At 54.0% G+C, this 54,916-nt stretch carries 60 protein-coding genes (1 of these 60 cut by a window edge); 26 read left to right on the top strand and 34 right to left on the bottom strand.

Annotated features, from left to right (window positions below):
• The 4 genes from ACRBB0_RS08495 to ACRBB0_RS08510 form a co-directional block, all read right to left on the bottom strand.
• Positions 1-619, bottom strand: a 619-nt coding sequence (locus ACRBB0_RS08495; protein WP_431373994.1) for an ArdC family protein, incomplete at its 3' end; no start/stop codon positions are given.
• A gap of 510 nt (positions 620-1,129) precedes the next feature.
• Positions 1,130-1,396 carry a DUF2798 domain-containing protein gene (locus tag ACRBB0_RS08500; RefSeq protein WP_431373995.1) on the bottom strand — a complete coding sequence of 89 codons (267 nt, stop codon included), beginning with the start codon at positions 1,394-1,396 and terminating at the stop codon, positions 1,130-1,132.
• Positions 1,393-1,938, bottom strand: coding sequence for an NADPH-dependent FMN reductase (locus tag ACRBB0_RS08505; RefSeq protein ID WP_431373996.1), 546 nt, complete (start codon positions 1,936-1,938; stop codon positions 1,393-1,395). The genes ACRBB0_RS08500 and ACRBB0_RS08505 overlap by 4 nt, the downstream gene beginning before the upstream one ends.
• Before the next feature lie 16 nt (positions 1,939-1,954).
• A complete protein-coding gene (locus ACRBB0_RS08510) occupies positions 1,955-2,644 on the bottom strand; it encodes a pirin family protein (RefSeq protein WP_431373997.1) in 690 nt (229 codons plus the stop codon).
• A 108-nt stretch (positions 2,645-2,752) separates the two neighbouring features.
• Here ACRBB0_RS08510 and ACRBB0_RS08515 point away from each other — a divergent pair, with 108 nt between their 5' ends.
• A complete protein-coding gene (locus ACRBB0_RS08515) occupies positions 2,753-3,637 on the top strand; it encodes a LysR family transcriptional regulator (protein ID WP_431373998.1) in 885 nt (294 codons plus the stop codon).
• Here ACRBB0_RS08515 and ACRBB0_RS08520 read toward each other — a convergent pair.
• The 3 genes from ACRBB0_RS08520 to ACRBB0_RS08530 all read right to left on the bottom strand — a co-directional run bounded on the left by ACRBB0_RS08520 (position 3,634) and on the right by ACRBB0_RS08530 (position 5,576).
• Positions 3,634-4,029 (bottom strand): MAPEG family protein, encoded by a 396-nt coding sequence (locus tag ACRBB0_RS08520; RefSeq protein WP_431373999.1) that lies wholly within the window; start codon positions 4,027-4,029, stop codon positions 3,634-3,636. The genes ACRBB0_RS08515 and ACRBB0_RS08520 overlap by 4 nt on opposite strands.
• 203 nt (positions 4,030-4,232) lie before the next feature.
• Positions 4,233-5,213, bottom strand: coding sequence for a haloalkane dehalogenase (locus ACRBB0_RS08525; protein ID WP_431374000.1), 981 nt, complete (start codon positions 5,211-5,213; stop codon positions 4,233-4,235).
• A 66-nt stretch (positions 5,214-5,279) separates the two neighbouring features.
• Positions 5,280-5,576: a DUF1330 domain-containing protein gene (locus tag ACRBB0_RS08530; RefSeq protein ID WP_431374001.1), complete on the bottom strand. Its 297-nt coding sequence runs from the start codon at positions 5,574-5,576 to the stop codon at positions 5,280-5,282.
• 100 nt (positions 5,577-5,676) lie between these two features.
• Here ACRBB0_RS08530 and ACRBB0_RS08535 point away from each other — a divergent pair, with 100 nt between their 5' ends.
• Complete coding sequence (locus ACRBB0_RS08535; protein ID WP_431374002.1) at positions 5,677-6,288, top strand: TetR/AcrR family transcriptional regulator; 612 nt, start codon at positions 5,677-5,679, stop codon at positions 6,286-6,288.
• Positions 6,275-6,940: a DNA-3-methyladenine glycosylase I gene (locus tag ACRBB0_RS08540; protein ID WP_431374003.1), complete on the top strand. Its 666-nt coding sequence runs from the start codon at positions 6,275-6,277 to the stop codon at positions 6,938-6,940. Before ACRBB0_RS08535 ends, ACRBB0_RS08540 begins: the two co-directional genes overlap by 14 nt.
• A gap of 84 nt (positions 6,941-7,024) precedes the next feature.
• Here the strand turns inward: ACRBB0_RS08540 and ACRBB0_RS08545 are convergent, their stop codons facing one another.
• The gene (locus ACRBB0_RS08545; RefSeq protein WP_431374004.1) at positions 7,025-7,999 is read right to left on the bottom strand and encodes a LysR family transcriptional regulator; all 975 of its coding nucleotides are present in this window, start codon (positions 7,997-7,999) and stop codon (positions 7,025-7,027) included.
• 83 nt (positions 8,000-8,082) lie between these two features.
• On the opposite strand from ACRBB0_RS08545, the gene ACRBB0_RS08550 reads away from it, so the two are divergent.
• Genes ACRBB0_RS08550 through ACRBB0_RS08560 form a run of 3 tightly spaced genes read left to right on the top strand, consistent with a single transcriptional unit; the run spans position 8,083 to position 10,488 of the window.
• Complete coding sequence (locus ACRBB0_RS08550) at positions 8,083-8,802, top strand: SDR family oxidoreductase (RefSeq protein ID WP_431374005.1); 720 nt, start codon at positions 8,083-8,085, stop codon at positions 8,800-8,802.
• Positions 8,802-9,467, top strand: a complete 666-nt coding sequence (locus ACRBB0_RS08555) for a glutathione S-transferase family protein (RefSeq protein ID WP_431374006.1) — start codon at positions 8,802-8,804, stop codon at positions 9,465-9,467. The genes ACRBB0_RS08550 and ACRBB0_RS08555 overlap by 1 nt, the downstream gene beginning before the upstream one ends.
• Before the next feature lie 58 nt (positions 9,468-9,525).
• A complete protein-coding gene (locus ACRBB0_RS08560) occupies positions 9,526-10,488 on the top strand; it encodes an aldo/keto reductase (protein WP_431374007.1) in 963 nt (320 codons plus the stop codon).
• Between the two features lie 247 nt (positions 10,489-10,735).
• Here ACRBB0_RS08560 and ACRBB0_RS08565 read toward each other — a convergent pair whose 3' ends face one another.
• Complete coding sequence (locus ACRBB0_RS08565) at positions 10,736-10,969, bottom strand: hypothetical protein (RefSeq protein WP_431374008.1); 234 nt, start codon at positions 10,967-10,969, stop codon at positions 10,736-10,738.
• A gap of 128 nt (positions 10,970-11,097) precedes the next feature.
• Between ACRBB0_RS08565 and ACRBB0_RS08570 the strand changes: the two genes are divergently transcribed.
• The gene (locus tag ACRBB0_RS08570; protein ID WP_431374009.1) at positions 11,098-11,970 is read left to right on the top strand and encodes a LysR family transcriptional regulator; all 873 of its coding nucleotides are present in this window, start codon (positions 11,098-11,100) and stop codon (positions 11,968-11,970) included.
• Between the two features lie 55 nt (positions 11,971-12,025).
• Here the strand turns inward: ACRBB0_RS08570 and ACRBB0_RS08575 are convergent, their stop codons facing one another.
• The 3 genes from ACRBB0_RS08575 to ACRBB0_RS08585 are packed head-to-tail and all read right to left on the bottom strand — an operon-like array spanning position 12,026 to position 14,318.
• On the bottom strand, positions 12,026-13,066 hold the full coding sequence (locus ACRBB0_RS08575; RefSeq protein WP_431374010.1) for a serine hydrolase domain-containing protein: 1,041 nt from the start codon (positions 13,064-13,066) through the stop codon (positions 12,026-12,028).
• Positions 13,063-13,728, bottom strand: a complete 666-nt coding sequence (locus tag ACRBB0_RS08580; protein ID WP_431374011.1) for a hypothetical protein — start codon at positions 13,726-13,728, stop codon at positions 13,063-13,065. Before ACRBB0_RS08580 ends, ACRBB0_RS08575 begins: the two co-directional genes overlap by 4 nt.
• On the bottom strand, positions 13,725-14,318 hold the full coding sequence (locus tag ACRBB0_RS08585; RefSeq protein ID WP_431374012.1) for a TetR/AcrR family transcriptional regulator: 594 nt from the start codon (positions 14,316-14,318) through the stop codon (positions 13,725-13,727). Before ACRBB0_RS08585 ends, ACRBB0_RS08580 begins: the two co-directional genes overlap by 4 nt.
• A gap of 78 nt (positions 14,319-14,396) precedes the next feature.
• Here ACRBB0_RS08585 and ACRBB0_RS08590 point away from each other — a divergent pair, with 78 nt between their 5' ends.
• Positions 14,397-14,786, top strand: coding sequence for a RidA family protein (locus tag ACRBB0_RS08590; RefSeq protein WP_431374013.1), 390 nt, complete (start codon positions 14,397-14,399; stop codon positions 14,784-14,786).
• An 88-nt stretch (positions 14,787-14,874) separates the two neighbouring features.
• Positions 14,875-15,288, top strand: coding sequence for a hypothetical protein (locus ACRBB0_RS08595; RefSeq protein ID WP_431374014.1), 414 nt, complete (start codon positions 14,875-14,877; stop codon positions 15,286-15,288).
• On the opposite strand, the gene ACRBB0_RS08600 is transcribed toward ACRBB0_RS08595, so the two are convergent.
• The 3 genes from ACRBB0_RS08600 to ACRBB0_RS08610 form a co-directional block, all read right to left on the bottom strand.
• On the bottom strand, positions 15,275-15,805 hold the full coding sequence (locus ACRBB0_RS08600) for a cytochrome b (RefSeq protein WP_431374015.1): 531 nt from the start codon (positions 15,803-15,805) through the stop codon (positions 15,275-15,277). The two genes, ACRBB0_RS08595 and ACRBB0_RS08600, sit on opposite strands and share 14 nt — an antisense overlap.
• On the bottom strand, positions 15,802-16,299 hold the full coding sequence (locus ACRBB0_RS08605) for a cytochrome P460 family protein (RefSeq protein ID WP_431374016.1): 498 nt from the start codon (positions 16,297-16,299) through the stop codon (positions 15,802-15,804). Before ACRBB0_RS08605 ends, ACRBB0_RS08600 begins: the two co-directional genes overlap by 4 nt.
• Positions 16,300-17,118: 819 nt before the next feature.
• Complete coding sequence (locus ACRBB0_RS08610) at positions 17,119-17,601, bottom strand: MarR family winged helix-turn-helix transcriptional regulator (protein WP_431374017.1); 483 nt, start codon at positions 17,599-17,601, stop codon at positions 17,119-17,121.
• Between the two features lie 64 nt (positions 17,602-17,665).
• On the opposite strand from ACRBB0_RS08610, the gene ACRBB0_RS08615 reads away from it, so the two are divergent.
• From ACRBB0_RS08615 to ACRBB0_RS08625, 3 genes are read left to right on the top strand one after another with little or no spacing between them, the layout of a single operon-like run.
• Positions 17,666-18,145: a PaaI family thioesterase gene (locus ACRBB0_RS08615; RefSeq protein WP_431374018.1), complete on the top strand. Its 480-nt coding sequence runs from the start codon at positions 17,666-17,668 to the stop codon at positions 18,143-18,145.
• Complete coding sequence (locus tag ACRBB0_RS08620; protein ID WP_431374019.1) at positions 18,142-18,267, top strand: hypothetical protein; 126 nt, start codon at positions 18,142-18,144, stop codon at positions 18,265-18,267. The genes ACRBB0_RS08615 and ACRBB0_RS08620 overlap by 4 nt, the downstream gene beginning before the upstream one ends.
• Positions 18,268-18,279: 12 nt before the next feature.
• On the top strand, positions 18,280-19,305 hold the full coding sequence (locus tag ACRBB0_RS08625) for an MFS transporter (protein WP_431374020.1): 1,026 nt from the start codon (positions 18,280-18,282) through the stop codon (positions 19,303-19,305).
• A 328-nt stretch (positions 19,306-19,633) separates the two neighbouring features.
• On the opposite strand, the gene ACRBB0_RS08630 is transcribed toward ACRBB0_RS08625, so the two are convergent.
• Positions 19,634-20,071, bottom strand: coding sequence for a DUF1330 domain-containing protein (locus tag ACRBB0_RS08630; RefSeq protein WP_431374021.1), 438 nt, complete (start codon positions 20,069-20,071; stop codon positions 19,634-19,636).
• 49 nt (positions 20,072-20,120) lie between these two features.
• On the opposite strand from ACRBB0_RS08630, the gene ACRBB0_RS08635 reads away from it, so the two are divergent.
• Positions 20,121-20,729, top strand: a complete 609-nt coding sequence (locus tag ACRBB0_RS08635; protein ID WP_431374022.1) for a TetR/AcrR family transcriptional regulator — start codon at positions 20,121-20,123, stop codon at positions 20,727-20,729.
• A gap of 74 nt (positions 20,730-20,803) precedes the next feature.
• On the opposite strand, the gene ACRBB0_RS08640 is transcribed toward ACRBB0_RS08635, so the two are convergent.
• Positions 20,804-21,715 carry a LysR family transcriptional regulator gene (locus ACRBB0_RS08640; RefSeq protein WP_431374023.1) on the bottom strand — a complete coding sequence of 304 codons (912 nt, stop codon included), beginning with the start codon at positions 21,713-21,715 and terminating at the stop codon, positions 20,804-20,806.
• Between the two features lie 432 nt (positions 21,716-22,147).
• Here ACRBB0_RS08640 and ACRBB0_RS08645 point away from each other — a divergent pair, with 432 nt between their 5' ends.
• Both ACRBB0_RS08645 and ACRBB0_RS08650 read left to right on the top strand, forming a co-directional pair.
• On the top strand, positions 22,148-22,387 hold the full coding sequence (locus ACRBB0_RS08645; RefSeq protein ID WP_431374024.1) for a helix-turn-helix domain-containing protein: 240 nt from the start codon (positions 22,148-22,150) through the stop codon (positions 22,385-22,387).
• Between the two features lie 338 nt (positions 22,388-22,725).
• Positions 22,726-24,069 carry a hypothetical protein gene (locus ACRBB0_RS08650; protein WP_431374025.1) on the top strand — a complete coding sequence of 448 codons (1,344 nt, stop codon included), beginning with the start codon at positions 22,726-22,728 and terminating at the stop codon, positions 24,067-24,069.
• 244 nt (positions 24,070-24,313) lie between these two features.
• Here ACRBB0_RS08650 and ACRBB0_RS08655 read toward each other — a convergent pair whose 3' ends face one another.
• The gene (locus ACRBB0_RS08655) at positions 24,314-24,634 is read right to left on the bottom strand and encodes a hypothetical protein (RefSeq protein WP_431374026.1); all 321 of its coding nucleotides are present in this window, start codon (positions 24,632-24,634) and stop codon (positions 24,314-24,316) included.
• 130 nt (positions 24,635-24,764) lie between these two features.
• Here ACRBB0_RS08655 and ACRBB0_RS08660 point away from each other — a divergent pair, with 130 nt between their 5' ends.
• Positions 24,765-25,670: a LysR family transcriptional regulator gene (locus ACRBB0_RS08660; RefSeq protein ID WP_431374027.1), complete on the top strand. Its 906-nt coding sequence runs from the start codon at positions 24,765-24,767 to the stop codon at positions 25,668-25,670.
• Positions 25,671-26,081: 411 nt separating this feature from the next.
• Here ACRBB0_RS08660 and ACRBB0_RS08665 read toward each other — a convergent pair whose 3' ends face one another.
• The 3 genes from ACRBB0_RS08665 to ACRBB0_RS08675 form a co-directional block, all read right to left on the bottom strand.
• Positions 26,082-27,218 carry a Fic family protein gene (locus ACRBB0_RS08665; protein ID WP_431374028.1) on the bottom strand — a complete coding sequence of 379 codons (1,137 nt, stop codon included), beginning with the start codon at positions 27,216-27,218 and terminating at the stop codon, positions 26,082-26,084.
• A 134-nt stretch (positions 27,219-27,352) separates the two neighbouring features.
• The gene (locus ACRBB0_RS08670; protein WP_431374029.1) at positions 27,353-28,216 is read right to left on the bottom strand and encodes a hypothetical protein; all 864 of its coding nucleotides are present in this window, start codon (positions 28,214-28,216) and stop codon (positions 27,353-27,355) included.
• Between the two features lie 1,384 nt (positions 28,217-29,600).
• Positions 29,601-30,455 carry an amidohydrolase family protein gene (locus ACRBB0_RS08675; protein ID WP_431374030.1) on the bottom strand — a complete coding sequence of 285 codons (855 nt, stop codon included), beginning with the start codon at positions 30,453-30,455 and terminating at the stop codon, positions 29,601-29,603.
• Positions 30,456-30,560: 105 nt separating this feature from the next.
• Here ACRBB0_RS08675 and ACRBB0_RS08680 point away from each other — a divergent pair, with 105 nt between their 5' ends.
• Together ACRBB0_RS08680 and ACRBB0_RS08685 are read left to right on the top strand one after the other, a co-directional pair.
• Entirely contained in the window at positions 30,561-31,676 is a 1,116-nt protein-coding gene (locus ACRBB0_RS08680) for a mannitol dehydrogenase family protein (protein ID WP_431374031.1), read from the top strand.
• Positions 31,673-32,647, top strand: a complete 975-nt coding sequence (locus ACRBB0_RS08685) for an aldo/keto reductase (protein ID WP_431374032.1) — start codon at positions 31,673-31,675, stop codon at positions 32,645-32,647. The genes ACRBB0_RS08680 and ACRBB0_RS08685 overlap by 4 nt, the downstream gene beginning before the upstream one ends.
• Here ACRBB0_RS08685 and ACRBB0_RS08690 read toward each other — a convergent pair.
• Positions 32,644-33,549, bottom strand: a complete 906-nt coding sequence (locus ACRBB0_RS08690; RefSeq protein ID WP_431374033.1) for a GntR family transcriptional regulator — start codon at positions 33,547-33,549, stop codon at positions 32,644-32,646. The two genes, ACRBB0_RS08685 and ACRBB0_RS08690, sit on opposite strands and share 4 nt — an antisense overlap.
• A 166-nt stretch (positions 33,550-33,715) precedes the next feature.
• On the opposite strand from ACRBB0_RS08690, the gene ACRBB0_RS08695 reads away from it, so the two are divergent.
• The 5 genes from ACRBB0_RS08695 (at position 33,716) to ACRBB0_RS08715 (ending at position 39,088) form a co-directional block, all read left to right on the top strand.
• Positions 33,716-34,729, top strand: coding sequence for an ABC transporter permease (locus ACRBB0_RS08695; RefSeq protein WP_431374034.1), 1,014 nt, complete (start codon positions 33,716-33,718; stop codon positions 34,727-34,729).
• A 34-nt stretch (positions 34,730-34,763) separates the two neighbouring features.
• Positions 34,764-35,705, top strand: coding sequence for an ABC transporter substrate-binding protein (locus ACRBB0_RS08700; RefSeq protein ID WP_431374035.1), 942 nt, complete (start codon positions 34,764-34,766; stop codon positions 35,703-35,705).
• A 62-nt stretch (positions 35,706-35,767) separates the two neighbouring features.
• Complete coding sequence (locus ACRBB0_RS08705) at positions 35,768-36,547, top strand: ATP-binding cassette domain-containing protein (protein ID WP_431374036.1); 780 nt, start codon at positions 35,768-35,770, stop codon at positions 36,545-36,547.
• Between the two features lie 2 nt (positions 36,548-36,549).
• Positions 36,550-37,566, top strand: coding sequence for a zinc-binding alcohol dehydrogenase family protein (locus tag ACRBB0_RS08710; RefSeq protein ID WP_431374037.1), 1,017 nt, complete (start codon positions 36,550-36,552; stop codon positions 37,564-37,566).
• Positions 37,559-39,088, top strand: coding sequence for a UxaA family hydrolase (locus ACRBB0_RS08715; RefSeq protein WP_431374038.1), 1,530 nt, complete (start codon positions 37,559-37,561; stop codon positions 39,086-39,088). Before ACRBB0_RS08710 ends, ACRBB0_RS08715 begins: the two co-directional genes overlap by 8 nt.
• Before the next feature lie 419 nt (positions 39,089-39,507).
• On the opposite strand, the gene ACRBB0_RS08720 is transcribed toward ACRBB0_RS08715, so the two are convergent.
• The 10 genes from ACRBB0_RS08720 to ACRBB0_RS08765 form a co-directional block, all read right to left on the bottom strand.
• Positions 39,508-40,899, bottom strand: a complete 1,392-nt coding sequence (locus ACRBB0_RS08720; RefSeq protein WP_431374039.1) for a DHA2 family efflux MFS transporter permease subunit — start codon at positions 40,897-40,899, stop codon at positions 39,508-39,510.
• A gap of 192 nt (positions 40,900-41,091) precedes the next feature.
• The gene (locus tag ACRBB0_RS08725; protein WP_431374040.1) at positions 41,092-41,856 is read right to left on the bottom strand and encodes an ABC transporter permease; all 765 of its coding nucleotides are present in this window, start codon (positions 41,854-41,856) and stop codon (positions 41,092-41,094) included.
• Complete coding sequence (locus tag ACRBB0_RS08730; protein WP_431374041.1) at positions 41,856-42,677, bottom strand: ABC transporter permease; 822 nt, start codon at positions 42,675-42,677, stop codon at positions 41,856-41,858. Before ACRBB0_RS08730 ends, ACRBB0_RS08725 begins: the two co-directional genes overlap by 1 nt.
• On the bottom strand, positions 42,677-43,477 hold the full coding sequence (locus tag ACRBB0_RS08735) for an ABC transporter ATP-binding protein (protein ID WP_431374069.1): 801 nt from the start codon (positions 43,475-43,477) through the stop codon (positions 42,677-42,679). Before ACRBB0_RS08735 ends, ACRBB0_RS08730 begins: the two co-directional genes overlap by 1 nt.
• Positions 43,478-43,479: 2 nt before the next feature.
• Positions 43,480-44,409: an ABC transporter substrate-binding protein gene (locus tag ACRBB0_RS08740; protein WP_431374042.1), complete on the bottom strand. Its 930-nt coding sequence runs from the start codon at positions 44,407-44,409 to the stop codon at positions 43,480-43,482.
• A gap of 29 nt (positions 44,410-44,438) precedes the next feature.
• On the bottom strand, positions 44,439-46,223 hold the full coding sequence (locus ACRBB0_RS08745) for a hydantoinase B/oxoprolinase family protein (protein ID WP_431374043.1): 1,785 nt from the start codon (positions 46,221-46,223) through the stop codon (positions 44,439-44,441).
• Position 46,224: 1 nt separating this feature from the next.
• Entirely contained in the window at positions 46,225-48,264 is a 2,040-nt protein-coding gene (locus tag ACRBB0_RS08750; protein ID WP_431374044.1) for a hydantoinase/oxoprolinase family protein, read from the bottom strand.
• Positions 48,265-48,308: 44 nt separating this feature from the next.
• A complete protein-coding gene (locus tag ACRBB0_RS08755; protein WP_431374045.1) occupies positions 48,309-49,013 on the bottom strand; it encodes a GntR family transcriptional regulator in 705 nt (234 codons plus the stop codon).
• Positions 49,014-49,092: 79 nt separating this feature from the next.
• Positions 49,093-50,064 (bottom strand): ketopantoate reductase family protein, encoded by a 972-nt coding sequence (locus ACRBB0_RS08760; protein WP_431374046.1) that lies wholly within the window; start codon positions 50,062-50,064, stop codon positions 49,093-49,095.
• Between the two features lie 436 nt (positions 50,065-50,500).
• Positions 50,501-51,571, bottom strand: a complete 1,071-nt coding sequence (locus ACRBB0_RS08765; protein WP_431374047.1) for an ABC transporter substrate-binding protein — start codon at positions 51,569-51,571, stop codon at positions 50,501-50,503.
• 85 nt (positions 51,572-51,656) lie between these two features.
• Between ACRBB0_RS08765 and ACRBB0_RS08770 the strand changes: the two genes are divergently transcribed.
• Complete coding sequence (locus ACRBB0_RS08770) at positions 51,657-52,442, top strand: helix-turn-helix transcriptional regulator (RefSeq protein WP_431374048.1); 786 nt, start codon at positions 51,657-51,659, stop codon at positions 52,440-52,442.
• On the opposite strand, the gene ACRBB0_RS08775 is transcribed toward ACRBB0_RS08770, so the two are convergent.
• Both ACRBB0_RS08775 and ACRBB0_RS08780 read right to left on the bottom strand, forming a co-directional pair.
• Positions 52,435-53,388, bottom strand: a complete 954-nt coding sequence (locus ACRBB0_RS08775; protein WP_431374049.1) for a fumarylacetoacetate hydrolase family protein — start codon at positions 53,386-53,388, stop codon at positions 52,435-52,437. The two genes, ACRBB0_RS08770 and ACRBB0_RS08775, sit on opposite strands and share 8 nt — an antisense overlap.
• Before the next feature lie 96 nt (positions 53,389-53,484).
• On the bottom strand, positions 53,485-53,895 hold the full coding sequence (locus ACRBB0_RS08780; protein ID WP_431374050.1) for an ester cyclase: 411 nt from the start codon (positions 53,893-53,895) through the stop codon (positions 53,485-53,487).
• 154 nt (positions 53,896-54,049) lie between these two features.
• Between ACRBB0_RS08780 and ACRBB0_RS08785 the strand changes: the two genes are divergently transcribed.
• On the top strand, positions 54,050-54,451 hold the full coding sequence (locus tag ACRBB0_RS08785) for a carboxymuconolactone decarboxylase family protein (protein ID WP_431374051.1): 402 nt from the start codon (positions 54,050-54,052) through the stop codon (positions 54,449-54,451).
• 58 nt (positions 54,452-54,509) lie between these two features.
• Positions 54,510-54,916 carry the start of a TRAP transporter substrate-binding protein DctP gene (dctP, locus tag ACRBB0_RS08790; protein WP_431374052.1) on the top strand. It continues 574 nt past the right edge of the window, so only the first 407 of its 981 coding nucleotides appear in the window; it begins with the start codon at positions 54,510-54,512; the stop codon falls past the right edge of the window.

Consider the following 54,916-nt stretch of genomic DNA (forward strand, 5'->3'; position numbering starts at 1 on the left):
ACCGGAGCGCGGCATTATGGATCACCTCATGCGCCAAAGTTCCATAGTAGCCTGCCGCATTGTGAAACGTGGCAATTGGCGGCATATGGATGTGATCTTTAGCGGGGCTGTAATAGGCGCGCGGGTCGTCGCTAGTGAGGATCTCCGCCCCCGTCCGGCTGAAAAACGCCTTGAGCTCTGGATCTTCTGCTGTGCCAAGATCGCGCGGGGCCTCGGGATGGATGTAGTACTCATCCAGCAAACCTTCGATCTGATCCGCGTTGAAGACGCGATAGGCGCGCGCATAGGGCAGCTCTTCCTCGATTCCCAATTCGTTCTCTCGGGTGAACGTCCCGTATTTGACCACAGTCGACGACGTTTCGCCTTTGCGGACTTGGCCGCCCAGCTCCTGCGCTTGCTTGTAGGTCATCCAGCGGCTGGACACATGGCCTTGCTTGGCCGCCATGACCCAGAGCATCAGGATATTGATCCCGCGATACTCCTCGCCGTTGTGTCGGGTTGGCAGGGCAATGCCGGACGCGCTCCCTGTCCACGGCTTGCGCCATGGCGGCGTGCCTGCCTCGATCTCTGCAATAATGGTTTCGGTGACATGGGCATAAACATCAAACTTCGGTGCCATTTGTGGCCTCCTCGATCAAAGTGACGCGGGTGAGGCTTCGCGCCCCCTTCCGCCGATGGGCTGCGCCTCGGCCACCTGATCTGACCGGATACGCATGTATTCGGCGGAACGGAGTGGGAGAGGGCAAAGCCCGACCCACGGCCCTGAACGGGGCTGTCAATCGGCCACATTTGCGAAGAAAATGTCTGCGCCGAAATCAGACGCCAATTTGCCGCGCGAGGAATGGCTCGCCCGCGAGACAGGGGAAATTGGTGGCTGATTTTGGGGATGGACTATGGTTGACCGCCACGGTCAGGGATGTTGGGCGGACCAAACAAAAAGAATGATGCCTGGATCGGGGTGAGCGGGCCACCGGCCCGTTGAGCCCCAGTGCAGACTACAAGAATTTGTCGCCCGCGCACCTGGCGCGGGCTCGTTTCCATATTCGGGAAGATATTTTTTCTGACCGTCGGAAAGAGTGCAATTCAGCCGACAAGAACTTTTCATGCTGAAACACCTGAACCCAATTGCCTAGAGAAACAAGAAGCTCCTAAATGTTTTTTTCCGTTCAATTCTCTCAGAGATGGCCGCAGAAATGCGCCGCAGCGTCGCTCCGAGCAGAAGGTCCAGGCTCATGGCAACAGGCCAAGCAATCAAGACGCTCTGTACCCAATTTATGACCCAAGTCTGGGAGAGTCCAAAAGCCAGGAAAGTGAATAGGCCAGACAGCGCCGTAGACATAAAGCCCGCCATCACAAAGGACATTACGAGTTGGGGAAGCCGATCTGAGTTTCTCATTTTGCAACTCCAACATTCTCTGCCAGCGTGTTCATCGCGATTTGCAGCCGATCAACAATACTCGGCTCGGTAACCTCGCCAGTTTTTGCGTCAAACACATCGTAAAAGCTCGGGACAGATACTGCGTCTTGCAAATCGACACCAAAAAATGGAGCTGAGCCCTTTGCTCCGGTCAGTACCGACGATGCTCCGCCCGCTCCGGGTGACGTCGCAAGAAACACTGTGGGTTTATTTTGATAAACCTGTTGCTCGATGCGGCTGGCCCAATCAAACAAGTTTTTATAGGCAGCAGTGTAGGATCCGTTGTGCTCTGCGAATGATACGACGACCCCATCTGCAGAACGTATCTTTTCGAGGAAATCCTTAGCGGCTTGAGGCTGACCAATCTGAGATTCTTTGTCTTCGCTAAACAGCGGAAGTTCGAAGTCATTCAGATCCATTACTTCCACCTCTGCGCCGGGGATAAGGCTGGATGCATAAGCCGCCAGTGCCTTGTTAATGGATTTTGTGCTGTTGCTTGCGCCAAATGCGATGATTTTCATGTTTCACCTCGACCTATTAAAATGTTTCTGTGTATTGGATCAGGACCAGATTGCACCCTGTTGCTGTGCTAAGCTCAAGCGCATCACCTTCGACAACGTCACCTGCGGCGACAGGTTGCCCATTGGCTATCGCTTCACCGTCATTCACAAAGGCGACAAACCGATGGCGGGTGGACGCGCTGTCGCCAGGCCCAAGCAGACCGATCTGGCAGGTCATTTCATTCCTGAACGTCTCGCCGCTGCCACCAAGCACCGTCGTCATCTTCCCTTTTTCCAGAGTGAAATCCTGATACCCTGGCTCAAGCCCTTTTTCCGGAGGTAGGAACCAAATCTGCACCAGATCTGCTTTTTGACCGTTCAGGCTGAACTCCGCGTGTTCGATACCTGTTCCCGCGCGCTGCACCTGCACGCCTGGCCCACTGATGGACGTGCCATGTCCCATTGTGCCCTCATGCCCAACAGCGCCGTTGGGTATAAAACTCACGATATCAATATCTTTGTGGGGGTGCAGAGGCGCTCCGTCATTTGCTTTAAAGTGACCTGAAGCCAAATAAACAAAGTCACCAAGCCCGTGGCTTACGTCTGGACGATTTGCAGCGTCTTTCCAAAGGCGCGGGTTCATAACCATCCGAGTTTCGACGATACCTGCGAAGCCACCCAGAGGTAGGTCACCACGGTGAATGATACGTGTGCTATCGGGTGTCATTTTCTTTCTCCTAATCTGTTCTCGAGAAAGATATCGCTGCAATGGATCAGTTGATAATATTGTTTATTCAGCTTAATGATCGCGAAAATAGATCAAATGGAATGCACTATGACACTTGAACAGCTCGTCGTATTGAACGCGATTGTCGAACAAGGCACATTCAGAGGCGCGGCGGACTACCTGAACAAAGCGCAATCCGCCATCAGCCATATGCTAAGAAAACTCGAGGACGAGCTTGGATTTTCTGTGCTATCCCGCGAAAACTATCGTCCCGAGTTGACGGAAAAAGGTGAGGTATTTTACCGTCACTCCCTTCGCGTTTTACAGCGGGTGCAAGACCTGAAATCCATCGCCAAAACACTGAACTCAGAACAGGAGGCAGAGGTTGCCCTTACAGTTACGGCAACCTTTCCATTTTCGCCGATCTTGGGTTTGATCGGCGAAATGACATCTAGGTATCCCGCGACACACATCAGAGTCACACGTGATAATATGGGGGGCTCACTAGAAAAGCTGTTGGCCGATGAGGTTCAAATTGCAATCTCAACGCTGGATGGGGTGCCTTTGGATCGCGTCGAGGCCCTGCCTCTTGCGCCGGTCACGATCTTACCTGTTGCACATCCTGACTTCCCTGCAGCGCGTGGTGGGATTGTAAATTCTGATGCTGAAATGCAATCTCACATTCAAGTCGTCGTTTCGGACAGCGGTTCGGCGAACAAGCAAAGTCGAGGCCTGTTACCCGGCGGCCAGCGATGGACAGTTTCCGACTTTGCGACGAAGAAAGAAATCCTGCTTGCAAACATGGGATGGGGCGGCATGCCCCAACACATGATACAAGGGGAACTGGACCAAGGCGATCTTGTCCGGCTGAATGTCGAAGGGTACCCACCTGTGCAAGCCGAACATTTTGTAATGCGCCGTCGGGATGTTACAATTGGCACAGTCGCACAAGCGGTTTGGGACAGGCTAAAGAGCTTGAATAGCGGCTCCTAAATATGAGGCCAGATCCCAACAACCATTGCAATTAGTCCAGCGCTTCCAACCATCCATACAACGGACCGAAGCCCAGGAATGCCACTCACGTAAGCGGGCACATAGACGATCCGGGCGACCGCAAAGATCGCCGCGCCCAGCTCGGTGATCCCGCCAGCAACCCCCTTTTGCTCTGCCAGCAGCGCTAAGGTTAGAAAAATTGGCAGTGCCTCCATTAAGTTTCGCAACGCACGATCAAACCGACCACCGAGTACAGGCATATCCGGCTGATTGTCCCGAGGGCCTAGAGCGATTTTCACACTGCCTTTGGCGTTCAGAAGGTAGCGCACAATGGGCGCAAGCATGCACTGCACAAAGAAAGTCAGCAAAACCACAAAAATCCAATAAACCATACGCTATCTTTCGTTTGTTCGTCCGTTCGGGCACCGTCGTTGTACGCTAGGGTGATGCATGCCTCCCAGTGAAGATTCACGAACTGCGAGGCTCAGTACTTAGCCTTCAAGATACTGGTTTTCTACGGGACCGGAAGCCAAACATGCTCATAAATTATTGAGGGCGCGGACGGAGGCGCACCTAGTGCGCCCCCATTGTTTACTCAGTGACGGCGCAGCCAGTCTTCGATGGCGCGGCCGATGCTGTCGGGTTGATCCTCTTGAATGAAGTGGAGCCCTTGGCCAATGAACGCTGTTTCGATGTTAGAGATCAGATTGGTGTAGAAAGGCACCGCCTGCGGTGGCACCAACACGCCGGGGTCTGCATAGGCCAGCAACACAGGCATTTCTGTATTGCTCATGAATGTTTGGATGTCTTCCATCAGCGTCACATTTGATGCAGGCTCACCACCGATCGGCACTTCACGTGGCCAGATCCAAGTTGGCAAACGGTCGTCCATCTCAGCGTATGGTGCTCCGTATTCTGCCTTTGCAGCTTCGCCCAACGGACGATTGATCATCATCGGAAGGATATTTTCAACGAACATGTTTCCTTCCATGATCATCTGGTGACCCTGTTCCGGATCACGCATAGCGCGGAACATGCCGCCCATTTCTTCCCCCATGGCCTCGTAGCTGGCTTGTGGGAACGATGGCGGCAAGACACCTTCCATGAACACAAGTTTCACAACCATTTCGGGATGTCTGCGGGCGAAATCCCACGCCAGCGCCGCCCCCCAATCGTGGCCAACCAAAGTGATCTCTGAAAGGCCCATTTCTTGGACAAAGGCGTCTAGGTAACGCGCGTGATCCGCAAAGGTGTAGTCGATCTCAGGCTTGGCCGAGTGCCCCATGCCGATCAGGTCCACAGCGATTGTTCTATGCGTATCCGATACATGTGGCATGATGTTGCGCCACAGATAGGCCGCCGTAGGATTGCCATGGATAAACAGAACGGTGTCGCCCTGTCCCTGTTCCAAGTAGGACATCGTAGAGCCGAGAACTTCCACGCTGTGACGCGCGATCGACAGCTCTTCGGCAATAACAGGCACAGGCAACCGTGGTCCGGCCTCCTGCGCAAGGGCCGGTGAAAATGACAGCAGCGCTGCAGCCAAGACAGATATGGTTTTTATCGATTTAGACATGATTTCTCCCGTCCGAGGCAGCGGTGCTGCTCGGGTATTTGATTGATAAATTGTAGTGTTGGGGGGTTAGGCCGCCGGGACTTCGTAGGCGACGAACTGCATCTCGCCAGCTTGTCCTCTCAGGTCAGTAAAGGCCTGATATTCAGGGGAATTGAACCAAGCATTCAATGCGTCCAAAGATGGAAATTCGACAATGCTTGTGATGTGCTCACCTGCATCATCGCCGAGCAACGTGCTGTCTGCCGCGCCTTTCAGCACCAGTTTTCCCTTATGCGCACCGATGGTCGGTCCCGTGGACTGGGCATACTCCTGCATTTTGTCTTTGTTTTTTACGCGAATCCGCGAAACGAAGAAGGCTGTCATGAGTGGTCTCCTTGACTTAGATTAATTTGTACATGTATGTATAAAACACGTCACTTCAGTTTTGTCCATATGTGTACAAAACTTTTTAAAGGACCAGAAAATGGGACGACCATCGACTTTCGATCGCGGGGCTGCAGTTGAGACTGTGATGCATGCAATTTGGCAAAACGGATATGAGGCCAATTCCGTTAAGGCCATGTCAGAGCAGCTCGGGATCACACGGTCCAGCTTTTACAACTCGTTTGGTTCACGCGAAGACCTCTTCAAAGAGGTGCTTGCGGCCTATTTCGACCAAACACCAGATCGCGCCCTTTACGGTGATCCGCCAGACATGCCCGTGCTTGCACTCATATCAAAAACGTTTCGCGAGATTGTGGCGATCCGAGCGTTCGACCCCGAAAAGCGCGGTTGTCTGGCGGTTAATTGTGTCAGCGAACTTGTAGGACATCATGAAGAATTGGGCCCGATGCTCGGCACGGCAGTCAAAAACAGCGCCGCTCGGTTTGAAGAGTTGTTGAACATTGCCGTTGCACGGCAAGAATTGCCACAAGACACCGACACCCATGGTAAAGCATTGGCTTTACAGAATTTGCTGATCGGCCTGAGTGTCTTTGCAAAAGTCCTGCATGAAGAAGGCGAGCTTTGGCTGATGGTGCGCACCACACTTGAGGGACTTGGAATTTATCGGGAGGTCACCGATGCGGACGTTTGACGAGATCTACGACATCGCAGCCGAACGGAAGGGCGGTGCGGAGGCGCTCGAAACACTGCTGAGCGCACCACGAACATCTGAAGAGCTGGCTGCAATCCCAAGTGATCGATGGCTATCCGCCATGGCCAAATGCCTCTTTCAGGCTGGCTTTAACTGGAAGGTCATTGAAGCAAAATGGTCGGGGATCGAAGAGGCCTTTGACGGGTTCGACCCCGTCCGCGTCGCTTTCTACCATGATGAAGACATTGATCGCTTGCTTTCGGACAAACGTATCGTGCGCAACGGCGCAAAGGTTGACGCCGTGATCAACAATGCGCGTTTCATTCTGGATATTGAGAAATCGGCCCCGAGTGTTGGCGCATTCTTTGCGGACTGGAAGAGCGATCAATATGTTGACCTTTTACAGCTGCTGTCCAAACAGGGTTCGCGCCTTGGCGCGTTAACCGGACAACGAATGCTGCGCATGATGGGGAAAAACAGTTTTCTGCTGTCGCCTGATGTTGTGGCCCGCCTTGTCGCAGAAGGCGTCGTTGACAAAACACCAACATCCAAACGTGCCATGATTGCGACGCAGGAGGCGTTCAACATTTGGGCAGACCAGTCTGGGCGGGGTTTGACCCAAATCAGTCAGGTGCTGGCATTCAGTGTCTAACGGACAAAATTGACCTTATGGCGTGAAATGGCTTTTCCCCTCGGTTCCCGCACATTTGGGCAGATTTGGAGAACGAGTTGGTAATCAGCCTTTCGGGTGTTGCGAAACCTTTGCGGTATTTCGCTCAGTGTTTTGGTAAGGGTCCGTTGATGTTGAAATTCGAGCCGCTATTCGTCCTATAGCTGCCTTGACCCATGATAAGCGATGATCGTTGTCGAAACGTGGATGCCAGATCATATGATAGTCTATCGGTTGAGTGCTAAAAGGTAGCTGCTTAACTCGAAATGAGTCTGTATTCTGCATGGTGGACAATGCGGTTGATGGAACGGTTGTTATGCGGTCGCTGCGCAGTAGTTCAGGCGAAACCATGGAAAAAGAAGGAACGGATAGCACCACTTTACGTGACATTCCGTTCTTTTTGAGCACATCGTCAATCGTTCCACCTCTCATTCCAAGTGGCGCGACCAACACATGTGAAGCGCTCGCGTAATTGCCCAAAGTGAGCTCTTGATTTGCCAAGGGGTGGTCACGCCGCATGACGCAGACGAATTCGTCTTGAAACAGGCGGCGTTGCTTGAGCTGGCCTGGAGCGTGCCAATTTACTGCGATCAACAGATTGACTTGGCCAGTTTCAAGTTGGTGCAGCGAATAGTCAGGCTGCAACGGCATTGTTTTCAAGGTGAGGTTCGGCGTCTGGAGGTCAAACTCCGCCGCCAAAGCTGGCAAGTATCGCATCAAGATTTCGTCTGTGGCGCTTAGGGTAAAGACCCCTTTGAACTGTCTTGGATCAGGTGTTTCGTTATCGGTTAACAGCGCGACATCTGACAACAACCTGTCCACTCGTGGAATGAGTTCCAACGCCCGAGGGGTCGGCTGCATGCCTTCGCTCGTCCTTACAAACAATGGATCGTCAAGCCACTCCCTGAGTTGAGAGAGGTGCTTGCTGACTGCAGATTGCGTGAGCCCTAAAATATGCCCCGCCTCCACAACGCTTCCCTCCCGCAAGATCGCCTGAAACGTCTCGAGCAAATGAATTTTTGACAAATTCCGATTCGGCATAGTGGAAATTCCATACATTCCATTTCGGAAACGCTTAACGCGACCTAGCTACCAAACTCAACAAGAATAAAAGGATTCATCAAATGCCCAATCTAAACAACAAACGGATCGTCGTAACCGGCATAACCGGTGGCATCGCAAACGCGACGGTTCAGCGGCTTCTGAAAAGTGGTGCAAGCGTTATTGTATCAGCCCGCACGCAAGAAAAATTGGATGCAGCGCTGGCTACTCTGGACGGTGACATCACGGGTCACGTCATGGATTTGGCCAGCGAAGACAGCATCGCGGCGTTTTTCGAGAAGGTCGGCGAGTTTGACCACCTCATCACCCCAGCAGCCTCAAGTATGTTTGCGCCGATCGCCGAGATGGACATGAAAGCGGCGCGCGAAATTTTGGAGACCAAACAATGGGGCCAAATGCTGTGCGTTCACTACGGCTCCAAAATGATCTCGAAAACCGGTTCGATCACTGTGTTCTCGGGTACCGTTACACAGAAACCACTGCCAGGATCGACTATGTTTGCGGCCGTCGGGGCCGCGAGCGAAGCAAGCGCACGTGTCTGGGGATTGGAGCTTGCCCCTGTGCGGGTGAATTCAGTCGTGCCGGGTATCATCGAAACGCCGATTTGGGGCAACTTGATGGGTGACGCTGCCAGCGACACCTTGGGCTCCATCGCAGAAAGCCTGCCTGTAGGCCGCGTTGGTTCAGCAGATGATGTCGCCAAGGCTGTAGAATTTCTGATCGACAATGAGTTCGTGAATGGTCACGCGCTGGTTGTTGACGGCGGTCATCGGTTGATCTGATGAGTATGAGCCCCCAACCACAACTGATCAGCTTTGAAATCTGCCCGTTTGTACAGCGCGCGCGTGTTATTCTGAATGCCAAGGACACAGTCTGCGAGGTCACTTACATTGATCTGGCCGACAAACCTGACTGGTTTACAGATCGCGTTCCGACTGGGCGCGTTCCCGCGCTGTTTGTCGGCAACGATACCGTTTTCGAATCCACCGTTATCAATGAATACTTAGACGAAACTCTATCTGAGCCACTGCTGCCTGATACACCTCTGGCAAGGGCCAAGGAACGGGCGTGGATTGCGTTTACTGATGGTTTGATCATGTCCCAATTTCGGAGCTTAGCAGCGAAAACCAAGGAAGAGTTCAACATCGAATGCACCGCAATGCTGGATGGTCTATCCTCGATGACCGACCTGATAGCCGCACGCTACGGCGAGGAATTCAACATCGGTATGCTAGAGGCTGCAATCGCTCCGGTCTTTACAAGGGTGTCTAAGGTGCCAGCTCTGAAAACAGCTTTTGAGCAACGGTTTCATGAAGGACACCCAATACGCGTCTGGGCTGAATGGCTACTTGATCAGCCTGCGGTCTCTCAATCCGTTCCCGACGTGTTTGATGCGCGGTTCAAAGCCTTCTTTGAACCCAAGGGCAGCTACGCCCTCTCGAATTAAGCTCCTACACCCCGCCAGGCAAGAGCGGGGTGTATTTTCGTCAAATAGGATAATTACAATGAAAACACGTACCATTGGCAAAGATAAACTAGAAGTTTCCGCACTCGGGCTCGGGTGCATGGGGATGTCCGAGTTTTACGGCGAAAGGTCTGACACAACCTCCATCGCGACAATCCAGCATGCAATCGAAACGGGCGTTAGCTTCCTTGATACCGCTGACATGTATGGATCAGGTCACAACGAAGAGCTGATTGGAAAGGCGATTCAGGGCCGCCGCGATAAGGTCGTCCTAGCCTCGAAATTCGGCAACATGCGGGACGGGCCCGCCTTTTTAGGCGTGAACAGCAGCCCTGGCTACGCGCGTAAGTCCATTGAAGACAGCTTGCGGCGTCTAAATGTGGAGGCGATCGATCTGTACTACCTGCACCGAATGGATCCATCGGTTCCAATCGAAGAAACCGTCGGCGCTATGGCCAATATGGTGTCTGAAGGGAAAGTCCGTCACCTTGGCCTCTCTGAGGTCGGACCCGACATTCTGAAACGCGCGGTTAGTGTTCACCCCATAACCGCGCTGCAAACCGAATACTCCCTTTGGGATCGCGACATCGAAGCAGAGATCTTGCCAATGTGCCGTAACCTCGGGATTGGGTTTGTGCCGTACAGCCCACTAGGCCGTGGCTTCCTGACGGGGCAAATCACTGATGTTGGAGCGTTGGAAGACGGTGATTGGCGCAAAAGTCAGGCTCCACGGTTCCAGGGTGACAATTTCTCTGAGAACGTCCAATTACTGACGGCATTTCAACGGCTCGCGGAGGAGAAGTTATGCACTCCGGCCCAGCTCGCGTTGGCTTGGCTCCTCGCTCAAGGTGATGATATAGTCCCAATCCCTGGGACACGCCGGATCGAAAGGCTGAACGAGAATGCGGGTGCCGTTGACGTATCTCTTACTGCAGAAGATCTTGCGACCCTAGACAAGGCGTTTCCGGTTGGCGCGGCTTTTGGCACGCGCTACCCGAACTAATCGCCCAAGCAGGCGCGCGAAGAGTTGCTCTCTATACCCCGCGCCTGCTCACTGAATACGTATGAGTACTCACTGTCTTGGTTGTTGGCATCAATAGATATAGTGCCCGTTTCTCATATTCAGCCCTCTAATTTGCGATTTAATCCGATTCAGTTAGCGGATCACCAAACGGAGCGTATTCTTGATAAGTCCATATTCGTGAGAGACACCGCCCCCGACCTTAGCCATTTCACTCATCCACTTCATACTACGCCCAGCGAACAAGGCCAATAATGGCTGAGGCCGCGTAGAAAAACTGAAGAGAAAAAAAGGCCCATCTCTTGTCTAAGAAACCCCACCCAGCAAAGAGTGCGGCGGAGATGAGTAATAAGGTAAACCCAACGATTTCATTGCCAGTGTTTGATGCGATCAGTAGCGCATAGATGATCGCGAGCGCCGAACCTGTCACTTCTAGTACTGTTATGAGGTTGGTAGTTTTCATGGTCTCAATTGCTCCTGTTTGCGTGTTGTTTGATCTTTTCCGGTATTGATAGAGCTTGACGCAACATGACGAAAATGGAATTTTTTCATTAAACAACCCACTTTTGTCATATGGGGATTGAAACGAAGATGAAGCGACTGGATATCGAAGCGTTGCGGACCCTTTGCGCGATCGCTGAGCATGGTGGCATCACCCGCGCTGCGGAACACTTGTCGGTGTCGCAATCTGCAGTCAGTCACAAGGTTAAACGTTTAGAAGAAAGAATTGGTTGTTCATTGTTGACCCGTCAGTCCGGTGCTCCGTTGCTTTCGGAAGATGGACAACGACTTTTGGTCTATGCGCGGCGAATTTGCGCTATGCATGACGAAGCAGTTCAAAGCCTGAGTACCCGTCCAATTTCCGGCCACATACGTCTAGGAATGACCGAAGATGTAACCAGCAGTGACCTGTCGCGTATTCTTGGTCGCTTCACCCGCTTGCATCCCAATGTGAGTGTACGCACACATGTTAGGCAAAGTGTTGTCCTTCAACGTGAACTGGAGAAGGGCGAAATCGACATTTCGATGATGCAGATTTTTGCAACCGACCTAAGGCCGTCTGACACAGTTTTGTTCACTGATTTGGTCCATTGGGTCAAAGCCAAGGATCTAGAGCTACGCTGCGACTGTACAATCCCATTCCTCGCCTATGATGACGACTGTTTTTTTAAGCATTGGGCGATGGACATTGAAAACACTCCGGCGACAGGGCTTGAAACCATCTTGGAGTGCGCAAGTTCGGCGGGCATCGTTTCGGCGGTTCAGTCTGGTCTGGGCGTTGCGTTGCTTCCTGGCAGATATCTGACGGACGAGATGCAAATCCTCGACCATCAGTTCTCGCCGCCTCCTGAGCTTGCTTATGTTTTGCGAGTTGGACGGAATTCACGGTCCGCACACTTCAAGTCATTTGCCAAGGAAGTCTCCAAGGGCGTCACTCCAAAAGTCAGCCTGCAAGTCGTCTGAAATACTACATCTAAATGGCGCGCGACGGTTGAACTCGTGCTTCCCAACTCTGCAATCATAATTTCGGAGCAAAGTCTTGGGCGCTACTCAACATAGTCTTCATCGCATCGAATGCAGCGTCGTTCCGCCCCGCCGAAAAGAACGTCGCTCCAGATGAACTGACGTGTCGCCACTCGGCCGAGAAAATCTCATTGCCCCCGTCATGCCAAAGGACAGTGGTACCATCCGCAAGGGGCTGGACAACGAGGCCATAGCCATAAAATGTATCGCCATCGCCCTCATCAATATGCGGCTTGACGGCCTCAGCCACCAAAGCGGGGTTCACAATTTCCCCCTCAAGGAATGCGGCCCAGAATGACAAAAATCCCTGCGCGGTTGTCACCGCTCCTCCATTGCCAATCAGGTTCCATCCAGGCTCTAGCCCGCCCCAGCTTGCATCGGCCACAGCGCGGCGCTGAAACCCAGTCAGCCACCCCCTGTTGCTCGTGATCGCCCTTTGCGCATCATAAGCACGGGCATAGCCAATTGCGGGCGCGCCATCGGGGATCACCTCGTCGATTAAATAGTCTTCGTAGCCAAGGCCGCTCTGCACCTCGATGATCGCGGCCAACAGCGAATATCCTGCGTTGGAATAGGAATAGGCGCTGCCCGGCACGGCCTCCAGGGGCGCTTCAAAAACGCGTTGCAAAAATTCGGATCTTGTCAATTGTTCTGTGTCGTTTCCCGTTGATTCAACAATTCCAGACCCATGGATCAGCAGTTGGTGAAGGGTTATCTGCGCCTTGTCCTCTGGCACATCGGGCAAAAGCTCACCTAAGCTGGCATCAAGCGAGAGGCCTTTGCTCTGGGCAAGATGAAGCACTGCGACTGCTGTCACCGTCTTTGTTATCGACCCGAGATCCACGATCTCATCGGCTTGTGGGGCGTCTATGTCCAGAAAACTCTCGACATCCATCGCACCGGCGGCGTCTCGCGCTGCAACAACGACGGCAAGGTCGGTTGCAGCGACGCTGCCCAAGGCTCCGCGCGTTGCTGTATCGGCATAACTCGCCGTTGCGATCAGGGTCAGCAGAAATGCTGCGGCAATCCTGTTCAAATGCTCTCCTCCAAAACAGTGATCAAAGCCGCCCCAAGATTGGCATTGTGAACCGGTGACCCATGGCAGGGCAGCAAATGCGTCGGTGGCTGCATGGATATCTGTTTTTCTAGCCACTCCCGGTAGGTGCTAGCATGTTTAATCCCGAATTTGGGGAATGTGCCCAGCATGCTGGGGGCCGTGTTGAACTCCCCCTCTGGGCGCAGTGCGCCGCTGAAGGCATCGGTGACAAGCCACGCGACCCTTTGGCCCTGCTGAACCTGCAACCAGACTTCGCCGGTCTTTAAACCCTCAGGCTGAAGCAACTGCATATTCTCAGGCAAAGCAGCGCTCAAAACATCCATTGATGCGAAATCCAACCCAGTTTGTTTTTGCAATCTCGGTCTGGCCACATCAGAGCAGACGAATGTCGCATCTGGGAGCAGATCTGAATAAGGTTTGAGCCCTTTGTTATGATAGTGATTGGGCGCGAAGATCATAGACACAACACCCAGTTCAGCCGGACCTGCGCCGTCAGCCTTAGCCACGCCCGCAACCGGGCTATACAGACAGAAATCTCCGGTTTTCAGTGTGAAAGCGAAGCAACTCAGCTTGCCAGATCGCGCGACACTTAGCTGGTCAAACCCATCGATTTGGCGAAAATTTGACAGGGCACCGCTCATCCCCGAACCGCCTCGTGCAACATGGCCGACAGCACATTCACAAGCGGCTTGCCCGCATCATGCGACCCTAGCGTTCTGTTTTGCGCATGAACCCCCATGACCCCAACGACAAGCGCCTTTGACAGCTCCTCCACATCGAAATGCTCAAGGCCGCCATGTGCTGCGCGCTCATTCTCCAGTGCTGCACGAAAATGCTCTTCGAGCTTGGACCAGTACGCCTGCGTCACCTCTTCCAGCCTCGGGCTTTGAATGCGCGCGTTTTCGATGCCGGTATTGACGGCCAAACATCCAAATTCGCTGGATGTCATAGAGCCCGGCGTGACCAGATCGGTTAAAAACGTGATAATTTCTTTAATTCCACCTGTTTTCAGAGCAGGCAGTTTTATCGTCGCGGCCGCGTCACAATAGCTTTGCAATGCTTCCAGATAGAGCCCCTCTTTGCCGCCAAATTCCGACCGAATGGCGAACTGGTTTATACCGGCGATCCGCTCAAGCTCGCGTACCCCAAGGGCCTGATAACCGTGCTGCCAAAAAGCATGGCAGGCCTTGCCGACGGCTTCCTGACGATCATATGATTTGGGTCTGGGCATCATTTTTGTCCGTTTGACTTTTTCAATACAGTCGCATAGGAATTGATTCCATGCAAGTGTATAGAAATGAGAAGCCCAATGATTGAAGCCGTTTTTCCAGAAAACAAACAAGCAAACTACGAGGCCTATGGCTATTCAGCCGCTATCAAAAGCGGAGGTTTCTTGTTTATCTCCGGTCAAGTTGGCGTTGATGATGAGGGCGCAGCACTTGCCGACCCGGCCGCGCAATTCCAGCAGGCTTTCGACAATTTGGGCACGGTTCTCAGCGCCGCCGGTGTGGGTTTCAACAGCATTGTCGACATCACGTCGTTTCATATCGATATGCACACCTATTTCGACACCTTTGCCGCCGCAAAGCAAAAGGTGTTCCCCGCTGCGCCCTACCCAAACTGGACGGCGGTTGGCGTCGTTACTCTGGCCGATCCGGCGCTTTTGCTGGAAATCAAAGCCACAGCACGCCTGTCCTAGAAAGCTGGGGGCGGTCCGGCCAACGGACCATCCTGCCTCTTCTCTGGCGCGACGTGCATCCAAGCACCTTTCACAACAGATCGAAAAAATGTCTCAAAAACAATTCCTTACCTTCGCCGCTTTTATCGCTTGTTCGATTGGGTCAATCGCCCTGTTTTTTCCGATGATCCTGCTCGTCGAAATGAAGGCGGCAACTGCAAGCGGCGCTGCACTGGTTATGGCCAGAACAGCTGGGGCATTTCTTTTGGGCGTCGGTATCCTCAACTTTATGGTCAGAGCGGACAGTGCCTCCCCAACTATGGTAAGTATTCTTTTCGCGAATGCCATGATTCAGTTGTTCATTTTGCCGATTGATCCTATCGCGTATTTCACCGGCGTTTACGGAAATCCAATGTCATTTATTCCAAACACAATTCTACATATCGGCTTGCTGTTCGGGTTCGCACACTTTTGGCGAAAAACGAAGACTGAGATCGCGGCGAACCACGCTAAGATTGCTTAAACCCCATCCGCGACAAAACCGCATTGCCGTCTAGCATTTGGTGCAACGCAGCCGCCGCGACGTGCGCAGAGACCAGCGTAATAAATGCAATTGAACAAATTCTATGCGACCGCGTGGCGAATGCTGCAAGGGATGTGTTCAACTCGATTACAGGCAGTGAAATTATTCCAAATATTTCGAATTCAAAACCAAGTGCGGCCAGTCTTAAGTACCCGGTCACGGGTAGGATAAACAAACAGATATACAGAGACGCATGGGCGACAATCGCTCCCCAGCGCAGTACTGCTTTCGACGGGAGAGCCGGAGCTGGATTGAAAATCCTAGCTCCGAGTCGAACAAACGTAACGATGAAAATAAGCCCTCCGAGGGAGATGTGAGTCTGAACTAAAGTTTCAGAGAGTATTGGGTGAGTGTCATACACTAACTTGTTTAGCATGACTGCTGAGACCTGTACTGCAACGAGGATCAGGGTTGCCCAATGGCACAGGCGAACCGGTAGACTATAGTATTGCTTCATTGCGTACGTTCTCTTCGGTAGACCTCAAGGGCGCAAGGAGCTCGCCCCGGTTTGTCGCATAGGAAGTGGGACAAACCGAATTGCGATGCGCCTTCAAGTGCGGGTCTGGTAAAGGTGAAATCAGTTTCTGCGGCTTGAGCGTGACACGACAAACATGACGCCTGTGGCCGCGTGGATAGGTCAACATCCCCATTGAACGAACCATACTGCCAGCGTCCATCAACCTTTTGTTTGTGGAAGACCGTACTGATTTCACCCTCAGAGTAATAGGTTTCCATCAACACTCGCGTCCCGTCAGGGAGAGGAAGTCCATTTTGAACCGTTTCTAGAACATCAGGCGTAGTCAACATGCGGCGGTAAGTTCCATCCGTTCGGTTGACTTGAGCATAGGCTACGAACCTTTCTCCATAGCGCTCAGTTGCGGTGTCCGACGATGCCCAGAGGGTTGTTGCGAAAACGAACAAACTCAAGGGTGTAAAAAAATTGATGTTCATGAACTTTCCAGTCTTGCTCAATAGATCGAGTGGTCAGAGCTTGAACTAGACAGCTCGATCAGAATTTTATACATACATGTACAAAACAAACAATTCAAGCACATCCAAAGACCCTGCTTTCCGCAAATGTTCCTTATTTCTCTAGAGAAGGTGCATTTCTAAGCCGCCAAGTTCGCTCTTTTTGCTGTACGGGTCGCACTGGTATATAATTGCACTGCGCGCGCCATTTGGATACCCAAAGACCAGCGCACGCAACGACCTTGGCATATGTCAGGCCTACTGAAAAAGGCTACCGGAAAACAACGCCATCATTATCCACAACAATGAGCTGCCCTAGCAGACTAGTGGACCGCCAAACTCTAGCCCCGTTCCATGCCCAAATAGCAACTCAAGAAGTGCCTATTCCAAGCACCATACTGACGGTGGCGAAACGCATTATTTCATTTAACGGATGCGCCCCCACCACATCATCCCTCTCGATTGTGGTAAAAGTGGCAGAAACAGGCATCGGGGTAACTCCGATCATACAAGTCCAGGTCACCATATTGATCTCGTTACGGTTTCTTTTCGGCGCGGAAGATAGCGTGCGTTTGCGAAACTATTTGCTGCCCAAGTGAAGCAAGCAGCGATGGGCCCCGCATCCCCCCCCTATAGCGTACCAGCACAGGCTTTATCGGCTTTGCCGCGCGATCGACCAAGCTAAGCCAATTTAGACCTCCGCAAACCTAGGGCCGCTTCAGTTTGCTACAACCAATGATCCATCGACAAGCACTGCGAAGGTCGATTGCAATGCATTTGCATTTTCCGAATCTTTGCGTCCTAACGAAATTTCAGCTCGGTCATTTCACGTGCCAGCCCCACCAAGTTTTGATCACTGTTTTGGCTTTCCATTTCCTCCTGAGCTTCTTTCCACAGCGCAGAAGCTTTGTTTACTTGTGCCAACCCATCGGTCGTCAGTGACAAAATGCGTTTTCTTTTGTCCACGCTATGAGATCGCGACGAAATCCACCCTTTTGTCTGCATAGGCTGCAAGCCGCGCGACAAGGCTGACTGATTTAAATCAAAGGCGTCTGCAAGATCTTGCACAGTGATTTCGGGATTTTCCGCGATAAGTAGCAGCTGCCCAAACTGGCTGATCGTCAAATCGCAGCCAACAAGTTTTTCATCATATAGACGCGTGATACGGCGGGCCAGTCTTCGAGCGGCCAGGCAATAGCATCCCCCTGCCAGAGCTTCCTGGGCCTCGGGCGAAAGTTCAAGTCGGGTCATATAGCATACCTCGTTGACTCCAGTCATATGCATATATTATCCATGCATATGACTGGAGTATCACGTCGCCCGCTTCTAATCAACTCAAAGGTAACATATGGAAAACGCTCAAAGCACTGCGGATCTTTCAGGAGCCGAGGTCGTTCAAGGCCTGGCATCCGGGCAGATTTCTGCACCAAAGATCGCCCAAACTTTTCCCATAGAGCTAACTAGATGGACCGAGGGAACAATTTTTGCCTCGGTCACACTTGAACCAAAGTTCTTGAACCCAAACGGAATGGCGCATGGCGGCTGGCTGTCCGGTGTATTGGACAGCGGAATGTACCTAGCTGGGTTAACACGTCTCCCTCCGAAGCAGACCATAGTGACCCGGAAAATGACCACTACATTTCTGCGTCCATTGCTAAACGTGGCAGGTGTTTATGAACTTGTTGCCCAGGTCGACGAGATTGATTCCGCCTCCATGCGTCTTACTGCAGAAATCCGAGGTAAAGACACTGCTCTACATGTGCGGGCAACTTCAACCTGCGCAATAAAAACTTCAAAATCACAGACCGAACAGGGAGACATCCAATGAAACTTTTCATCTTGATGCTTGCCCCGTTTGCATTCGGAACTGGTGCTTATCTGGTTTCTGGCTTGTTGGAACCCATGGCGACAGAGTTGGGCGTTTCAGTTGCAAGCGTTGGACAGCTGTAAAGCATTTTTGCCATGACTTGCGCACTGGCTGGACCGGTATTGGCCCCTATGTTCTCGGGTATGGGTCGAAAGCCTTTGCTCGTTGGTATTTTGCTCCTCCTCGCAATGGCCAATGCCCTGACCGCGCTTGGGACCAGCTTTACGACATTGGTGGTGCTGCGCGTATTTGCAGGGGCTGTAGGTGCATTGACCCTACCAATTGCATCCACTGTGGCGGTTCTACTCGTCAATGATCAGGAGCGCCCCAAAGCGCTTGCAGCGGTCTTTGCTGGAAACTCCCTTGCCTTCATGATTGGTGTTCCAATCGGCGGTTTAGTCGGATCCGCGTTTGGCTGGCAAGCTGGGTTCTGGTTGGCGGCAGCCTTTTGCGTGGCGGTCGCGCTATTGGTTCAAATCGCTATCCCCAAACCGGCACCTTTCAGTGTCGCACCTGCTACCAAATCACTCTCCATGACACGGCCTCCTTTCCCCAACTTGTTTGGTGTTACCTTTTTATCTTTTGCGGCCTCATTTGCGACTGTGGGCTACATTGCTCAACTGTCACTGGGTGCTGCTGGCCTTGGCACATTGGGAACGGGCGCAATGCAAGCGCTGATTGGCGTGGGCAGTTTGGTTGGGTTGCTGATTGGCGCACGTCTGGCGCAAAAGTACGGAACGGCCATATTACCTGCGCTGTTGTTCGCAATTGCTCTGACACAGCTTGCGATGTTTGGGTTGTTTCACACAGGATTCGCACAAATCGTTCAGGTGGCCCTCCTGTCTCTGGTGATTTTGTTTGGATCAGCCGCATTGTTCGCCATCGCCCCCATTGTCCAAACACGGCTTGCGATGGAAAGCGGAGCCTCTGTTACAATTGCAATGGCCATAAATGGATCAATGTTGTTCCTCGGCCAGGCAGGTGGCATTGCACTCGGCGGGCTCGCAATTAGCTATTCCGGCGCAGATTTGATTGGAGTAAGCGGCGGCAGCGTGGCCGTTATTGCAGCACTTATCGCAAGGCGAATCCAACCTGCCGAACCACCTCTGCAGCCAATTTGACGGGTGCGCTAGAGACGCGCTAGCTTGCCCAACCCTCGTAGTATTTTTCCCGTTGATTTTACGGGGAAAATATCACTCAACTAGCCTTCAGTTCGAAGAAAACGATGTGCCAAGTGGAAGCAGGCTTGATGCTTAGTGTGACATTTCAAACTTCATTTGTAAAAGAGGCCAGTTGCGAAATACCTCGCATGCTCGAGTAGTTTTTCACTTTAGTCTTGATGAAAGTCGTAGAGCGCATGGACACGATGACGGCTAGGTTTCTTCCGGACAATTACCAAAGAAAAAACTAAGAGCGCGGATCTCCAGCACTCCTAGTTTCTATCCAGCACTACAGCTCTGTTACCACAACCGTTTGCCGTTCGACCGCGGCAGTTCGGTGTACGAATGCGTCCACGTATTCAGGATTCAAATACAAATCTAAAAAGGCCTGAAGGTTGGGGTACTTCCCAATGGCGACAAGATCCCAGTCTTGGTCTTCGCCTAGCAAGCTACCTGCAAAAGGCGCAACCAGAAGAAACTCGCCCCCTGCTTTTTGCATACTGGGGATACTGACATCCGCATATCTTTGAAACGCGACATCTCCTGAAACGGCTTCGGCGTTAGCAGATCGGTAATCGGCTACTTTGTTAAATTTGAAAAAATTGACCAGAGCGAATGAACGGGCGGGTTCGCGCTCAACAACGCGCAACCATTGCTCCTTTGTCGGCGCATCACCTCCATCTCCATATAGCGTAAGCAATTTGTTCAATGTTTCATTGACGGTCATAGGAAACTCCCTTTACTTGACGTGTGTCAATAAAATGGAATCGTTACACGTGTCAAGAAACATGCGGGGCAAGCTGACCCAAATCGAAATACTGGACAAAGCATGGGACCTCGTCTCTCAGAGAGGGGCTGACGTTTCGATCGCCGAAATCGCAAAAAGCGCGGGCGTTAGCCGTCAGAACGTTTACCTTCACTTCGGAACTCGTGGCGGCTTGCTTATCGCGTTGGTTCGCCGCGCCGATCAGCGGTTTGGGATAAAAACTGAGTTCGACGAAGCTCTAAAGCTCCAGGACCCAAGAGAACGGTTGAAGAAAACTCTCGATGCTTGGTTGGAATTCGTACCGAAAATTTACCCTGTTGCGAGCGAACTGATCCGACTACGCGCAACAGACAAAGAAGCGGCCGCAGCGTGGGAGGACCGTATGGCTGACCTTAGAGATTGGCTGCTTGATCTGACCCACAGCCTCAAGCAAGATAACGCCTTGCATGAAAGCTGGACCTCTGAAACAGCGGCCCAATACCTTTGGGCCCAAAGTAGCGTTCAGATCTGGGGCCTTCTGACCAACGACTGTGGTTGGACTGAAGAGGATACAGCCACCAAGATGGCAGCCACAATTGCAGACAGTATTTTGGGGCGTTTTTCGCCTGAGCCAAATTGAATGACACGATACCTTTGAGCAAAGGCGGTCTGATACCCAAAGAATGCAAAGACCAAGAACTAGCACTCTAAAGGCTACTTAAGCTGGCTCACCCATTTTTCATCTCTATGCTCAAAATCGGACGCGGCTTGCTGCAAGCGCTCCATAATCAAGCGCACGCGGGCTGGCACATAACTTCTGTGTGCCCGAACTGCATAGATAGACATTTCCGTGCGCCAGAAAGGTTGAAGGACTGGCAATATCTGTCTGGCCGCGAAAAGCGTTTCAAACCCTGTACTTGCCATATAGGCTATACCCAATCCTCGGCGACATGCCTCGGCCAATGCCGGGCCAGTGTTTAGTTTGATACGAGACTTAATGGGAACGGCCAAAGTTGTGCCTTGATCATCGAAAACCCATTGGTCGTCTCGAACCCGTATGCATGAATGGTTAATCAATTCACTCGGGTGTTTCGGAGCAGCAAATTTTGCTAGATAGCAAGGTGAAGCGGCGGCAACGAAACGACGACGGGCCAACGGTAACGCAACCAGCTCACTCTCTCTCATAGGTCCACTGCGAATAGCTAGATCGTAACCCTCTCGAATAAGATCGACATGCCTAACCTCGAAATCGATTTCAATATCTAGCATCGGGTATTGGTCAACCAAATCCAGCAAAGTCGGAGTGACAACCTCTTCTGCAAATGTCCCTGATAGGGACGCAATCCTTATTTTTCCGGATAGCGCATGACTTTCGGCCGACGTCGTTGCAAGTGCGTCCTCCAACGCATCGTCGATAACCTCGACCCTAGATCTGAGGCGCTCCCCCGCTGAAGTCAGCTGGACCGAACGGGTACTGCGCTCAAACAGCCGAGTTCCTAAGCGCCGCTCTAGCGCTGCGACTTGTCGACTGACATGGGCGACCGACAAGTCCAGTGCCTCGGCAGCCCTTGTGAAATTTCCAGTACGTGCAACTGATAAAAACTCAGTGAGACCTTCAGTCCGCATTGTTACCTCTTGGCAATAATTATTCTCCCCAGAGGCATATTACATCTTACGGTGTCAATCTATATCGAGAGTTCACTGAGCAAAATTTTACAATTGATTGCACATTAATTGATTTCTTGAGTTTCGCCGTTTTGCCCGAAAGGACCACTTCATTTGGCAAGAATGATGACACACCTAATTTGTCCCGCCCGAGGTATGTCTCATCAGACACACGATTCATGCGTGGTCATGAGGAAGACTCTATCTAACGCGGACGGCCGGATTTCGGTCCCAATCTCGCCACTCCATTACACGGTCGTCCAATTTTAACTGTTGAGACAGAGGTAGCAGTTCACCCCATGGAAGCCATGTGCCCAAAATCAAAGGATCGCGTTTTCTATGGTTTTCGAGATCCACAACTTAACCCCCAAATAGTCTGGTCGAATGCGGACCATGAAGCTTCGCGAAAGGGTGGGGTTGAACATTCAGAACTTAAGGCGCTCAAAAGAACTAAGCCAAGAAGAACTTGCACATATAGCTAACATTGATCGCAGCTACATGAGCTCAATTGAGCTGGCCAAGTCATCGACAACAATAGATAAGTTAGAACAGTTGGCGGATGCTTTGAACGTCGACGCGAGCGCATTCTTCCACGCACGGTTTTCCCCGAGCCATAACAATCTTGAAGAGTAACAGACATGGCTTGAATCCCAGCCCCCAGTATTTTCTGGAGATTGGCGGCATGGGTGTCCTTGGATAGATTGGTCGCCCTTCAGTAACGTCTATACACCGCCTCGAAGGATCATCGAGAGCTAAGATCTCCGCATGTTACCGGCAGATTGCAAGTATATATTATTGCCGTGAGGTAATAGTGCTTCCCATTTTACACTTATTATACCTGCCTCATCGTTGGACTATGTCGGTGGTTCATCGACCTAGGGACTGAGGTAAAGTTTTCTCTTAGACGTTTGCTTCTCATATCGGACACAGTTCCCCGGGTTTTCTGACTCACCAGAAAAACGGACCTCTTCATGAAACACACTTACACATTGAGAACAGCTCTAATCTTGGGAGCCACTTTTCTTGCGCATGCTGCCGTTGGCCAAGATACCCCACGCGACCAGCAGGCCCCAATGAACTTCGAAGGTCAGTACATCGCATCGGTTTCGGACGCTGACATGGTGGCATCAGCCTACGTCGACGGGCGTCTCGGTCCGAATGAAGGGCATGACACCCTTTCCATCGTACAGCTATCGCACGACCCCAGTGACCTAAGAGCTGTTGAAGTCCCTGCTTCAAATTCTGTAGCTGGACCGCCCGCCTCCTTGGACATCACACCAGACGGTAAGTATGCATTCGTCATCGAAACATGGACGGCCCGCCCGGATACAATGACAGATGCGCGGTTCAGCGACTTAAGTCCAGGCGACCTACTTCAGGTCTTTGACATGAAGGATCCCACTGCCCCCACCTTGATAAGCCAAACAAAAATCCCCCTCCGGCCTGATGCAATTCGAGTAAACCACGACGGCAGCTTGATCGCAGTAACCTTTCACAACAATGGTGGCGGGGCGACTTCCCCATTGGCTTTGTTCCCCTTTAGAGAAGGAACTTTGGGTGAACCCGTATTCCCAGATGTCCCTGGATGGAAGAACACGGATCGTATGATCGATGTGGACTGGCATCCCCAGCGGAATATCTTAGCAATACTTGATGAGACCGGTGCAACCCTTCGATTTGCCGAAGTGGGTGAGACCTTAGATGTGGAGGTAATTGGCAATGTTGTCGGTATTGAAAAAGCGCCGTTTAGAGCCGAGTTCACTCCCGATGGCCAACACGTGGTCGTAAATGCGGTGTACTGGGGGAACGATATTGCAGGTCGCTGGATAGAAGCACCGAGAGGATCGGTTCTTACTGTTAGAATGAACGCCGACACCACCGAAGGGAAAGTGCGCCACGCAATGGTGAGCACAATCAAGACCGGTGTCTCCCCCGAGGGGCTGGCCGTTAGCCCCGATGGCAAGTGGGTTGTAACGACAAACCTTGAACGCAGTTACCTGCCTTACAATGATCCCCGTATTACTTGGTATAGCTCTCTGACCTTGGTGCACCTCGATTCAACAACAGGGCAACTGGAAAAGGTCGCTGACTTTGCATACGATGGGATTTTACCAGAAGCAGCTGTCTTTGATAACTCAAGCCGCTACATTGCCGTTGCCAATTATGACCACTTCGACGACAGGAAGGTCGGTGGATCCATTGATTTTTGGCGGATTGAAACAGACCCATTGGACGCGAGCACCACACACCTGGTGAAAACCGAGCGCTCAATCCCCGTGACGCGCGGAGTTCACTCAATGGCAATTGCGCGCTAAATATGCCGTTTTTCTAGCGCGAATTTTTGATGCTTCCAATGAAGCACAAGGGGTCAAATCGCGATATGTTTAAGTGGCTGAAACTACCCCCGTAAACTGTTTCGGGGGTAGTTTTTCTTCATGCCTTCATCACCATGCTAATGGCGTGTCCATCAAATCGACGAGTTCGAACCGAGATCACCAATCTGTCCGGATCGGATTAGATCCACCTTAAATCGATGAATAACCCGAAAAGTTCCCGCCCCTACCTAACTTCATATCGCGAAGTAAGGACAATCGACGCGTTTTCCAGATCAAAGATTGTATCGCGAAGTGGTACGTTGGCTTGATACTCGGAGTCTGCGGCCATGCCTTTCATCGACACCTCAGGATCCTCTGTCTCAAATAGGTTAACCAGATTTGCAGCTTGGGTCCCTCGCAGAATTTTGTGAGCTTCGAGAGGGGCATCAAGTCGCTTAAGCCCATGGCGTTCCATCGCAGGTTTCACCTTTTCAAAATAGGCCAAGGCCTCAGGTACGGTTTTGCCCTCTTTGAGGGGCAAAATATCAACGAGAATGTAGGTCATATGCAGTGCTCCTTGCATTGATTTCGTCCGAGAAGCTGACGTTTTTCGACGGTGCTTGCTCGACTGCTATGAATCTACTAGTAACAAAATATGCCCTCAATCAGCCCATTTGATACGCATTGGATCATGAATGATACAAAGTGACTGGAATGATCTAAGACTATTTTTGTTGTTCTTAAGGACCGGATCGACTCGGCGTGCTGCTGAGGTGCTTGGCATAAGTCATTCAACAGTTGCTCGTAGGCTGGATGCCTTAAGTTCAATAGCGGAAGCGCCACTGTACCTTCGAATAAATGGCAAGTTACAAGTTACAAACTCAGGCCAGGAGATACTGAATACCGCCCGTAACATTGAAGAGGAAATGTTATCCCTTGAGCGGCGCACATTTGGCAGAAATCAGGAACTATCCGGGCCCGTGGTCTTATCGACTGGCGATGTACTATCAGTTCCGCCAATCCTTGAAATACTGAATGGTTTTCGTACGAAACACCCGAATATCGACTTGCGCTTGATTACAAGTTTTTCACTTTCGGACCTCGATCGTAGGGAGGCTGATCTGGCTCTTCGCTTTGGTGAAAGCCCAAGTGATCATTTGATCGGCCGTAAACTTACTCATACCGCTCGCGCGATTTACGCCTCACACGATTACTTCAAGAAATTGAAGGCAGACCCTGCTTTCGAAGGAGCCGGTTGGATTAGTTTCAGCCCGGACGTCTCCTCTGAAACGTGGAAAAAAAGCACGCCCTTCAGGTCGCTTCCAACGAACATACGTATCACCGATATGAGAACACAACAGGTTGCCTGCCGTTCCGGTTTGGGGATCGTTATGCTCCCATGCGTTCTGTGCGACCCCGACCCCGAACTCGTTAGGATTAGCGAGCCAGAGTTCGTACCGCGTCAAGATTTATGGTTGCTGCGTCACGCGGAACTTCGTGACAACGCAAAAGTTCGCGCCTTAAGCGATCATATTGCCGCTGAGCTTCCCAGCGTGTATTCATTGTTGCGAGGCGAAACCGCCCAGACCAAACAGATCTAAGTTCAATTGGATGAGTACGGGTCGTGCCGGTTCCTTTGACTAAGCAAACATAGTGGCATATCGCATCAGTCAGTCGGGGACTGTGTGTGAATCTCAGGGTTCTTTGACACAAAGTGTGTGGGAATCTGAATCTTATCCATAACCCCGCCAGTAACCGGCCTCAGGGTCGAACGGTACATGCTTCAGCAAAGTACCAGAACCCAAAGACTGATCTGTCCCGCGTTGCATTCGTTTCTGCCAGTGTTCCAAGGGTCCGTTTTATGGAGTGGACCGGACATTTGCAGCGTCATCACAAACCTCCGTTTCAAGTGTGCGATCGGTTGATGAGGGAAAGGTCGAGGCCATGCGATGTTCAACAATCTTCCCGCGCATCACGTTGTTAACATCTGGCACATGGGCTGTATTTCACCGTCATCTCCTGAACAACTCAATATATTCGCTGAATACAAACAACCGGTTGCGACGTTGGCCAGTAATTTCGAATAATACCCCATGACTGACCATGTCCGTAATAAGCGCTGACGCAGTGTTGGTTGTAGCTCCAATTATTTCAGCTGCCATATTCACGTCAACAACGGGGCGCGCATAAAGATGACGTATCAGAGCTTGAGCATTGTCTTGTCGACGTGCACTAAAACGCGGCAAGACGTCTCTTTCGATCCGCTCCTTTATTGCAAGAATTGAGCGGAACACATCTGCTGAAGCGCGCGCCGTTTCCTCCACACCATGAAGGAAAAACACCAGCCACGCGCGCAGATGGTTGCCTTGGCGAACCGCCATCAAGTGATCGACATAAGCGGTCTTGTTGCGTTCAAAATAATCTGAAAGATAAAGTGCAGGCCGGACCAGAAGCCCCTCGGATGCCAGATAAAGTGAAATTAGCAAACGGCCTAACCGTCCATTGCCGTCCAGAAACGGGTGGATTGTCTCAAACTGGTAGTGCCCGATGGCGATCCGAACCAGTGGATGGGCAAACAGAGTATCCGCATGCAAAAACGCCTCCAGATCGCTCATGAGGTCCGGAACATGCTCATGATGTGGCGGTACAAAAACAGCATTTTTCAGGCTGACTCCAATCCAATTCTGGCTGGTTCGAAACTGTCCGGGCTGTTTCTGCTCTCCACGCACGCCAGACAGCAGGATTTCATGCGTTTGGCGTAACAACCGGTTGGAAAGGGGCAGCTCATCCAACGCATCAATCGCGTGATTGATTGCATTGATGTAATTCTGTACCTCAGCCCAATCATCGCGCTCTTCGGGGTTTAAGTCATCGGCATCCTTGAACGCATCCTCAATATTGGTTTGGGTTCCTTCTATCCTGCTGGACTGTGTGGCCTCTTTGGCCACGTACATTCGAATGAAGAACTCGATATCAGGGATCAATTGCGCAAAGGCATTCAACTCTCCCAAGGCACGGTCTGCGCGGCCTAAGAGATCAGAAAGCTCTGGGTCCGTCACAACCCATTCATGACAAATGGTTTCTGGTAGAAAGGCCTGATATTCGTACCGGTCCTCAAGTTTACCGGACTTAAACTCTGTGATATCCATATATCAAGAACACCCATGCTTTTTGCGTTACCTGAAGTCTTATCTCAGTTTCTGACGTGCCCGCAACATCTATGTCAAATACAAGCCACCTTTCTGACATAACGCTATCCATATCTCAAGTTGACCCACAGCTCTCACACCTCTAGCCCCGCAGCGTGGACTTGATCCGGCGTTACAAGCTTGTTCGACAGTAAATCGGCGACCTGACGACGGGTGATGTGTTTGCACAAGGGATGGCATCCGAGGATCCATTCAGCCAAGCCAGCTCGCCCCTTGGCTTCTGCTTCGACGGCTTTCTTTCGGTCGGCCTGCACCTGAGCAAGCCCCTTCTCCCACCGGCGCATCTTGAACCAATTGTCGGAGAAACAGACCTTGCTGCGCGTGTAGCCTTCGCTTTCTTTCGCATAGGCTTTGACCGCTTGCTTCAGATCATCGGGCATCACTCCGGCCTTCACAGCTGCTGCGATCAGGCGCAGACTGGTTCGCCGGTCTCGGATCCTGTCTTCGGGATAGGCTGCCAAGATCTTCTCAGCTTCAAGATTTTCAACCACCTCCACCGCCTCGCGCCTGCGCGTAGGTGGTTTATGGATGGTTTTAGGATGGTTTGGGGTCCACGGTGAACCCCGTACCCCGTTCACCGTGGACCCCGTACCGGGTTCAGGCTGGACGGGGTTCACAGTGACCCCCGTCTCAATGTCGGGCTCGGCCGTGGGTTCGAGCGCAGCCACGCGCTCCAGAACGATGCGGTAAATGACGGTGTAGCCATTCTTGCAGTGCCGCCGCCCTGTTTCAATCAAAATGCCTTGGAGCAGGAAATCGATGATGGTGCGCTTCACAGTGCTCTCGCTGAGCTCTGTGTGGCGCTGGATCGTCCCCTTGGAGCACCAGATACCTGAGCCATCATCGCTCGCCTTATCCGCCAGGAACATGATGATCTGCTTGCGCGCAGCGCTGCCAAAGCGACGTTCGGCGCATTCGTTTGCAATGCGCCAGCTCATGAAATCACCACCACTTGGGTTGAGATTTTGACCGAGATAGTGTATGTATGTCCTTGGAAGTATTTCTTAATGCCGTTGAGGTGGATGGCCGTCCCCTCAGCGGTTTTTCTTTGCCAATCTGGCGGGGAAAACGCGTTTACACACCCCCCGTAACCCCTTGATAACCGACCCTGAACAAAACGGATCCGTTTACAATTTTCCCCTTTAAAATCAACGGAATTTTCCGGATTGCAAATCCGTGAACACCGGTTCGATTCCGGTACTCGCCTCCATATATTTTCAGGCATTTAGAGCTTGAAATTCAGCACCCTCGCAGAGCCTTCGCACCGTTTTCTGAACATGCGCGTTTCGTACCCGTTCTTTTTCAAGCAAAGCAAGTTTCCTATTGGGAGCGCGTTGCACGTGGGGGAACGCCTTGAAGACGGCGGCTTACGCAGCCTCCCTATTGCCTAAAATCAGATGGAAACCCTAATTTGCTGTTGGCCGCCAGCTCTCTCAAATCCAGCCATCACCCAGCCATCACCCAGCCATCACAATGCAAAAACTGCTACCGCAGCCCAAATGGGCTGGCACAAGCTTCTAGCAGTTCCGCCCGGATCTCATTTGGTTTCGATTGTGTTTGCCAAGTCATTTCCAAGCCGGTTTCCCTAGCTATTTCTTTAAAACTTGCCTTTGATCACGCATAGCCCGAACAGCGTGTGCATCCCTAGCGCTTTTTTTCGCGCTCTCCGTGAGAGAACAATTGTGTCGGACAACCGCTCCGCTTTCACCAGTACGGCTTTGACGAAATGGGTGCAGATTGCCAGCTTCAGTGCATTGGGAAACCGACCCTGAACGCGTTCATTGAAAACGGCCGTGCCAAGCTGCACAACGAATGCCTGAACGAGATATTTTTCAGCTCACAGCTCGACGCGCATCACACGCTGAAAAACGGCTGGAGAACGGTCACAGTTCACACTCGGGGCGGCGCGGATGTAATCGCAGCCAAAGATGCACCGTTAAAACCTGCCACCTGCCCCGGTCGTGTCCATGACACGCGTGGCCTTGGCATAGGTCTGTGCAGAGTCGCATGGAGGACTCACACCGAGGCCAGCGTCGTCACAGCTCACGAGCCGGATGACGCGCCAGCCCCAAGGAGGCGCTGAACGACGGGCCTTGCGCCATCTTCACCAATGAGACCCGTCGTTTTAATGTGGTGCCTTAAGGTGTCGGCAGGGCGCTGTCTGTGACCTGCCAAAACCGGGCGATTTCACCCTTTGGACTTTCCGCGGCCTCCTACAATTTGGGGCGGAAACCGGCATCGACGGCGACTTGACGCCCAGCCTAGCTCAGCCCAAACAACCCAAGCCGCGTAGGGTTCGTTAGTTTACGTACTCAATTCAGGTTATGCTGGTTGCTCGAGCTCATAAAACTCGGTGGCGGTTGCGCCGTAGATATGCGCGCGGTCCTTGCCTGATAAGCCCGAAAAAAGCTGCTCAGAAACTGCGCGCCATTGGTCATAGGCACCGGCGAGGTTCAGCACAGGCCAATCACTGCCCCACATAACCCGCTCAGGGCCAAAGTGCTTTACGACATGATCGACGACAGGTTGCAGGGCCTCTGCGCTCCAGCCCGGTCCGGCTTCATTTGCAAGACCCGAAACCTTGCACATCACGTTGGGTAAGGCCGCGAGGCGGGCCATGCCATCGCGCCATGTATCACCAGCGTCAGCGCCACCAGCAATGACAGGCTTTGCGCAGTGGTCGATGACGATGGGTAACTCTGGCAGGTCGGCGGCCACACGGGCCAGAACATCCAAGTGGCGAGGAACCACCAGAGCATCAAGGCGCAAGCCACGCTCTGCCAGCGCCGCAAGGTTGGCCTTGACCGCAGGTTGGGCGATCCAGTTTGTGTCCGCGATGTCCTGCAGCATGGGGCGCACACCTTTGAAGACAGGCGCGGCGCACAATCTGTCTAGCACCGCGGGGCATGCGGGGTCTTCGAGATCGACCCAGCCCACCACACCTTTGATAAACGCGGTCTTGTCGGCCAAGCCAATCAGAAATTCTGTCTCGGCTACAGTCGCGGCGGCCTGAACGACAACGGTCCCGACAATCCCGTGCTGCGCCAACAGGGGTGACAGGTCTGGGGGCAAAAAATCGTGACGGATATCCGCAACCTCGTCCGTCATCCAATCGTAATCACCGCGTGAAATTTGCCAAAAATGCTGGTGCGCATCGATTCTAGGGGAGGAAGACATCGGGCTTTCCTTTGGTGACAGGGTTGACTTAAATTGTTTTGTATAATTAAAAACAGCAACACGTAAAGCGCTGACTTCGATCTGGCATCGCCAAAAGGACATCTCATGCAACCCACGCCCATTCTTCAGTTCGGCACCAGCCGGTTCTTGCAAGCGCACGCTGATCTCTTCATCTCTCAAGAAATGGAGGATGGTCAGGACGTGGGCCCGATCACGGTTGTGCAGAGCTCTGGTGACCCGATCCGGGCCAAGCGCTTGGCCGCTTTGATCGGATCTTACCCTGTTCGTGTTGAAGGTCTTGTCGATGGCGCGCGGGTTCAAGAAACGCTGGACGTGACAAGCGTTGGGCGAACGTTATCCACCGCAAGCGACTGGGACGAGATCGCACGCATTTTTGTCCAAGAGGCGCAAATCGTTCTATCCAACACCGGTGACGCGGGATTTACCCCACAGGCCTGTGACGACCAGCCAGACTTTGATCAGGCGATGTCCTATCCTGCCAAGTTGACCCATCTATTACGGCTGCGATTTGCCGCCGGCGGGGCACCGATCCAGATCATGCCGATGGAGTTGATCGTTGACAACGGCAAGGTCTTAAAGACCCGCGTGATGGAATTGGCAGGCGATGATGCGCCTGAATTCCGCGCCTATTTGGACAGGGATGTGACCTGGGCGAATTCGCTTGTCGATCGGATCGTATCCCAACCCTTGGAGCCAGCAGGTGCCGTTGCAGAGCCCTATGCGCTTTGGGCCATCGAAGCCCAACCCGGTTTGGTTCTGCCCTGCCAACACCGCTCGGTGCAGATTGTGCCATCGCTTGCCGATATTGAGGCGTTGAAGCTGTTTGTGCTCAACCTTGGCCATACGTTCTTGGCTGATCGTTGGCGTGACAATGCGGGCGGTGACGATGTGCTTGTGCGCGATCTCGTCGGCGATGCGGATGAGGCCGCACATCTGACCAACGTGTTGAGGGACGAAGTGCGCCCGGCCTTCGTCGCAGCAAACCTCGCCGATCAATTCGACGCCTATGTCATCACAACGCTCGAACGCTTTGCGAACCCGTTCTTGGATCACCGCATTGCGGATATCGCCCAAAACCACCAACAGAAAGTGGAACGTCGCATCGCTGCGATGCTGGATTGGGCGGTCAGCAAAGGGGATCACTCCGATAAGCCAATTCTAAGTGCACTTGTCACCCGCAATACGAAACGCAGCGCATGAACATCGCGACAAAACCGGTTGGCAAGACCAATGTGTCTGTCACCTCGCTATCCTTTGGCTGTGCGAGTATCGGAAATTTGGGCGGTGTTGTCAGCGACGCCGATGCAACAGCCGTCATGCAGGCTGCCTGGTCCTCTGGTATCCGCTATTTCGACACGGCCCCCCATTACGGGCGCGGTTTGTCAGAAACCCGACTTGGTGGCTTTTTGAAAACCCAGCCGCGCGATGCTTATGTGCTTTCGACCAAGGTCGGGCGGGTCTTATCCCCCGGCGCGGCAATGGACGAAGCCGACGGTTTCATACAGCCGCTTCCGAATGCAGTTCGGTATGATTATTCCGCCGATGGCATTCGTGAAAGCTTTGAGAGCAGCTGTGAACGGCTTGGCACCGATCATGTGGAAATCGTCTTCGTCCATGACATCGGCGACTATACCCATGGTCCGAATGGGGCCAAACATATGGACGCCCTATTGGGGTCGGGCATGGGCGCGCTGCGCGACCTCAAGCAAGCGGGGCGCATTGGCGCCATCGGGCTTGGGGTGAATGAAAGCCAGGTCTGCATTGACGTGATGGCGCAAGAGACGCTGGATGTGATCTTGCTGGCCGGGCGTTTGACCCTGCTGGATCGCCAAGCCGAAGCAAGTCTTCTTGACCTTTGTGCAACGCAAGGCACCAGCTTGGTGCTTGGGGGCATTTTCAACTCGGGCATTCTGGCGACCGGGCCCAAACCCGGTGCGTGGTTCGACTACGCCCCTGCCTCGCAAGATATTCTCGATCAGGTCACAGACCTGCAAACACGCGCCCAAGCCGTCGGCCTAACGCTGGCCGAAGCGGCGCTGCAATTTGCCTTGAACCATCCCGCCGCCTGTTCTGTGCTTCTGGGCACCGGCAAAGTCAGCTCATTGGAACGCAACCTGAGCGCCGCCAATAAACAACTCTCGGACGAGGCGTTGGCATTCGTGACAACCTAAGGCGCGTGATTGTTGACCTTCAGTGCGCTCAGCAAGGTTTGCTTTGATGTCGCAAGGTGACGCCTCGCGGCAGCTTCTGCCCGGGCCGGATCGCGACTGCGCAGGGCATCAATATAAACAAGATGCTCTCGGATTGCGTTTTCGTTGCGCACCCGCTCGTCCCTTTTGTTCCACTGAAAGTGGTAGTGGAAGATCAGCGAGATAATTTTCTGGAACTCTTTTACAAACCGGTTTTTGACCACGTTGTTGATGGCGGTGTGAAAGGCCTCATCCAGCTTTGAAAAATCGTGATATTCTTCATCAATCCGCTCCAGCAGATCAAGGTGGTCGTACTCTAGCTGATCAAGGCGGCCCCAAATCTCATGCGTGTCGGGCAATGAAACAATATGAGCGACCGAGTTCAGCTCTAGCAGCGCGCGAAAATCCGACAGTTCCAGCGCATAGTCTGGCGTGAAACCATCCAGGACCCAGCCGCCCTTTGGGCGCCGAACGACGATCCCAAATCGGCTTAGAGAAGAAAAGAACTCTTGGAGGGTATGGGTCGCGACAGAAAAATCCTTGGACAACTGCGCGACATTGAGCGGCGTGCCCGGCGGCACATCCATCCGCAAAACCCAGTCAAGGAATCGCTCTTCCAAGGCGTCTATCGTCAACAGAGCTGGTGGGGCTGCAACCTGATCCTGAGGCGTGGCATGACGTTTGATAATCTTTTCACGGCCTCTGAGTTCGATCAGGGACTGTTGATCGAGTTCAGCCAAAACGCTGCGCACCACTGTGCGACTCACCCCAAGACGCGATGCCAAAGCGTTTTCAGACGGCAAGCATTCGCCAACTTTCATTGAATTACAAATGGTTAGCATATCAGTGTGAGCTTTTACAAAGCGGGTATTGGTGCGAGCCATTGTGTCTCATGATCCTCATTACAGCACCCACAATTATAGTTGTTTTTTTAGTCTGTTCAAAAAAATAAAAAACAATTGACGAAGTTTTTCATTCCAAGATACTGTTCATTATTATTAAAGACAGGCGCTTGTGATCGAGTCGTGCTGTCACGGGGAGGACCACACTATGGCGGCAAAAGACGTCAAAACGAAACTCAGCTTTTTGCCTTCCGGGTCAACGCTACACAAGATATCAGCGCTGATGACGCTGATTTTGCTGATCTTTGCGTTTTCGTTCACCAGCCCAGCTTTCCTGTCTGTGAACAACGGCTTGACTGTCTTGTTGCAAACTTCGGTTATCGGACTGTTGGCGATTGGCATGACGATGGTCATCATCACCGGCGGCATCGACCTGAGCGTGGGGTCTGTTCTGGCCCTGTCCGGGGTTGTCACGGGCCTGATCATCAAAGCCGGCATGCCGGTTATCCCGGCAATGTGTCTTGGTGTTGTGGCGGGTGCGGCCTGCGGGTTTGTCAACGGCCTCGTCATCACCAAAATGCGGATCACGCCTTTTGTGGCAACGCTGGGCATGATGATGATCGCACGCGGTCTTGCCCTTCAGTTGACGGGGGCCACACCAATCAGCCGCCTTGGCGAAGCCTTTGGCAAACTGGGCAATGGCACGTTCTTCCGCGTTGTTGAAATGCAGGCGAACGGTTTTCCAAAAGTCATCTTTCCAGGCATTCCCTATCCCGCTGTGCTCTTGCTGGTCATGGCCATTGTGGGCGCGTTCCTCTTGCAGAAACGCCAGATCGGACGCCACATTTTCTCTGTGGGGTCCAACGAAGAAGCCGCGCGCCTGTCGGGGGTCAATGTCAACCGCACCAAGATTTGGGCCTATACAGCGTCAGGTGCCTTGGCCGGGCTTGCGGGCATGGTCTTGATGTCGCGCCTTGTGACCGTGCAGCCAAACGAAGGTGTGATGTACGAATTGGATGCCATCGCAGCATCAGTCATCGGCGGGGCCTCGTTGATGGGCGGCGTCGGCAGCATTTCCGGCAGTATGATCGGATCCTTTATCATCGGCGTTCTGCGAAATGGCCTGAATATGGCGGGCACTTCCGCGTTCATTCAGCAGATCATTATCGGGGTCGTGGTGATCGGGGCGGTCTATATCGACCAATTCCGAAATCGAAAATAACCAACCAAACTATAGTCTTCTAAGGGAGGAAACCATGAAGAAACGTCTTACAACAGCCCTCGTTTCGGGTGTCTTGGCCGCCACAGCTTCGGTTGCGTCTGCAGGTGAAATCGCTGTGATCGTCAAAACGACGAACTCGAGCTTCTGGCAAAACGTGAACAAGGGCGCGTCGGCTGCCATCGAAAGCCACGGCGACCACACAATGACCTTCAACGGCCCTGCGGCGGAATCTGCGATTGCGGATCAGGTGGCATTGGTGGAAAACGCCATCAACCGTGGCGTGGCAGGCATCGTTCTGGCCCCATCCGATCCCGAAGCTCTGGCCCCAGTGGTCAAGCGCGCTTATGAATCGGGCATTCCTGTTGCGATCATCGACAGCGCATTGGCCGAAGGCAACGAGCAGCACTATCAAGCGTTCCTGTCGACAGATAACTGTGCCGCTGGCGAAAACGCCGCCAAGCTGATGATCGACAATGCCGGCAGCGAAGGCAAAGTCGCCGTGATGTCTTATGTTGCAGGTGTAGGTTCTGAAATCGGCCGCGTTGGCTGTTTCGTGGACTATTTGGGTGCAAACTCTTCCATCGAAGTTGTTGGTCCGTTCTATTCACAGTCGCAAATGGCGACCGCGTTGAACCAAACCACTGACATCTTGGCAGCGAACAACGACCTGATCGGCATCTTCGGCGCAAACGAGCCAACAGCCATCGGCATGGGCCGCGCCATTGAGCAAGCTGGCAAAGCCGGTCAACTGACAGCGATTGGTTTTGACGGCAATGCGGACCTGCAAGACATGGTCAAAAGCGGCACCCTGTTGGCGACAGCCGTACAAGGTTCGTTCCAAATGGGTGAGTTGGGCGTAAACGCCATCGCCGATATCCTCGCAGGCGAAAAGGTGACTGACTTCATCGACACCGGTGTTGTTATGGTCACCAAAGAAAACATCGACGCTCCCGTCGCACAAAACGTTCTTTACTGATTGTGCAAGGGTCAGCGCGCCCCCGTGTGCGCTGACCCAACTCTAAACGAATAGGATTTCACATGTTGGACACCGCCCCACAAGAAACGCCCCTGATCCAGATGTTGGATATCTATAAGCACTTTGGCGGCATTCATGCCGTTGAGGGTGTTTCTGTTGATCTTTATCCGGGCGAAGTGGTGGGCGTATTGGGCCACAACGGCGCGGGCAAGTCTTGCCTGATGCGCATGCTCTCTGGTGCGATGGGGCTCAGCAGCGGCGAGATACAAGTGAACGGCGAGACCGTTGACCTAAAATCGCCGCAAGACGCGAAAAAATATGGCATCGAGACGATTTATCAAACTCTGGCTTTGGCCGATCACTTAGATGCGGCGGCCAATCTGTTCTTGGGGCGTGAACTGAAGACGCGCTTTGGCAACCTCGATGAAACACGGATGCATGCTGAGGCCAAGGATGCGCTGCGTCAGCTCAACCCGAATTTCAAGAACCTCACAGACCCGGTCTCAAAGCTTTCCGGCGGTCAAAGACAGGTCATCGCGATCGCCCGCGCGATTTATTTTCAAGCCAAGGTGCTGATCATGGATGAACCGACTGCGGCGCTCGGCCCGTCGGAAACCGCGATGGTGGCAGACCTGACATTGCGCTTGAAGGAAGAAGGCATTGGCATCTTCTTGATCAGTCACGATATGCATGACGTCTTTGATCTGTGCGACCGTGTGATCGTGATGAACAAGGGGCGCAACGTTGGCGCTTTCCGCATCGAAGATGTGAACAAAGACGATATTCTAAGCCTGATCATCAAGGGCACTTTGCCGGATGATTGGTCACCACGGGGACAATAAACATGAGCACAGAAACAATGCGAGCGGGTGTCGTTGTCGAACCCGGAACATTTGCAATCCAGGACCGCCCTGTCGTCGGCGACATTCCCGAGGGTTGGGTCTTGATCGACATCTGCGCAGTGGGTCTGTGCGGCACGGACTACCATATTTTGGAAGGCAAACACCCCTATCTGGAATACCCGCGTGTCATCGGTCACGAATTGAGCGGCCGCGTGGTTCACGACGGCAATGGGTGGTCTGCGGGCGATCTCGTGGTTGTGAACCCCTATCTGTCCTGCGGCGAATGCCGGGCCTGCAAACGCGGCAAGCCCAACTGCTGTACAAAAATCGAGGTGCTGGGTGTCCATCGCGATGGCGGCCTTGCCCCTCAGCTCGCGGTGCCTTCTCATAACCTCTATGCGGCCGATGGGCTGACACCGCTACAAGCCGCGATGGTCGAGTTTCTGGCCATCGGGGCACATGCTGTGCAACGCTCTGAAGTCGGTGAAGGTGATGCGGTTCTGGTGACCGGCGTTGGCCCAATTGGTATCGGTGTCGCGCTTTTCGCACGGCTCAAGGGCGCACATGTCAGCCTGCTTGATCTTAGTGACGAACGCCTTGCGATGGCAGCAGAGAAATTCGATTTTGACAGCGGATTTACCAGCTTGGATGCGGCTATTGCCGCTTCGGACGGCGAAGGCTTTGACGTTCTGTTTGATGCGACTGGCTATGGTGGTGCCATCGAGGCGGGTTTTCGCGCCGTTGCACATGGCGGGACATATACATTGGTGAGCGTCGTCAAAGATGACATCACCTTCAACGATCCCGAGTTTCACAAACGTGAAATGCGCCTGATCGGAAGCCGCAATGCGCTCAAGGCCGATTTCGATTGGGTCATGTCGGCCTTTCGGGACACTCTTATTGATGCGGATGCGCTCTGTTCTGATGTCCTCTCCCTCGATGAGCTGACGACTGCGTTCGGCGCTCTTGCCAAAGATCGGGCGGGTTTGATCAAAGCGATTGTGAAGCTAAATGACTGAAGACAAGACACAGACCGCCCTGCGCTTGAACAGGAACGACAATATAGCCATTGCGCTGGATAAAATAGGCGCAGGTGATCTTGTGCACGAAGGCAATGTCACTTTGCTGCAATCTGTCCAGCCCGGTCACAAATTTGCGGTTGCGCCAATTAAATCGGGCCAGAACGTTGTGCGTTATGGTCAGATTATCGGGCAGGCAACGCAAGACATTGCACCGGGTGAACATGTGCATGTGCACAATCTTGGCATGGGCGATCATGCGCAAGACTATGCACATTCGCGTGACACCAAGGTGCTAGACGTCGCGACGGACACCCGGACCTTCCAAGGCTATCACCGCGCTGATGGTCGGGTGGGCACGCGCAACTACATTGGGATTTTGACGTCGGTAAACTGTTCTGGATCGGTCGCGAAATTCATTGCCGAGGCCGCCGAAAAATCCAACCTGTTGGATGATTTCCCAAATGTCGACGGCATCGTTCCAATCACCCATGGCACGGGATGCGGCATGTCGGGCGAGAACGAAGGCTATGACACGCTGTTCCGCACCCTCTCTGGCTATGCGCAGCATCCTAACTTTGGCGGCATCCTGTTGATCGGGTTGGGCTGCGAAGTCATGCAGATCGCAGACCTCGTTGGCGGCCAGTCAATCCGCGCCGACGGCGCATTGCGCTATATGACCATCCAACAAGAAGGTGGCACGCGAAAAACCATCCAAAAGGGGCTAGAGCAGCTGCGAGGAATTGCAGAGCTTGCCAATACCGCCACCCGTCAGCCAGCCCCGGTCTCCGAGCTGACGATTGGCATGCAATGCGGTGGGTCGGATGGCTATTCGGGCATCACGGCCAATCCGGCACTTGGTGTTGCTTCTGATTTGATTGTCCGTCATGGCGGCACCACGATCCTCTCGGAAACATCAGAGATCTATGGCGCAGAACACCTTCTAACACGGCGGGCTGTCTCGGTTGAGGTCGGTGAAAAGCTGATCGACCGTGTCCGCTGGTGGGAAGATTACACCGCCCGCAACAAAGGCGAGATGGACAATAACCCCAGCCCCGGCAACAAGCGCGGTGGTTTGACCACGATCCTTGAAAAATCGCTGGGGGCTGTGGCCAAGAGCGGCAACGCGCCTTTGACCGATGTGTACCTTTTTGGAGAGAAAATCTACAAAAAGGGGTTTGTCTTTATGGACAGTCCTGGGTTTGATCCCTGTTCGGTCACGGGGCAAATTGCCTCCGGCGCAAACCTGATTGTGTTCACAACCGGGCGCGGTTCGGTCTCGGGCTATATGCCGACACCCTGTGTTAAGATCGCAACCAACACTGACATGTATAGCCGCCTGTCCGAAGACATGGACATCAACGCAGGCGATATCATTAGCGATGGCGTGAGCTTGGCGGACAAGGGCCAAGAGATTTTCGAAATGTTCATTCGCATCGCGTCTGGTGAGCAGAGCAAAAGCGAACAGCTTGGCTACGGTGGGGTTGAATTTGTGCCATGGCAAATCGGAGCCGTCATGTAGGGATGGATGCCTAGCATCTGGACCCTTTAATTGTTTGGCCTCTGCGAGAACGAAGGCTGCTCGAAAGAGCTCGGGGCTTTGTTGTCGCAAACCGCAACACTATGCGGGGCGTTGGGCTTTTGCTGGGCTTGTTGGGCATGATCGTCCCCCTGCCCGGCAGTGCATTTGTTACGAGATCGGCTGTGACGCCGTTTGTGTCGGCACGTGACGCCCCCCTAGTTGTCTTGCGTTTGCTTTCGGCTCCGCGAGACCTGGGAACACATCCTTTTGCAACGCGCAACAGAAGCGAACCGCGTCCAAGACACGCCCCCAAACAACCAATCAGTCCTTGGTCCGCCCCATCAAGCCGCCACCCCTTTTGTGGTCAAGTCTGTCGCGGACTGACGATTGCCAAAACGTCTTTGGTGGCACGATGACGCTCACCCCGAAGGCTCATCAACCCAAAAACGCGCGACAAGTGTCATCAGGAACACCGGGGCCGATGCCATTACAAACAACGCCACGAGGTCTGCTGTTTTATCAACCGGGATCACCCGTGACAGCACCACGGCCACAAGTGATGTCGCGACCGGACCGCCCAAACGTTGCACGATATTCAACGAAGGCATTGCAGCGGTCATCCGTGATTGTGGCACACTTGTGTAGGCCGACGAGAAGGATGGAATGGATATGACACCCAACCCGGCTCCGGTCAGGAAAATGGCCGCAGCGGTGGCCATATTGGTCCAGCCGGACGGGTTTTGTGTGACAAACGCAAGCGAAACAATGGAGAGACCGGCGACGCCAGAGCCAAGACAGACAAGCCCACGGGCGCCCAAGATTTTTATCGCTTTGCCGATCAGTGGCACGGCAAGCATACCGCCCAAGCCCATCGGCGCGAGCATCAGCCCCGCCTCTGACACGTCCATTTTGACGACCAGTAAGAAATAGAGCGGCAACAAAAATTGAATGCCCATGACGGCGGCATTGGCCAGGAACAATAGCAAGGCAGATGTCCGAAAAGACGGTAGTTTGAACAGCGTCAAGTCAAGCAGAGCGCTCTGTGGGCGGGCGCGTGCCCTGGTCACAAACCAAGCCAGTGCCGCCAAGCCAACCGATATCAGTGTCCCGTTGAGAGCGGCCGATCCCGTGTCATGTGCCACATTATTCAAAGCAAGCAAAAGCATTCCTAGGCCCAGCGAGATTTGCACAAAGCCCAAAACATCGAAGGGACGCCATTCCCTTGCATGCTCATCTCTTTGCAAAAACAGCACCGACAGTGCAAAAGTCAGGCATCCGATTGGTACGTTGAGCAAGAACACCGCCCGCCAGTCAAAGCTTTCCACAAGGTATGCACCCAGAACAGGCCCCGCGAGCGGAGCAAGGTAAACCGGCGCGGCCGTATAGCCAATCACCTTAGCCATATGCGCCCCAGCGGCCCGCGCAATAAGAAGCTGCGACAAAGGCACAAGCAATCCAGCCGCCGCACCTTGCAAGGCGCGGCATGCGATCAGAACCTCCACATTGGGGGCGAGGCTAGATGCAACCGACATTGATACAAAACAGAGCGTTGCAGTCCGGTGTAGACGCGCGCCGCCGATGCCATCGGTCAGCCAAGCCGAAATCGGCAACACCATAGCCATCGCAAACAGATAGGCCGTTGTAACCCATTGAACCAACGACAGCGGCTGGTCAAACGCTGCCCCGATATCGGTCAGGGCGATGTTCATCATAGTCACTTCCAACAGCGACATCGCAGGACTTAAGGCCAGAAGAATTGCAATCTTCCAGATGCCCTTTGGCAATGCGCCTGACGGCGGGGTCTTAAGCATAAATTGGCCTTTTACGATGTTGGCCGATATGCGGCCACAGCATGCCACCCTCGAAGGGTGCGGCCCTGACGATGTCGCTCTCTTGGTGGGAAAATACCTCTGGAGTCGGCACCCTGTCCGAGCCAGACGAAGAGGTCAGGGCGACCATAACGCCCTGACCAATGGTTTTAACCAGCACGGATCGTTCCTGTACTAACTGCGTCGCTTCCACCCAACCAGGTGGTTTTCGAACAAAGTCAGCGTCTTAGCGCTCAGATACCCTATGGCACCGAACAACAGAACACCCGCGAACAACGTATCAGACCGATAGGAGCGTGCCTGAAGCATAATCCAGTGGCCCAAGCCTTCGCTGCTGGACAGAATCTCACCGGTGACAGACAGGATCAAAGCAACCATCAGGCTCAGTCGCATCCCAGCCAGAATTTCAGGCAGAGCTGAAGGCAAGGCGACTTTTCGGACATAATCCATGGTCGACATGCCCAGAAGTTTGCGCAACTCAGCCAAACGCGGGTGCAAGGCATCAAAGCCTGAAATCGTGGCCAAAAGCGTGGGCCAGACCGCTCCGAAGGCAATCACTGCGAACACCATCGACTGGCTCAGCCCAAATACTGCAATGGCCACCGGAAAGATCGCGGAGGCTGGCAAGGGCCGGAAGAATTCAAGCGTCGGGCCCAAAAGCCGCCGAATAAATGGAAAGATGCTGATCGCGACGCCAATCACAACACCAATGAACGAGGCCAAAAGCCAGCCAAACGCCATATGTTCAAGCGTTTTTACGATACGCCAGACCAGGTCACCGCCGCGCAGTTCGGACATAAGCGCGTTCCATGTCCGATCTGGACCGGGCAGATAGATCGGCGACACGATGCGATTGTCCGACAGGTATTTCCACGCCAGGATCAGCAGGACGAGGAACGCGACGCTCAGTCCAAAGCGAGCAAGACTTGCCCTTGTCATCACGAAGCCCTCCCAATTCTGTTGCCGAACAAGGCGTTTTCAAGCGCAAGCGATGCGGCATTGATCGCCCAGCCAAGCAGGCCAACCCAAAACAGCAATCCAAACATCAAATCCGGTTGAAGCGTTTCTTGCGCACGCATCATCGCATAGCCAAGCCCCCGCGGGTTCGCCGCGATTTCAACGGTGATGGCCACCAAAAGCGCGACCCCCATCGACAGACGAAACCCAACAAAGACGTTAGACACGATGGCAGGCAGCACAATTTTGGTGATGTGTTGTACAAAATTCAGGCCCAAAAGTTTGGAGACCTCGCTCAACCTGGGATGCAAGCCGAGGATCGCCGCATGGGTCATGACCATAACAGGCCAGATGGTCGACTTTGCAATCAGCGAGATTTCCATAACGAAGCCAAAGCCGAACACCAGCAACGCAATCGGAAGCAAAGATACAGACGGCATTGGACGGATAAATTCGGTCGTCAACTCAAGCGCATAAAAGGATGGCGGGAAAGCACCAAACAGCACGCCTAGAATAAGGCCAATCGTCCCTCCGATCGCCAGCCCGGCAAAGGCCGCGGACAGGGTCTCCCAGGTCAGCACAAAGACTTCGCCATTCCAAATCACCTCCCATAGTCGCGCCAGAACTTCGCTTGGCAAAGCGACCGAGTCCCGTTGAAAGCCGGTCATCATCGCAAGCACTTGCAAACCGACCAGCACGCCAAGCGGAAACAACAGCCCGGCCAGATTCACCCGCGACAAAACCGGGGCCAGAAGCCACCAGCCAATGGGCCCCGTCCGCAGTTTGTTTTCGGCCATGCTCATCAATGCGCCCCCTCAAAGAAGGAAAAGAGCTCATGGCGCAGGCGCCTGAACTCAGGCAGGTCTGGCGTGTCAATCTGGTTGCGCTCAGCCGGAAGATTAATATCGTAGATGGAAGCGATCCGCCCCGGATGAGATTTCAGGGCGACAACACGGTCCCCCAGATAAATCGCCTCTTCCAGATCATGCGTGACGAACATGACGGTCAGCCCTTCGGCTTGGGCGATGCGCCGGATTTCATCCTGAAGCGAGCGGCGGGTCAGCGCATCGAGTGCGCCAAATGGCTCGTCCATCAGCAGCATCTTGGGATCCTGCGCGAGGCAACGTGCGATTTGAAGGCGCTGCTGCATGCCCCCGGACAGCTCGCCCGGTAGCTTGTCTTCGTGACCGGCCAGCCCAACAAGGCCCAACAGATCTTCGATCCGCGCCCGGCGTGCCGGTTTCGAAATGCCCCGCCCCTCTAGGGCCAGTTCCACATTTCCCGCCGAGCTGCGCCACGGCAATAACGCGTTTGTATAGTCTTGAAACACCATCGCGACGTCTCTGGTCGGGGCCGTGACTGGCTGCCCGGCATAAGAGATGTCTCCGCGCGATGGGCTTACCAGCCCGGCCACAATACGCAAAAGTGTGGTCTTGCCACAGCCGGACGCTCCGACGATGCACAGAAATTCATTATCTCCAACATCCATATCAATATGTTCGAGAATTGTTTTTTCCCCATAGTTGAGGCCGATTGCCCCGAACCTCACCAGTGGGTTCGGAGCAATCGACAGGTGATCTATGCGGTCAACTGGTTCCTGCATGTTCACTGAAGGATCTCCTGGGCTGGGTCGACTTCTGACCGCAGCATTTTCTGATCTTCCATGGCACTGACCCACCATCTCATGTCCTCGGCCGACGCGGTGTCTGTGATTGTTGGAAATTGGGTCTGTTTGACCTTTTCAGGATCAAGACCGAGGTATTGCGCGATGATCTCTTGCGCTTCTTCCTGGTTGTCTAGCGCCCAGACAGTCGCCTCTTGGATCGCCATCTGAAAGCTTTTGGCCGCTTCGGGATTTTCCTCGGCCCAGGCTTTGGACACAACGTTGACCATCACCGGCTTGCCCTCAGGCAGGCTCGCGAATGGGTTGGCGATCTGCTTGACCCCACCGCCTGAAATGGCCCGCGACAAAAGCGGCTCGGGCAGTGTGGTGAAATCAAAATTGCCGGTGCGCAACGTGTCGCCCAACTGGCCCATTGGCGTTTCGATCAGCTTTGTATTGGCTGTGTCGATGCCCTCAAGGCGCAGCCATTCACGGGTTGCCACGGTAATGATACTGCCAACGCTACCAACGCCAAGGGACTTGCCTGCAAGGTCCGCTACGCTGTCAATGCCGCTGTCATCGCGCACAATCAAACCTGAGTTTTTGTTCGCTGCGTTGGTTTCCGAAAGACCTGTGATAATCGCCAGACCAAGACCGCCATCAAGGGTTTGAATAAAGGTTGGTGCCGTCAATGTACCGACCTGAATTTCGCCCGACACGATCCCGGGCACAACAACCGAACCACTGCGCAGCGAGATAGCAGTTGGCTCAATACCGTGCTTTTCGAAAAAGCCCTTTTCGATGGCCACAAGGTTCGCGGCATTGTCGGCCAGCGACGTAAAGCCAATGGCGATCTTGGTTTCTGCATAGGCTTGTGTCGCGGTCATGAGCGCGATGGCACTGGAAAACACCGCCTTTGTAAAATTGTTCATTTCTTCCTCCCTGTTTTATTAACTGACGCTCATGGCGCAAAGTTTTCGCGCATGGCTGTCCTGAGCCGATCGGTTTCCCTGAGATCGGGTTGCATCGTCGTGGCGTCGATTTGAACGCCATAATCGCGGGCCGCACCCTGTGGCGTCACATAGCCCAAGCGCACATCTTCAAGCACGCGCTCAACAGGCCGCTTCCATGCCGGGCCACGCCCGCCACCGCCGCCCGAATACAGAGCCACCAGCCCACCAGGCTTGATTTCGTGGTTGGTCACTTTCAAAAACGGGTGCCACTCGGATTCATCCGGTTGCTTAATCATGATCCTGCCAGGCTGCGCGTCTCCGCCACCAAACAGGCCCCATGGCGGGCATTTCGCCCGCTCGAACGCACCAACAAAACGCGCGCCAATGGGAAGGCGATAAACCTTCTTCAGCCCCAACCCACCGCGAAACTCACCGGGGCCGGCGGAATCCGGCAACCATTCGTGGCTTTCGATTGTGATCGGAAAGAGCACCTCTTCGACCTCTGCGGCGATCTGCTTGGTGTCGCCATGGGTCACAGTCTTGAGCGGGGAAAACCCATCGGCATCAGGCCGCGCGCCCCATCCGCCAAGAACGGTATCTGCCGTTGAATAATCACGCCCTGTCTCGGGGTCGTGTCCAGAAAACGAATAGACCCCCATAGACCCATGATGCGCCGCTGGCACCGCATCTGGCAAGACCTGCGAAAGCGCCAGATAGATCATATCCACCACGGTCTTGATTGACACAGTCCAAAGGCCCAGAGGCGCGTTATCCCGTGCGCTCAGGATCGTGCCATCCGGGATGATAACATTGACCGGAGCAAAGGTGCCCTCGGTCGCCGGTCCTTCTGGCACGATTGCGGATTTGAATGCCACTCGGGCGACACTGGTGGCGACATTGCCGCTGGAATTCATCGGCCCAAGCGTCTGTGGCGGGAACTCAGAATAATCCAAGGTGAAGGTATCACCCTCAATTCGGACCGTAACTTTGAGCGGAATGGTGACATCCGGATCAATCCCGTCGTCATCCAAAAACGCCTCGGCGGAATAGCTGCCATCGGGGATCGCGCGGATGCGTTCGCGGGCCAAAGCCTCTGAGCGGTTCCACAAATCGTCGATGCAGAAAGACAGCGTATCCCAGCCATATTTCTCAATCATCTCGGCGTAGCGACGACGGCCCAGCTCAACAGCGGCAATCTGAGCCTCCATATCGCCCGTGACAATGTCGGGATACCGCGTGTTATGGCGCAACATGCGATAGATTTCGGGGCAGCGGGTGCCACGCTTGTAAATCTTGACGGTGCGAAACTGGATACCTTCTTGGAAGATTTCCCGCGCATTGGTGCTAACGGACCCGGGCGTCATGCCCCCAACATCCGTCCAATGGGCGCGCGTCGCGACAAAGCCAATCAAAGTGCCACGGTCATGGACCGGCGCATAAAGAACCATATTGTTGAGGTGCTGACCACAAATGTTGCCGTAGTTCATCATGAACACGTCGCCTTCGTGGATCCCCTCCTCGCCGTAAAGTTCGAGCGCATCTGCCACCGGCACGCCGAGGTCGGACATGAAGGTCGGCACGCTGCCGCGGCTTTGCACAATCGTACGCGCCTTGACATCGAGAAGCCCGATACAATAATCCTTGCCTTCGTAAATCAAAGGGCTGAGCGCTGTGCGCGAGAGATTGATCTCGCACTCGTCCATGATGGCGACAAGCAAGCTGTGAATAACCGAGACCTGAACCGGGTCTGGCTGGCTTTCAGATTTTGAGTGTTCCATCACGTCGTGGCTCATGTCACCTCCCGATCTTGATAAGAAGGTTGCCATATTCATCGACCTGAGCACTGTCATCAGGGTTGATGACATTTGTGGATGCGCCCTCTTCAATAATGGCTGGGCCTTCGACGATCTGGCCCGGAGCAATGGAGGCGCGCGGCACGATCCGCGTGGGGACGAACCCCTCGCCAAAATAGACATCCCGGTAGACAGAAGACGATGTTTCCGCACGGGAGGACAGCTTGGAAAACTCTGGTTTTGGCCCGATCCCTTTTATGGTGACCCGAATGTTGACCAGATCAACCGCAAGTGAAGGCACCGAACGACCGTAGCGTTTCTGGTAAGCGGCTTCAAATCCTACGCGCAACTGGTCGGGTTCAAGCGCTGCGATGCTTTGATCAAGACGAATTTTTATCGTGTGTTCCTGATTTTGGTAACGCATGTCAGCATACCATTCGGCCTTTGTGCCATGCAGGACGCTGCCGGCTGACCGAATGCTTTTCTCCCCCTGTGTCGCCAAGGCCAAAAGCCGCGCCTCAAGGTCAGAGGCATGTATTTGTGTCAGAGGTTTGCCGATGGTTTCCGACAGATCGTTTTGCAGATCGGCAAAGAGCATGCCAAAGGCGCAGAAATGCCCCGGATGCGGGGGGATGATGACGCGCGAAATTCCCATCTGGCGCGCCACGGCAGAAGCGTGAAGCGGCCCTGCTCCGCCATAGGCCACCATTGCAAAATCTTGGGGATCAATGCCTTTTTCCAGTGTTGCCATGCGCACCGACGACGCCATCTTCAGCGTGGCAAGGCGCAGTATCCCCACGGCGATGCTCTGCGGTGACTGCCCCAGCTCATCGGCCAATTCTTCAATAACGCGGCGGCTTGCTGCTTCGTCTAGCTGCATTTCACCGCCCAGAAAATTCTCGGCATTCAAGCGTCCAAGGTACAGGTTCGCATCTGTGACCGTGGGGTTATTCCCACCATTTCCATAGCAGGCAGGTCCGGGGAAAGACCCTGCGCTCTGAGGCCCGACTTCGAGGCTGCCAACGGCGTTCGAATGGGCAATACTGCCGCCGCCTGCCCCCACTTCAACAATGTCCAAAACCGCCGCCTGAACCGGATGGCCGCGCTCATAACCGCCAGCGTAGTAGATCGGGGTTGTGGCCGCGATGCCGTCTTCGATCATGACTGTCTTGGCCGTTGTCCCGCCCATATCAAAGGCAATCACGTTCGGGTTGCCGGTCAGGCGGCCAATCTCAGCAGCCCCTGCAGCGCCGCCAACCGGGCCAGATTCAATCAACAGGATTGGGCACTCAGACGCCGTCTCAACCGTCAACATTCCTCCGGCCGAGCCCATGAGAAAGACGTTGCCCTCAAACCCGCCGCTGCGCGTGCCCAGCCGGAAACGGTCGATATAGCTGCCGGCTTTGGGGCCGACAAAGGCGTTTATGGCCGCGGTTGAGCTGCGTTCATATTCGCGAAACTCCCCGGATAACGCGTGTGATGCGGTCACAAAGCAACCCGTGTGCTCGCCAATGTAGGCTGCGGCCATACGTTCGTGTTCGGGGTTGCGGTAGGCGTGCAGGAAACTGACGGCAACGGCCTCGACCTCCAGCGCCTTGATCTGATCCACAACGGCAGCCAAGGCATCAAGATCCAGCGGCCTTGCCACCTCACCACTGGCCAGAATGCGCTCGGGAACCTCAAACCTCAAGTCGCGGGGAATGAAAGAAGGCGACCGCGCGTACATAAGGTTGAACGATTCTGGCCTGTTGCCACGCCCGATTTCAAGCGTGTCTCGAAACCCTTGGGTTGTCACAAGCGCGGCCTTGGCCCCCTTGCGCTCTAGGATGCTGTTGATGACAACCGTTGTGCCATGCTTCAAAAGCTCAGCCCCCGCCACGTCAAAGCCACTGGCAGCAAGCCGACGCAGCCCTTCGATCGCGCCTTCGTCAGGGGCCGGAGTAGAGGCGGTTTTCTCGAAGCGGATCGCGCCGGTGCCCGGTTCAAAAGCTGCGACATCTGTAAATGTGCCGCCAATGTCTACTGCAATGGTCGAACGCATGGTTTCCTCCAATCGGCGCAAGGGCCTCTGTGTTTTGGTGCAACTTAACTTTCGTCTGTGTCCGGCGGGTTGAAGGTGCTCTCCAACGCTTTGACGATGTCTGCCGTCAATTCGAGATGTGCGCGGTGCAGCCGGGCGCAGGTTTCCACATCCCGGTCGAGCGCGGCCTCCATGATGTCGCGATGTTCTTTGAGCGTATCGCGCTTTTGCCCATGGTGCGCCTGTTGCGACATGGCTTGGTAGCGCTGCGCATAGTCAAAAGACGTGTCCCAGAACCCCAACATCCGGCGCGACCCGCAATCAGACAGAATTTCACGGTGGAGATTGGCGTGCAGTGCGTGCATCTCGCTGGAGTTGACATCCATGCCGCGCTTCTGGGCGCGCTCCCACCGATGGAACGCCAGCACCACCCGGTCTTCCCACGCGTCGTCACCATTTTGAATTGACGCACGCAGCGCCGATTCTCCGATCCAAACTCGGGCAAGGGTCAGATCTTGCATTTCATCCAGGCTAACCGGGGCGGCGCGAAAGCCCCGTTGGTCGGACTGGACAACAAACCCCTCGGCGACAAGACGGTTCAGCGCTTCGCGCACAGGGCTTCCCCCCGCACCATATTTCTCGCGCAAAAACTCCATCCGCAATTTTTCACCCGGAGCGATATCGCAAGAGACAATGTCGGTTCTCAGGCGGTTGGTGAGCTGGGTCGCTTGCGTCTCTCGCGCTGGCTCAATTAGCTTTTTCTCAGTCAATTCTGACCTCCTATTCTGTTCTCTTCAGTCTCTTGATCTTTCACCGAAAAACAAGGCGCGCGCCCTGAAGTTCGGATGATCAGACCGGGATAGGAGAACGCGCCGCCATCAGAGCAGCCACAGTATCCAAATGCGGTGCCGAGACGCCCAAAGACCGTGCAATCGTTCGGACCGCCAGCAAACCGTTCTGAATTTCCAAACGCTTGCCCGCCTGTAAATCCTGAAGAAAGGACGGCTTGTGATCGGGGGCATTGTCAGGGTCCAAAATGGCGTCGGCATTCACCTGCACGGACAGGCCCAGCGCCTGCCCAATCGCAATAATCTCGCCAAAGAGGTGATGAGCCAGCGCCCGTGTCTCGGGATCGCGGCAGGTTTGTTTCGCTGTCCGTTCTGCGATGGTCGACACGGGGGCCAATCCTGCGTTGAAAATAAGCTTCTTCCAGATATCCTGGCGGATATTATCACTCATCTCAGCTGAATATCCGCCAAGACCAGCCAGGTGTGCCAAGGCTGATAACGTCTCATCCTGCCGCCCGTCGCAATAGCCCAATGCGATGCGATTCATATGCGGTGTCGTGTTTCGTATGTGGCCCGGTTCCTCGCGCTTGCCGCCCGCTGTCACCACGCAAGCGATGGACCTGTCAACGCCGAGCCGCGCAGCGATCTGACCGCCGGGGTCAAGCTGCGCCTGAATGGCCGCGTCCCCCTCCAACGCTGTGCCCTGCGGAAACCACCACGGCAGCCCGTTCATCGCAAAAACTACGCGGGTATTCGGCCCGATCATCGGCTGCGCCTGTTCCAAAGCCGCAGTCAGATCAAAAAACTTGACCGAAACGACCAAAACATCCTGCACGCCCAGGTCTTGAGCCTGATCCGACGCCGCCACTTGCGCGTGATAGGTCTCTTCCCCAACCGAAAGCCGCAGCCCATCGCGCTGGATGGCGGCGAGATGATCGTTTCGGGCAACCACTGACACCGCTGCGCCTGCCCTTGCCAGTCTGGCAGCAAAATGGCCGCCAACCGCCCCTGCCCCCATTATTCCAATCTGCATGGCCACTTTCCTTCGGTTCGGTTTGTGCGAGTTGCCCGAGGCTCCCTTGCACAAATGTTGAGATCGTCGCTTTCCGGCCTGCCAACCAACACGCTAGCCAGTCAGATCGCATTTTGTCGATATTATTTAAATTATTTGCATATTTTGTATTTTTGTTCAAACATATCCAATCCTATCAACAAAGGTTCCTGCAATGTTGCTCTTCGAAAAAGCGCTTATGGACGACGCCACAGAGACAACCCAAGCCCTGCACACTGCGGTCGGGGCTGCGACAAGCGCGACAAGGTTGAGCGTACCCGCGATTGGTCAGGTCGATCCGCTTTATCTCCGTGGTGCATCTTGGTGTGAGAGCTGCAAATCGTGGTCTCATCCTTGGCATCGCGGCCAAACGAGGAGCGCTTGGGAGGGCGCGGCGCGCTCTCCCCACAGCCCCCGATCACTGCGCCATGCGCCACTGACCACCCGAAAGCTCAATCAAGACCCGTCCGTCGGGCGCAAGTCCGAAATGATCCGCCTTGGTATAGTTAAACGTCCCGCTACCGGTCACGACCGGCTGGTCCGCCTCCAATGCGGATTGCAGCGCCAAACGGAACGCGGCCGTCCCCGGTTCAGCCCGCAGCAAAGCCTCACGCACCGCAGGTTCCAATATCTTCAAAACATCGCATGTGGAAATCGCGGCCTGCGACCCATGCGCATGCCCGAACCTCTGTTCAAAGCGTGCATTGAAATCACGCGTCACATTTGCCGCCGCGTGATCGCTTGGCAAAAGATCGGCAACACTGCCCGGACCAGTCACCATGATTGTCCCGTCCGTATCAACAGGGGGCGCATCCGCGAGAACCGACATCGCGGCACCGAATGTCTGGTAAACTTGCCCTTTGAAACCGAAACGACGCAGGTCCGTTTGGGGCAAAATGGCCGTCTGGCCCGGCCCACCGATCACGACAGCCTCTGGCTGAGTTTGTGCAATCCTTTCGGCCTGGGCCAGCGTCGTCACATCTGTGCGCAGATAGCTTTCATTCGCACAAAGCGATATTCCCCGTTCGCCCAGCTTGCTTGCAATAAGAGTGCGCCAGGTGTTTCCGTAATTGTCATCCGTCCCAATATAAGCGAGGCGGGCATAACCGCGATCACTTATATGCTCCAAGAGCCCCTCTGCCATCAACTCGGGCGGAGCCGACAATCGGAAGGTCCACGGGTCCGGTCGCCCTTGGATCGGGGACAATGCAAAATGTGGCACTTGGTGCTCGGCCGCCCATTCAGCCATTGCAAAGCCGGGACCACTCAGCGCAAACTGAACCACCGCATCAACCGGACCTTCGGCAAGAACCGTATCCGCAATGTCGATGGCAGTCTGAGGATCTGCCTTGTCATCGTGGAATACGACGTTAAGCGGCAGCCCTGCGATTTCAGCTGGCCACAGGCGCAGGGCATCACGGACAGGTGTCCAGTCCAACTCACCCGGTCCGGTCAGCGAAATGGTCAAGAGGAGTGTGAATTTAGACATATGCGGATCCATATTTGAGTGTAAGCGCCCAACATCTCGTTGAGAAGATGATGTGGCGTGCAAAGTTGAAATAAGGGAGGAAACCATGAACCAAGTTACGATCCTGGACGGGGCAACCGCCGTGCAGCCCATGGAGGCGGCCTTTGCGTCCACGCTCCAGCATGTCGGTGTCAACGGCTTTGACACCGTATTTGTAGACGCGATCAATCAGATTGCAGAAACCCGACGGGTTTACGGGTTTGAATGCACGGCGGATGGCAGCACCAGTAAACTGATCTGCGGCTGGTCGCCGAACGCACCGCTGGACGCGATCAACCGCGAATATGTTCACAAGTTCCGAAACTCTGATCCGATTTACAACGTTCTGACCAAGAAAGAGCCGTCTTGGCGCTTTGGTTTGCTGCGCGTCTGCCCCCAAGAGCTTGGAGACACAGATTACCGCAGGATTTACTATGACAGATTCAATATATCTGAGCGCATTTCGTTTCTGCAAAAGCTCGATAATGGCAACTGGCTGACGATCAGTATCTCGTCGGGGGATCGTGGCTTTAGCGATGCCGAGATCGACGGGTTGACCCGATTTGCCATGTTGTCCAAACCTGCCTTGTCCCGCTATGTGTCGACCGATCCAGAAGAAAAGCACCGCTCCTTTTCCTATGAAGAGCTTGAACGCCGCTTTGAAATCGCCTGCCCGTCGCTGACAAGACGTCAGCGACAGGTCTGTGCACGCACCATGGCTGGCGCAACGGCAGAAGCGGTCGGGATTGACCTTGGCATTTCGAAATCCACGGTCCTGACCTTTCGCCGCCGCGCCTATGAACGCCTTGGGATTTGCAGCGCCTATCAACTGTCGGGGTTTGTGTTCAACTGACAATTCGGCTCTCAAGGTTCCCTAACCCTTCAATGGACACAACAACGGTGTCGCCGTCGTTCAGGTAATAATCGGCGGGGACATCCATACCGACGGCCACGCCTGCGGGGCTCCCGGTCAGGACAATATCCCCCGGAAGAAGCGGAAGGTCGGCGTAGTATTCTAGGATCTGCCGAATGTTGAACAGCATTCTAGATGTGTTGTCGGATTGGCGCAGATCGCCGTTCACACTGCATTCGATCCGCAAATTCTGTACGTCTGCGATGTCATCCAACGTGGTCACATAAGGCCCGATCGGACAGGCTCCGGGAAAGTTTTTACCGCTCAGAAGCAAGCCGCGTTTCATTTCGCGGAACTGGACCTCGCGTACGCTCAGATCATTGGCAGGTGCCGCTGCGACCAGCATATCCAAAATGTCATCGCCAGCGTCGGCACGTGTCTTGCCGATCACCAAGGCAAGCTCGGCCTCATAGTCAAAGGTCGTGGCCCCTTCAGGCCGCTTCACATCCATGCGGTGCCCGGCCAAAGAGGACTTCACCTTGAGAAAGGCCGGAGGGTATTCGCCTGAACTGAGCTGTTTGCCAATCGCGGCCACATCTTCCGCCTGATCCTTTTGCTCGGCGATTTCCTCTACATGTGCGGGGTAATTCGCACCGATGCACATGACCTTGCCGGGGTTCGTCAGCGGCGGGTGAAAGAGTGCCGTTGCCTCATCTGTCAGAAACGGGGCGACGCTGGCGCTGTCCTTGCGTGCGGCATCAAGCGCATCCTTGACGCGACCCAGTGTTTCGGCCCCGCCGCTAAGGATGGCATCGACGCTCTGTGGCATCCCCTCAGCGGGCGCATAGGCGCACAGGTCCAATATTGACGCCCCTCTGTCGGTTTCGATCAGCAGACCCGGACGCGGGGCGGGGTTGTCCTGAGTGCTATAGGTTGCAAGTTTCATTCTGCGTTTCCTTTCGTCTTTTCATTCGGCTGGGGGGGGCGCTGGTTCTCGGCCAGGGTGACGGCACATCCGATCTGCGAGGCCAGTTCAGTGCAATCAACTCGCAGGGAGCTTGAGACCAGCACCAAGTTGAAACGCGAGGCCAAGACCATCGTTTAACCCCCAATGCTCGCTCACGAGGCCGTCTTTGACCCGATCAATCCCAACACCGGTCATCTTGACGACCTTGCCGCTGGCAGGAATGCCCAGAAAGGCCCCTTTATGGCGCCCTTCGCAGGCCCAATGCGTCATGACCATATCGCCCTCTGTCACCTGATTCAGGACAACGGGGTTCAAAATATCAAAGGCGTTCAATAGTTTGCGATGGTTTTCCACCCAAGTCTCGTAGGTTTTCGGGAGGTCTTTTGCCGAATGATAAATCACGTCCCGCGACACGAATGTCATCGACAGATCGGTGTCCTGTGGGTTGTGGTAATGGTGTCCAGCGGCCTGCGTTACTGATGTCATGATCCGTTTGTCGTCCTATTGGTAAAGAAATCTGAGCAGTTACGACAGGAATAGTCCGCGAAGGAACTACGGTCTGTCCCTACCTCTACCGACTTCGGAGACGCGTGTTTTGCTGCACGGTTGTTTGAACGCAACCTCAGACGGATGGCCAAATATGACCCGCTCACCCGACCCCGGCGCAACAATGTCACCTGCTCCAGAACTCGAAGCCGCAGGCCTTGAGGCCCTTGAGGCGCTCGGCTGGGGAGACAATTCGGACGTGCGCGACATCGACGAAGACCTTTGGCACATCGTTATACGCAACAATTTCGGGTCGATCTGGGCGCGGCCCGGTCTCAGCCTGCGCGAACGCGAATTGATCACGATCGCGGTCTTGGTCGCGATCGGAGCAAAAGGCGTTTCAAAGCATTTCAAACTCGCCCACGCGGTCGGCCTAACGGATGTCGAGGTCAAAGAAGCCGTGCTTCAGGTGCTCCCCTATGCCGGGCTGCCAAAGGTGCTCGAGGCGATGAATGCTTTCAAGGCTATTCGCGGCGGGGCTGAACCAAGCCTGTGAACCAATTGCCAGCCAAGCGCTGTGCGCACCCAATGTCGGAAAATCGGAGGAGGAAACTATGACATTTTTAAAAGGTTTGAAATCAGCGGCGGTCGCTGCGACCGTCGCGCTCAGCGCTCATGGAGCAGCGGCACAGGAACTTGTCCTGAAAACCGTCACGCCGTTTGACGCCAATAACCCGCTCTCGAAACCCATTGTTCTGCTCAAAGACGTGATCGAGCGCGAAACCAATGGGCGTGTCGAAATCAAAATCCTTGGCGGCCCCGAGGTGATACCGTCGCTGGAACAGTTCGACGGGTTGCGCAATGGCGTGGTCGATATCCTGCAAGGCCCTGTACCCTACTATGTCGGGGCTGTGCCTGAAACCTTTGCGCTGCTCTACACCAACCAGACCTCTGCCGAAATGCGTGCCAGCGGCCTTTACCAGCGTATGGCAGAGCTACACGATGAAAAAGTTGATCTTCA

It is taken from the genome of Pelagimonas sp. (genome assembly GCF_050633425.1).
Classification (GTDB): domain Bacteria; phylum Pseudomonadota; class Alphaproteobacteria; order Rhodobacterales; family Rhodobacteraceae; genus Pelagimonas.

Excerpts from the sequence above, each read along its gene's own strand:
- ACRBB0_RS08520 (WP_431373999.1), bottom strand. The coding sequence starts at position 4,029 with ATGGTTTATTGGATTTTTGTGGTTTTGCTGACTTTCTTTGTGCAGTGC.
- ACRBB0_RS08720 (WP_431374039.1), bottom strand. The coding sequence starts at position 40,899 with ATGCTTAAGACCCCGCCGTCAGGCGCATTGCCAAAGGGCATCTGGAAG.
- ACRBB0_RS08735 (WP_431374069.1), bottom strand. The coding sequence starts at position 43,477 with ATGCAGGAACCAGTTGACCGCATAGATCACCTGTCGATTGCTCCGAAC.
- ACRBB0_RS08710 (WP_431374037.1), top strand. The coding sequence starts at position 36,550 with ATGAGCACAGAAACAATGCGAGCGGGTGTCGTTGTCGAACCCGGAACA.
- ACRBB0_RS08505 (WP_431373996.1), bottom strand. The coding sequence starts at position 1,938 with ATGAAAATCATCGCATTTGGCGCAAGCAACAGCACAAAATCCATTAAC.
- ACRBB0_RS08715 (WP_431374038.1), top strand. The coding sequence starts at position 37,559 with ATGACTGAAGACAAGACACAGACCGCCCTGCGCTTGAACAGGAACGAC.
- ACRBB0_RS08655 (WP_431374026.1), bottom strand. The coding sequence starts at position 24,634 with ATGACCTACATTCTCGTTGATATTTTGCCCCTCAAAGAGGGCAAAACC.
- ACRBB0_RS08630 (WP_431374021.1), bottom strand. The coding sequence starts at position 20,071 with ATGACCGTCAATGAAACATTGAACAAATTGCTTACGCTATATGGAGAT.
- ACRBB0_RS08760 (WP_431374046.1), bottom strand. The coding sequence starts at position 50,064 with ATGCAGATTGGAATAATGGGGGCAGGGGCGGTTGGCGGCCATTTTGCT.
- ACRBB0_RS08525 (WP_431374000.1), bottom strand. The coding sequence starts at position 5,213 with ATGTCTAAATCGATAAAAACCATATCTGTCTTGGCTGCAGCGCTGCTG.
- ACRBB0_RS08775 (WP_431374049.1), bottom strand. The coding sequence starts at position 53,388 with ATGAAACTTGCAACCTATAGCACTCAGGACAACCCCGCCCCGCGTCCG.
- ACRBB0_RS08510 (WP_431373997.1), bottom strand. The coding sequence starts at position 2,644 with ATGACACCCGATAGCACACGTATCATTCACCGTGGTGACCTACCTCTG.
- ACRBB0_RS08610 (WP_431374017.1), bottom strand. The coding sequence starts at position 17,601 with ATGCATATGACTGGAGTCAACGAGGTATGCTATATGACCCGACTTGAA.
- ACRBB0_RS08695 (WP_431374034.1), top strand. The coding sequence starts at position 33,716 with ATGGCGGCAAAAGACGTCAAAACGAAACTCAGCTTTTTGCCTTCCGGG.
- ACRBB0_RS08745 (WP_431374043.1), bottom strand. The coding sequence starts at position 46,223 with ATGAGCCACGACGTGATGGAACACTCAAAATCTGAAAGCCAGCCAGAC.
- ACRBB0_RS08540 (WP_431374003.1), top strand. The coding sequence starts at position 6,275 with ATGCGGACGTTTGACGAGATCTACGACATCGCAGCCGAACGGAAGGGC.
- ACRBB0_RS08605 (WP_431374016.1), bottom strand. The coding sequence starts at position 16,299 with ATGAACATCAATTTTTTTACACCCTTGAGTTTGTTCGTTTTCGCAACA.
- ACRBB0_RS08650 (WP_431374025.1), top strand. The coding sequence starts at position 22,726 with ATGAAACACACTTACACATTGAGAACAGCTCTAATCTTGGGAGCCACT.
- ACRBB0_RS08640 (WP_431374023.1), bottom strand. The coding sequence starts at position 21,715 with ATGCGGACTGAAGGTCTCACTGAGTTTTTATCAGTTGCACGTACTGGA.
- ACRBB0_RS08670 (WP_431374029.1), bottom strand. The coding sequence starts at position 28,216 with ATGAGCTGGCGCATTGCAAACGAATGCGCCGAACGTCGCTTTGGCAGC.
- ACRBB0_RS08550 (WP_431374005.1), top strand. The coding sequence starts at position 8,083 with ATGCCCAATCTAAACAACAAACGGATCGTCGTAACCGGCATAACCGGT.
- ACRBB0_RS08615 (WP_431374018.1), top strand. The coding sequence starts at position 17,666 with ATGGAAAACGCTCAAAGCACTGCGGATCTTTCAGGAGCCGAGGTCGTT.
- ACRBB0_RS08770 (WP_431374048.1), top strand. The coding sequence starts at position 51,657 with ATGAACCAAGTTACGATCCTGGACGGGGCAACCGCCGTGCAGCCCATG.
- ACRBB0_RS08580 (WP_431374011.1), bottom strand. The coding sequence starts at position 13,728 with ATGAGCGGTGCCCTGTCAAATTTTCGCCAAATCGATGGGTTTGACCAG.
- ACRBB0_RS08585 (WP_431374012.1), bottom strand. The coding sequence starts at position 14,318 with ATGCCCAGACCCAAATCATATGATCGTCAGGAAGCCGTCGGCAAGGCC.
- ACRBB0_RS08645 (WP_431374024.1), top strand. The coding sequence starts at position 22,148 with ATGAAGCTTCGCGAAAGGGTGGGGTTGAACATTCAGAACTTAAGGCGC.
- ACRBB0_RS08685 (WP_431374032.1), top strand. The coding sequence starts at position 31,673 with ATGAACATCGCGACAAAACCGGTTGGCAAGACCAATGTGTCTGTCACC.
- ACRBB0_RS08690 (WP_431374033.1), bottom strand. The coding sequence starts at position 33,549 with ATGGCTCGCACCAATACCCGCTTTGTAAAAGCTCACACTGATATGCTA.
- ACRBB0_RS08765 (WP_431374047.1), bottom strand. The coding sequence starts at position 51,571 with ATGTCTAAATTCACACTCCTCTTGACCATTTCGCTGACCGGACCGGGT.
- ACRBB0_RS08535 (WP_431374002.1), top strand. The coding sequence starts at position 5,677 with ATGGGACGACCATCGACTTTCGATCGCGGGGCTGCAGTTGAGACTGTG.
- ACRBB0_RS08705 (WP_431374036.1), top strand. The coding sequence starts at position 35,768 with ATGTTGGACACCGCCCCACAAGAAACGCCCCTGATCCAGATGTTGGAT.
- ACRBB0_RS08595 (WP_431374014.1), top strand. The coding sequence starts at position 14,875 with ATGTCTCAAAAACAATTCCTTACCTTCGCCGCTTTTATCGCTTGTTCG.
- ACRBB0_RS08675 (WP_431374030.1), bottom strand. The coding sequence starts at position 30,455 with ATGTCTTCCTCCCCTAGAATCGATGCGCACCAGCATTTTTGGCAAATT.
- ACRBB0_RS08725 (WP_431374040.1), bottom strand. The coding sequence starts at position 41,856 with ATGACAAGGGCAAGTCTTGCTCGCTTTGGACTGAGCGTCGCGTTCCTC.
- ACRBB0_RS08740 (WP_431374042.1), bottom strand. The coding sequence starts at position 44,409 with ATGAACAATTTTACAAAGGCGGTGTTTTCCAGTGCCATCGCGCTCATG.
- ACRBB0_RS08680 (WP_431374031.1), top strand. The coding sequence starts at position 30,561 with ATGCAACCCACGCCCATTCTTCAGTTCGGCACCAGCCGGTTCTTGCAA.
- ACRBB0_RS08560 (WP_431374007.1), top strand. The coding sequence starts at position 9,526 with ATGAAAACACGTACCATTGGCAAAGATAAACTAGAAGTTTCCGCACTC.
- ACRBB0_RS08620 (WP_431374019.1), top strand. The coding sequence starts at position 18,142 with ATGAAACTTTTCATCTTGATGCTTGCCCCGTTTGCATTCGGAACTGGT.
- ACRBB0_RS08555 (WP_431374006.1), top strand. The coding sequence starts at position 8,802 with ATGAGTATGAGCCCCCAACCACAACTGATCAGCTTTGAAATCTGCCCG.
- ACRBB0_RS08530 (WP_431374001.1), bottom strand. The coding sequence starts at position 5,576 with ATGACAGCCTTCTTCGTTTCGCGGATTCGCGTAAAAAACAAAGACAAA.
- ACRBB0_RS08780 (WP_431374050.1), bottom strand. The coding sequence starts at position 53,895 with ATGACATCAGTAACGCAGGCCGCTGGACACCATTACCACAACCCACAG.
- ACRBB0_RS08785 (WP_431374051.1), top strand. The coding sequence starts at position 54,050 with ATGACCCGCTCACCCGACCCCGGCGCAACAATGTCACCTGCTCCAGAA.
- ACRBB0_RS08660 (WP_431374027.1), top strand. The coding sequence starts at position 24,765 with ATGATACAAAGTGACTGGAATGATCTAAGACTATTTTTGTTGTTCTTA.
- ACRBB0_RS08750 (WP_431374044.1), bottom strand. The coding sequence starts at position 48,264 with ATGCGTTCGACCATTGCAGTAGACATTGGCGGCACATTTACAGATGTC.
- ACRBB0_RS08700 (WP_431374035.1), top strand. The coding sequence starts at position 34,764 with ATGAAGAAACGTCTTACAACAGCCCTCGTTTCGGGTGTCTTGGCCGCC.
- ACRBB0_RS08545 (WP_431374004.1), bottom strand. The coding sequence starts at position 7,999 with ATGCCGAATCGGAATTTGTCAAAAATTCATTTGCTCGAGACGTTTCAG.
- ACRBB0_RS08570 (WP_431374009.1), top strand. The coding sequence starts at position 11,098 with ATGAAGCGACTGGATATCGAAGCGTTGCGGACCCTTTGCGCGATCGCT.
- ACRBB0_RS08730 (WP_431374041.1), bottom strand. The coding sequence starts at position 42,677 with ATGAGCATGGCCGAAAACAAACTGCGGACGGGGCCCATTGGCTGGTGG.
- ACRBB0_RS08515 (WP_431373998.1), top strand. The coding sequence starts at position 2,753 with ATGACACTTGAACAGCTCGTCGTATTGAACGCGATTGTCGAACAAGGC.
- ACRBB0_RS08600 (WP_431374015.1), bottom strand. The coding sequence starts at position 15,805 with ATGAAGCAATACTATAGTCTACCGGTTCGCCTGTGCCATTGGGCAACC.
- ACRBB0_RS08565 (WP_431374008.1), bottom strand. The coding sequence starts at position 10,969 with ATGAAAACTACCAACCTCATAACAGTACTAGAAGTGACAGGTTCGGCG.
- ACRBB0_RS08590 (WP_431374013.1), top strand. The coding sequence starts at position 14,397 with ATGATTGAAGCCGTTTTTCCAGAAAACAAACAAGCAAACTACGAGGCC.
- ACRBB0_RS08665 (WP_431374028.1), bottom strand. The coding sequence starts at position 27,218 with ATGGATATCACAGAGTTTAAGTCCGGTAAACTTGAGGACCGGTACGAA.
- ACRBB0_RS08500 (WP_431373995.1), bottom strand. The coding sequence starts at position 1,396 with ATGAGAAACTCAGATCGGCTTCCCCAACTCGTAATGTCCTTTGTGATG.
- ACRBB0_RS08625 (WP_431374020.1), top strand. The coding sequence starts at position 18,280 with ATGACTTGCGCACTGGCTGGACCGGTATTGGCCCCTATGTTCTCGGGT.